We start from the raw sequence: 57,671 nt of genomic DNA, 5'->3' as shown, positions 1-57,671 counted from the left end.
CCAGTCCCTCGACGGTGCAGGTGCACTCCTTGCCCAGCACGCGGGCCTCGGCCAGGTTCCCGGCCACGATGGGGAGGTCGAGGGGATGGCTGTACGGCGGGGCGTAAGCCAGGTCGAGGGAAGAGAGATCGCCCGCGGTGAGGCGGGCGGCTATGCACGCGGCGAAGATGTCCAGGCGCTTGTCCACCTGCGCCGCGAGGTCCCCCAGCACCTGGGCGCCCAGGAGGCGCCCCGTGTCCTTTTCCACCGTGACGCGGGCGGTCATGCGCGGGCCGCTCCGGTAATAGCCGGGGAGCACGCTGTCCTCCAGGGTGACCGTTTCCGCCCGGAAGCCTGCCTCCGCCGCCTCGGCGGCTCCGAGGCCCGTCTTGCCCGCGGTCATCTCGAAGGCCTTGAGGATGAAGGTGCCCAGGACCCCCGGGAAGGAGGCCTGGTTGCCGGAGGCCGTCTCCCCCGCCACCCTGCCCTGCTTGCGGGCGGTGGAACCCAGGGGAACCCAGGTCTCCCTCTCCGAGACCAGGTGGAAGGTGGTGGCGCAGTCGCCGCAGGCCAGCACGTCGGGGGCGCTGGTGCGCATGGCCTCGTCCACGCGGATGGCGTCCCGGGCTCCCAGCGCGATGCCGGCCTGCCTGGCCAGGTCGCTGGCCGGCCGTATGCCGATGGAAAGAAGTGCCAGGTCGGCTTCCAGCGTACCCCCGGAGGTCGCCACCCGCCTCAGGCGACCGTCCCTTCCCCCCTCCAGCCCCTCCAACTTCTCCCCCAGGTGCAGTACGACCCCGTTCTCCTCAAGGTGTTTTGCCGCGTGGGAGGCGAGGTCGGCGTCGAGGGGGGGCAGGACGTGGTCCGCGAGCTCCACCAGGTGGACCTCCATGCCCAGGCGGCGCAGCGCCTCGCACATCTCCATGCCGATGGCCCCGCCCCCCACGATGACCGCCCTGTGCGGGGCCTGGAGGTCGATGAAGGACTTCATCTCCAGCGCATGCTTGAGGCTGCGCAGGACGAAGACGCCTTCCAGCTCCCCCCCCGGCACGGGAGGGACGAAGGGAACCGCGCCCGTGGCGATGATCAGCCTGTCGTATTCGATGGAGGACTCGCTCACTCCCTCAAGGTCCACCACCCGCACGAGCTTGTTCGCGATGTCGATGGAATTGACGCGGTGGCGCAGGAAGACGCGGATGTTCTGCCTGTTTTCGAATTCCTCCGGGAGCCGGGCCAGGAGCTTGCGCCAGTTTGGGGAATGGCCGCCTATGAAGTAAGGCAGGCCACACCCCGCGTAGGAGATGAACTCGTCCTGGTCGTAGATCTCTATCTCCGCGTCCGGGCAGCAGCGCCGCGCCTTGGAGGCGGCGGTGGCGCCCCCGGCCACCCCGCCGATGATCACCAGCTTCTTCATATTCCCCATGATCTTCCACTCCCTCCACTGTGTTATGGCCATGTTCCGGTCGTGTTTCCCCCGTACCCCGGTCTGCGCGCTGTGGGGTCACCCTGCGCGTCTCCGCCTCAGGCGGTACTGCTTCCCGGCGTCGGCTCGTGCGAGCGGGGAGGGGCGCAAGGGGCCGCATTGCCACCGGGTTCATCGCGGGTCGCATCCCCCCGGGAAAGGCAAGGCAACCACGAGTATTATATAATTATGTTTCCCCGCGGCTCGCCGCAGTAAAACACTTGCAGCGCCCGGGTGATCGGGATGGAGGCGGCAAGGGAGCGAAGACGGGGAAGGGCCTTGGCCTTCCCCCGGCATATCCCGACCGCGAAGACGTTGCATCGTTGTGGTTCGGCGGCCCCGCATCCTTTCGCGCCGGGGAGGTCGGTTACGGGAGCGAGAGGGAAAGGGTGGTAGCATGAACGAGGTATACGTCGCGGGAGTGTCCATGGCCGACGTGGGCTGGCACGAACTCGATCCCCACGAGCTGGGTGCGCGTGTCTGCGCGGAGGCGCTGCGGGATGCGCGCCTCCTGCCGCGCGAGATAGAGGGCATAGCCTCCACGCCCCACGGCTACATGGCGGAGAACCGCAAGTTCGCCAGCCAGAGGATGGCAGATTACCTGGGCATCACCGCCGCCTTCATGATGGACGTGGACAGCGGGGGCAACTCGAGCACCGCCGCCGTGCACGCGGCCTACGAGAGCATCAGGTCGGGCAAGATAAGGTCCTGCCTGGTCTTCGCGGCGCAGAGGGAGGTCCCCAAGAAGGTCATCCAGAAGGACGTCTTCAGCTATTTCCACCTCATCATGAGCGCCAACTCGCTCTATGACTCCTACCAGGCGGCTTACGGCGTGATCAGCCCCCTGCCCTTCTACGCCATGGCCGTGCAGCGCTACATGCACGAATGCGGGGTGGAGCCGGAGGACATCGCCCGCGTCGCCGTCCTCCTGCGGGAGCACGCCCTGAAACATCCCCAGGCCGCCTACAAGGATCCCATCACCCTGGAGGAGGTCCTTTCCAGCCCCCAGGTGTCCCCTCCCATCCACCGCTTGGAGAGCTCGGAGATGCACGACGGCGCCGCGGCGGTGGTCCTGGTCTCCGGGGAGATGCTGCGGGAGAGGGAAAGGGCCGTGCGGGTGGCGGCAATCGCGGAACGACACGACCCCACCAGCTTCCACCCCTACCGGGGGGAGATATCCCGCTTCCCCTGCGTGGAAAGGGCGGGAAAGGCGGCGCTGGCGGAGAGCGGCTACCGCATCCGGGACATCGACGTCGCCGAGGTCTACGGCGCCTTCGCCGGGCTGGAGCTCATGATGTACGAGGAGCTGGGGTTCTTCGGGAGGGGGGAGGCCCCGGCGGCGGTGAGGGAGGGGAGGACGACCCACGGCGGGGATGTGCTCCTCAATCCGAGCGGGGGCAGGCTTTCCCTGGGTCACCCGGCCTACGTGACGCCCCTGCTGGAGATCACCGAGGTGGTCCGCCAGCTGCGCGGGGAAGCGGAGGAGCGGCAGAGACCGGGGGCCTCCGTGGGCCTGGTGCACACCGAGCAGGGATTCATCAACGGTTCGGTGGTCATGGTCCTGGACAGGGAAGTCCCCGGGAGTTAGGAAGGGCGTGAGGAAAGAATGGACACCAAGCCATACGTGCAGGACGGCGCTGCCGCGGAGTTCTTCTCCCGCCTGGCGGAGGGGGAGTTCCGGACCACGCGTTGCAGGGCATGCGGGGAGACGCATTACCCGCCCCGCCTGGTCTGCCCGTGCTGCCTGGGCGATGACCTGGAATGGGTGGACCTGCCGCGGGAGGGCACCCTCCTGGCCTTCACCTGGCAGGAGGCGGCCATCCGCTGCGTAAAGCCCGATGTCCTGGGCCTGGTTGAGCTGGAAGGGATCGGAAACATCTTCACCCGCATCGACGCGCCTTACGAGAGCCTGCGCATCGGGCAGCGGGTCGCCTTCGACACCTGGACGTCCCCGGACGGGGTGCCCCTGCACCATTTCCGGCCCGTGGAGCGAGAGTGAATCCGCGCGAGAGCCTGTGCGCGAGCGCACATGATGCCGTATGGTTGCGGAAGGCGAGCCGCCGCGACCAGTGTCCCGTGCCGGGCGCGTAATATGCCATGCCGGTAGAAAAATAAGAATATATTAATATAATTATTAGAATTAATTTATAAATCATGTTTATAGGTCTTGCTTATGCCCGGATCAGGAAAGTTTTGAAAAACCCGCTTTGTATGCGAGATACGCTAGCCGTGAAAAATGCCGTCTCACACTCAACAAGTGGAAAAGCCCGCGAAAGAATCTTTGAGCAGCAGACCTTAGATGAATCTTGACATCCTGCCGAAAATATGATTTCTGTAAGAAAATCTCATAAGACGACCTAGGAAAGTAAGACGACCTAGGAAAGTCCGTAGGCCACAACGGCGTGGCGGCAAGGATGTTTTCGTTCTTGTTGCGGTTTTATGTTCATGCGCCCGGGCAGCAATAAGCCGTTTTTCTGCGGCGGCGCGAGAAACAGGAGATGCAAGGGGAGATCAAGTTACATATTAACTGGCAAAATATGGTAATTATAATGCGAAGGGTCGAGCGCGAAGCTCCAGAGACGTCCAGAGACGCAGTCTAGGCGATAGGAAAATGATCCCAGAAAGCGCCCACAGGGAGTGGGCAAGCGGAAAAGGCGCAGCGTTTCATCTGTGCCCGGAGAGGTACGGAAAGCGTTTCTATAAACGCAATGTCCTGGAACCCCCCACTTTCCTGGGTCGATTCCTCCTCTCCGGGCACTTCTTCATAGATCACCATCCGTCTTGCAGGTCGTAGCGAAGAGCGTGTTTAGGAGGTGAAGCGTTCGTGGAAAAGAAGGGTGTGACCAGGCGCCAGTTCCTCAAGTACGCCGGCGCCACCGCGGCCCTCCTGGGGTTGAGCGAATCCTTCATCCCGGAGATCGCGCGCGCCCTGGAGGAACTGACATCCGGGAAGCCGCCGGTGCTCTGGATCCAGGGGCAGAACTGCACGGGATGCTCCGTCTCTTTCCTCAACACCAACTACCCCATGGCCGCGGAGATCGTGCTGGACAAGCTCTCCGTGCGCTACCATCCCACCGTGATGGCGGCGGCGGGAGACAAGGCCTTCGGCGTGCTGGAGGAGACGGCCAAGGAGCTGGCCGGCAAGTACGTGCTGGTGGTGGAGGGCCCGGTGCCCACCGCCGAGGGCGGCGAGTACTGCACCTTCGGCCTGGAGAAGGAGACGGCTTCATTCAACGGTTATCAGCGCCGCAAGGACAAGCCCATGACCGCCTGGATGGAGGAGCTTGTCCCCGGAGCCGCGGCCGTCGTGGCCCTGGGCAACTGCGCCTCCTTCGGCGGCATCCCGGCTGCCAACGCCTCGGTAACCGGTACCAAGGCGGTGCAGGACATAGTCAAGGAGATCGCCAAGGACAAGCCGGTGATCAACATCGGGGGATGCCCCTCGCATCCGGACTGGTTCGTGGGCACCGTCCTCGATTACCTCATCAACAAGCGGGTCCCCGAGCTGGATAACCACAACCGGCCCAAGATGTTCTTCGGCAAGCTCATCCACGAGAACTGCGAGCGGCGGGCCTCCTTCGACGCCGGCCTGTTCCTCGAGGACTGGAACGACGACAACCCGGACATGAAGCTCTGCCTCTTCAAGCTGGGCTGCAAGGGCCCGGTGACCTATGCCGACTGCCCCACCCGGCGCTGGAACTCCGGCGTGAACTGGTGCGTGGGCGCCAACGCCCCCTGCCACGGGTGCGCCGAGCCGGCCTTCTACAAGAACCTCTCCCCCCTCTACGAGCCCCTGCCGGAGGTGCACTTCGCCGGCCTCACCCCCATGGTGGACACCCTGGGTTGGATCGGCGCGGCGGCCACCGCGGTGGGCATCGGCGCCCACTACCTGTACAAGCAACTGGGGAAGAAGGAGCCCGAGGGAGGTGAGTCCTGATGGCCCAACTCATCAGCATAGACCCGGTGACCCGCATCGAGGGACACCTCCGCATCGACGTGGAGGTGGAGAACGGCGTGGTCAAGGACGCCTGGTCCTCGGGGACCATGTTCCGCGGCTTCGAGATGCTCCTCAAGGGGAAGCATCCCTTCGACGCCCAGCAGGTGACGGAGCGCATCTGCGGTGTGTGCCCCCTGGTGCACGGCACCGCCGCCTCCTACAACCTGGATGACGCCCTGGGGGTGGAGCTCCCGGACAACGCCCGCATCATCCGCAACCTCTGCCTGGGCGCCAACTTCATCCAGTCCCACATCCTGCATTTCTATCACCTGGCCGCCCTGGACTACGTGGACGTGACCGCGGTGGCCAAGTACGAGGGCAACGACCCCGCCCTCGCGGCCCTCAAGGACAAGGTTGCCGCCCTGGCCAAGGCGGGGGACGTGTACCCCTTCCTGCCGCGCTACGAGTCCGACGACTACGTCAGCGACCCCGAGCTGGCGGCCATCCTGGTCAGCCATTACGTGCAGGCCCTGGAGATGCGCAAGAAGGCCCAGGAGATGCTCTCCATCTTCTACGGCCGCATGCCCAGCTTCGTGGGTACGGTGCCCGGCGGGGTGACCGTGCACCCCACTGTCTCCAACATCGCCGCCTTCCGGGCCCGCCTCAACGAGCTGCGGGTATGGATAGACAACGTGTACGTTCAGGACATCCTCACCGTGGCCGGGGTATCCGCCTACGCCCCCTTCCTCACCGCTGGCGATTCCGGCGGCAACTACCTGGCCTACGGCGGGTTCGACCAGGATTCCAAGGGAGCGGAGAAGTTCCTGCCTCGGGGTTACATCACCGGGAACAACGTGGCCGCGGTGGGGGAGTTCGACGAGAACAAACTAACCGAGTCGGTGAAGCATTCCTGGTACAGGGACGAGTGCGAGTGGCTGCACCCCAAGGAGGGGAAGACCGAGCCCGAAGTGCACAAGGAGGGCGCCTATTCCTTCCTCAAGGCTCCGCGCTACGACGGGAAGCCCATGGAGGTGGGCCCCATGGCACGCATGCTGGTCCTGGCCGGCCTGGAGCTCTCCGGCAAGAGGGAGAAGAAGCTCATGGCCCTGGTCGCAAAGCTGGGACTGGACACGGCGGTGAACGCCTGCGTGCAGGCCGGGAAGTTCGGCATCCTGCCCCGTCACGCCATGCGCGCCCTGGAGTGCAAGCTCCTGGCCGACGAGATGGACAAGTGGCTGGACGAGCTCAAGCCGGGCGAGAAGATCTGGGACAAGAAGGACATCCCGGGCGAATCCCACGGCCGGGGCCTGGTGGAAGGCCCGCGCGGGGCCCTGGGGCACTGGATCCACATCAAGGGTAAGGTCATCGAGAACTACCAGTGCATCGTGCCCACAACCTGGAACGCGGCTCCGCGGGACAAGAACGGCGAGCGGGGTCCCATCGAGACCGCCCTCATCGGTCTCCCGGTCCCCGACCCGGAGAACCCAGTCAACGTGGTGCGCTGCGTGCGGTCCTTCGACCCCTGCCTGGCCTGCGCCATCCATGTCATCCATCCCGAGCACAACGGCGTCAGGGAATTCCGCGTGGTGTAGGAAGGGGGGGTACCCATGAAGGAGAAGATCAAGGTACCCGGCCCGGCGAAGGCCATGTACGCCACGTACCTGAGCGCGCTGGCGGTGTCCATCTACGCCGGGTTCAACAACTTCCACCCCTTCCTCTCGGGATGGAAATATCCCTGGCAGATGGGGATAGCCAAGAACCTGGGGCTGGCCTCCATCTGGGTGGTGGCCCTCACCGCCGGGGTGTACCTCTACTATTCAACCCTGGGCAGGCCCAAGGGCTGGAAGGAACCGTTGGGTGTCTTCCGGGCCGTGCTTGCCCTGCTGGCCATCTGGTACTTCCTGGTGAGCTTCGCCGTGTACGACCCCAACGGCTGGCTGCGCGGCCTGGTGGACGGTTTGGGCGGCATAGCGAGGACCTGGAAGGTGTACTCCGTGTTCCTGTGGATAGTGCTGCTACTCAACGTCATCTACGTGTACGCCCGCTGGGCCAAGTCGGAGCGCTTTCCCCGCCTCAGGGCGGCGAGCGGCGGGGAGGGGGTGAACTGAGATGTCGGGAAGAGCGACGTATAAGACCTTCAAGGGAGGCATCCACCCGCCCTACAACAAGGAGCTGGCCTCGGGCAAGGCCGTCCGGGAAGCTCCTCTACCCCCGGAGGTGATCATCCCCCTGCAGCAGCACATCGGCGCGCCCAACGAGCCGCTGGTGAAACCCGGGGATCGCGTGGAGGTGGGGCAGAAGATCGCTTCCAGCGAAGCCTTCGTCTCCGCGCCGGTGCACGCCTCGGTGGCGGGAACGGTGAAAGACATAACCGAGATAACGGGGTTCACCGGGGCAAAGGTGAAGTGCGTAGTCGTGACCCCGGATGCCGAGCAGCCGGAGTTCCGGAAACAAGACCGCGACATCACCTCCCTTTCTGACTCGGAGATAAGGGACATCGCCCGCGAGGCCGGCCTTGTGGGCATGGGCGGCGCCGCCTTCCCCACCCACGTCAAGCTCGCCCCGCCCAAGGACAAGCCGGTGGATACGGTGATCATCAACGCCTGCGAGTGCGAACCCTTCCTCACCTGTGACCACCGCCTCATGCTGGAAAGGCCCGTTGACCTGGTGCGGGGCCTGAAGCTCCTCATGAGGGCTGTCGGCGCCAAGAAGGGACTCATCGGTATCGAGGCCAACAAGATGGACGCCGTGGACGCCGTGCGCGATGCGGCCGCGGGTGATACGGACATCGCGGTGGAGGTCCTCGAGGTCAAGTACCCCGAGGGCGCGGAGAAAATGCTCATCTACGCCCTCACGGGGCGCAAGGTCCCCCCGGGCAAGCTCCCCTCCGAGGTGGGCTGCCTGGTGCAGAACGTGGGCACGGCGGTGGCCCTCTACGAGGCCGCGGCCTGGGGAAAGCCCCTCTACGAGCGGGTCCTCACCGTGACCGGACCGGGGATCAAGGAACCCGGCAACCTCCTGGCACGCATCGGCACGCCCATCTCCGCGCTCATCGAGGCCTGCGGCGGCTTCGCCGGTGATCCCGGAAAGGTGATCATGGGGGGCCCCATGACCGGGTGGGCGCAGCCGGACACCAACGCCCCCATCGTGAAGGGGACCTCGGGCGTCGTGGTCCTAACCCCGGAAGCGGTGGACGTGGGGACGGAGGAGGAATGCGTGCGCTGCGGGAAGTGCGTGGACGTGTGCCCCATGTTCCTGCTGCCCAACTTCATAGCCCAGTCCGTGAAGAAGGGGCAGTGGGATAAGGCCGAGATGTGGGGAGCCCTTGACTGCTTCGAGTGCGGCTGCTGCTCCTTCTCCTGCCCCGCATACATACCCCATGTGGACTACGTGCGCAAGGCCAAGGCCGAGATCACGGCCTTGAAGAGGAAGTGAAGGGGAGGTGATGGTCGTGGCGGAAAGGATGCTGGTCACCGTCTCTCCTCACCTGCACAAGAAGGATGAGACCATACAGCGCGCCATGCGCGACGTGCTCATCGCGCTCACGCCGGCCGCGGTCTGGGCCCTGGTGGTCTTCGGGTTCAACGTGGTGTACATCTTGGCCGTGAGCTGCATCACAGCGGCCCTCTCCGAGGTGATCATGCGTAAGGTCATGAAGCGCAGGATAACCCTAAAGGACTACAGCGCCATGGTCACCGCGGTTCTCTTCGCCTTCCTCCTGCCGCCCACCACTCCCCTGTGGGTGGTGGCCATCGGCGCCTTCCTGGCGGTAGGCGTCGGCAAGGAGCTCTTCGGCGGGCTGGGCAAGAACGTCTTCAACCCGGCCATCTTCGCACGCGTATTGCTGTGGTTCTCGCCCCTGGCGGTGTATACCACCAAGTTCGTGAAGCCCTTCTTCTGGAGGACGTCGGGCTTCTTCACCCCGATCGCCACCAGCATCAACGAGAACGCGGTGGGAAGGGTGGTCTACAAGACGCTGGCCGGGAACGCGGTCGCTGACATGACCACGGCGGCCACGCCCCTCTCCCTGCTCAAGTCGGGGAAATGGCTGCCGGACATGGTAGCGGGGCCAACGCCGGTGGGAGCCACCTGGGTGAACCCGGGAGGAAAGCCGTCCTTCTGGTCCCTGTTCATCGGCGCCAAGAGCGGTTGCATCGGCGAGGTGTGTATCCTGGCCCTCATCATCGGCGGGGCTTACCTGCTGTGGCGCGGTACCATCGACTGGCGCATCCCGGCGGGGATCATCGGGTCCTTCTTCCTCCTTACCCTGGTGACCTGGTACCATCCCGTCTACAACCTCTTCTCCGGCGGCCTTTTCCTGGGATCCATCTTCATGGCCACCGACTGGGTCACCAGTCCCGTGACCAAGCGGGGTAAGTGGATCTTCGCCGTGGGCATCGGGGTCACGGTGTTCATCCTGAGGTTCTGGAGCCTGCGCCCGGAGGGCGTGGCCCTGGCCATCTTCCTGTGGAACATCGGTACCCTGGTCATCGATCGTTACATCGCGGTGCCCAAGTTCGGCGAGGTTGGGGCCAGGGTGTTCAACCAGCTCCCCTCCCTGCCCGAGGCGGCGCCGCAGCCGGCGAAGAAAGAAGCGTAGGAGAAGCGAGGCCCCGCCCCGCGCGGGGCCTCCTTTTTTATTTGCCTTGGACCGGTCCCGTGGTTCCGGGGCTCGCCTGTTTTTAGGCTTGCCTCTTTTTACCCCTTGGAGTATCAAGGTGTAGTGCGGCGCGGTGCGGACGGGCGCGGCCTTGCCGGCCGCGCCGGCGGCCGGCAGCCGCCGCGGAAGAGAGCGGGAGCGGACGGGACTGATCTCGATGACGGACCGCCTGGTGATAGGACTGGGAAACGAGCTGCACGGCGACGACGGGGTCGGCGTGCACGCCGTGCGGCGGCTGCGGGGAAGATTGCCCGCGGATGTAGAGCTGGTGGAGGGTGGGGTGCTGGGTCTCGATCTGCTGCCTTACCTCGAGGGCAGGAGGAAGGTCGTCTTCATCGACGGCATTGACGCCGGCGAAGAGCCGGGCGCCGTTTTCCGCTTTCCCGCCCTGGAGGCGCCGCGGGGAGGCACGGCCCCTCCCGTCTCCGTGCATGATCTGGGTTTCTACGAGCTCATCGGCGCGGCTCAACTGCTGGAGCAGTGCCCGGAGGATATAATCGTCATCGCCGTGCAGGTGAAGGACATGACCCTGGGAAGGGGGCTCTCCGAGGAGGTGGAAGCCGCCCTGCCCGCGGTATATCGCCTGGTGGAGGAGGAACTGGGAGGATAGCGGGGAGAGCGGGGGGTGTTCGCAGGGTTTGACGGTAACCCGTAAGGGTCACGGAGCCCGTAGAGGCGAGGGCGCGCGAAAAGAGGCGCTCGGAGAGGCATTGCCGGATCAGGATATGGAAAGGTGCCTGCGCATCGAGGTCAGGGGCATCGTGCAGGGCGTCGGGTTACGGCCCTGCATCTACCGCCTGGCGCGCGAACATCGCCTGGCGGGCTGGGTGGAGAACACCCCCGAGGGGGCCCTGGTGGTCGCCGCCGGGAGCGCGGATGAGCTGGCGACCTTCCTGGAGAAGATAACCGCGGAGGCTCCGCCGGCTGCGGTGATCGAGGAGGTCATAGCGAGGGAGGTTGCCCGTGAAGAGGTCCTGCCTTCCGCGGACGGCGGCTTCCGCATCCGGGATAGCTCGCAGGAGGGGAGGAAGGCCGCCCTCATCTCGCCGGACCTGGCCACCTGCGCGGATTGCCTGCGGGAGATGCACGACCCAGCCGACCGCCGCTACCGTTACCCCTTCATCAACTGCACAAACTGCGGCCCCCGCTTCACCATCATCGCCGACATCCCCTACGACCGGCCCCTGACCACCATGGCCGCCTTCACCATGTGTCCCGAGTGCGAGAGGGAATACCACGACCCCGCCGACCGCCGTTTCCACGCCCAACCCAACGCCTGCCCGAAGTGCGGCCCGCGCCTCCGGTTGGAGGACGGGCGTGGAAACGTCCTGCCGGGGGACCCCGTGGTCCTCGCGGCGGAAGCTCTGCGTGCGGGAAAGACCGTGGCGGTCAAGGGCCTGGGCGGTTTCCAGCTCGCTTGTGACGCCACGAGCGACGCGGCGGTCTCCCGCCTGCGGGAGCGAAAGCGCCGCTACGCCAAGCCCCTCGCGGTCATGGCTGCGAGCCTGCAGGAGGCTGAGAGATATTGCGAGGTGAGCGAGGAAGAGCGCGCCCTCCTCGCCTCGCCCCGCGCTCCCATAGTGCTCCTGCGGGAGAGGGACGGCTCGCCGCTTTCCCGGCTGGTGGCACCGGGCCTGGACAGGCAGGGCATCTTCCTCCCCTACACCCCCCTGCACCACCTGCTCCTGGAAGAAGCCGGGATACCCCTGGTGATGACCAGCGGAAACGTGAGCGAAGAGCCCATCGCCAAGGACAACGACGAGGCGCGCAGCCGCCTGGCGGGGATCGCGGACCTTTTCCTCGTGCACGACCGCGACATCCTGGTCAGGTACGACGACTCGGTGACATCCGTGCTGCTGGGGAGGGAGTATCCCCTGCGGAGGGCCAGGGGTTACGCGCCCTACCCGGTGGTCGTGGCGCGGGAGTACGGGGTGGAGGTGCTTGCCCTGGGGGCGGAGCTCAAGAACACTTTCTGTTTCCTGAGGGGGAGGCACGCCTTCCTGGGACAGCACATCGGCGACCTGGACGACCTGGAGACCCTCCGCCATTACGAGGAAGCCATGGCCGCCGTGCGGCGCCTCTTCGACCTGAGTCCGGGACTGGTCGCCCATGACCTGCACCCCGATTACATGTCCACGCAGCTGGCCGCGGATTTCGCCCTGCCGCGGGTCGCCGTGCAGCACCACCACGCGCACGTGGCGAGCTGCCTGGCGGATAACGGCTTCTCCGGAAGGGTCATAGGCGTCGCCTGGGACGGGACGGGCTACGGCGCGGACGGCACGGTGTGGGGTGGCGAATTCCTCCTCTGCGACGAGGCGGAGTTCACGCGCGCGGGACACCTCCATGCCTTCCCCATGCCGGGGGGAGAGGTGTGCGCGCGGGAACTGGAACGCATGGCCTTCGGCGTGCTCTGGGGTACGTACGGGGAAGAGGACGCCGTAATGGATATATTTTCCAGTCGGTTCGCGCAGGGAGACGGGACCGGGGGCTTCTTCGGGCGAGGCCGCATGGAAGGGATGGGGGCCGGGCGCGATGCGGACCCGCGGGGAAAGGCGCAGGCGCTCGCCGCGCAGGTGAGAAGCGGCATCAACGTGCCCTTCACCTCCAGCGCGGGGCGCCTGTTCGACGCCGTGGCCGCCCTGCTGGGAGTGCGCGGGGTGGCGTATTACGAGGGCCAGGCGGCGTGCGAGCTGGAGGCCGTCGCCTCCTCTTGCCCGCGTTCCCGCATGCCCGGCTATGAGGTGCGCCTGGCGGGCGGCGGTCTGCCGTGGGTCCTGGACACGCGCCCCCTGGTCCTGGCCGTCCTGGAGGACCTGGAAGGGGGAAGGGACGTCTCCTCCATCGCGGCCGGCTTCCACGCCGCCCTCGCACGCGGCATAGTGGAGACGTGCCTGGCGCTGCGGCGGGAGACGGGGATCGCGGTGGCGGCCCTGAGCGGCGGTGTCTTCCAGAACCGCCTGCTCACCGCCATGGCGGTGGAGGGGCTGGAGAGCGAGGGTTTCCGCTGCCTCCTCCACCGCCGCGTGCCGTGCAACGATGGGGGTGTCTCCCTGGGGCAGGCGGTGGCGGCGGCATCGCGCAGCGAGAGAGGCTTGCCCCTCGGGGAGTGAGGGCCGGCGGCGTACCGGCGGGGCGTGCGAGGGCGCGGTGCGGCGCGCGCCGACCTTCCCGGCGGGTTTACGCGCCCGGGAAAGACGAGGGAGGCGGGACCGTTCCCGCGGTCCGGAGATGTGCATATCGCTGCGGATCGCATGCGACGGTCGGAGCCTGGACATCCCGCCTCTACATCGGGGATCCGTGCACGGGACGGTCCGTGCACGAGACGTTGCGTTGGCGATGTCGCCGTATATAAGATAGGGCGTGTCCTTGCCCGCGGACCGGGAGACGCCGAGGCGCGCGAAGAGACGGGAAGGAGGCTGAGGAGGCGGCCATGTGCCTAGCGGTTCCGGCACAAGTCCTGGAGTTGATGGAAGACGAGACCGCCCTCATAGAGATGGGAGGCGTACGCAAGGTCGTAAGCCTCATGCTCCTCGACGGGGTGGTGAGCGGCGATTACGTGCTCGTGCACGCGGGCTTCGCCATAGAGAAGGTGGACCGGGAGGAGGCGGAGAGGACCCTTGCCGTCCTGGAGAAAGCGGCGGAGTTCGGCCCCCTCTACGAATAAGCCGCAGCGCGGCACGGCGCGGGCGGGAGAAGGCGCGCCTTCCTCCCGGCACGGATGACCGCGAGGAAGGCGGAAGGCCGCGGAGAGGATGAAGCCTTGAAGTACCTCGACGAGTTCAGGAACGCCGATCTCCTGCGCGGACAGCTGCGCGGGATCCTCGCCTTCCCCTTCCGCGCCGCCTTCATGGAGGTCTGCGGGACGCACACCATGGCCGTCTCCCGTTCCGGGCTGCGCTCCGCCCTCTCCGAGAAGGTGGAACTGGTATCCGGGCCCGGATGTCCCGTGTGCGTGACCTCGCAGAGGGACATGGGGCGCGCGATCGCCTTGGCGGGCCTGGAGGGCGTCACGCTGGCCACCTTCGGGGACATGATGCGCGTGCCGGGGCCCCAGGGCACCCTCATGGAAGCCTCTTCCAGGGGGGCGGACGTGAGGGTGGTCTACTCGCCGCTGGACGCCGTCGCCCTGGCGGAGGAGAACCCGGACCGCAGGGTGGTCTTCCTGGGGGTGGGTTTCGAGACCACCGCCCCCACCGTGGCCGCGGCGGTCCTGCGGGCCAGGGAGAAGGGAATTGACAATTTCTTCCTGCTCAGCCTGCACAAGCTCATCCCCCCGGCACTGAAGGCCCTTGTCGGTATGGTTGATTTTTCCATAGACGGCTTCCTCCTTCCCGGGCACGTCAGCGTGATACTGGGGACGGAGGCCTACCGCTTCCTGGCGGAGGAACACGGCATACCCTGCGTGATATCCGGGTTCGAAGCGGCGGACATCCTACGCGCCGTCTTCCTGCTCATGCGTATGAAGCAGGAGGGCAGGCCGGAGGTGGCGAACGAGTACTCCCGCGCGGTGCGCGCGCAGGGCAACCCCAAGGCCCGGGAGACCATGCTCCGCGTCTTCCGGGAGGCGGACGCGGAGTGGCGGGGGCTGGGGGTCATACCCGGGAGCGGGCTGGAGCTGCGGGAGGAGTTCCGCGCCCTCGACGCCGGGGAGTGGGGGGTGGAGGTCCCGGAGCCGGAGGAGAAGAGCGGCTGCCGCTGCGGCGACGTCCTGTGCGGCAGGTTAAAACCCCCGGACTGCCCCCTCTTCGCCCGCTCCTGCACGCCGGACAGCCCCTTCGGTCCCTGCATGGTGTCCAGCGAGGGGACGTGCGCCTCCTACTATCTCTACGAGGTCCGGGAGGATTGATGGGCATGAGTGAGGGAAGGGGAGGCTTTCCGGGAAACGCATGCCGGGGACGGGACGGCAGGGGAACATATGGAGCGATATGCCATGCGGCCATGGCTCCCCTTCGGCCGGAAGGCGGTGAGACGCATGCCCCCTGAGATTGTCACCATGGCCCACGGCGGGGGTGGCTCGCGCATGGTGGAACTGTTGGAAGAGGTGGTCTTTCCCGCCCTGGGGGAGAGCGCCGCGGTCGACGCCGAGGATGCCGCGGCCCTTGCCCTGCCCGGCGACTTGGAGGGATGTCGGCTCGCCTACACCACGGATTCCTTCGTGGTCAAGCCGCTCTTCTTTCCCGGCGGGGATATCGGAAAGCTCGCCGTGTGCGGCACGGTGAACGACCTCTCCATGCGAGGTGCGAGGCCCCTTTTCCTCACCCTGGGCCTCATCCTGGAGGAGGGTTTGCCTTTCCAGGTCCTGGTAGATGTCCTCGCATCCCTGCGACGCTGGTCGGAGGAGGCGGGGGTGCGCATCGTGGCCGGGGACACCAAGGTGGTGGAGAAGGGAGCAGCCGACGGGCTCTACGTGAACACCTCCGGGGTGGGGGTCATCCCGGCCGGGAGGGAGGTATCCATAAAGGGGGCGAAGGCGGGCGACTTACTCCTGGTGAGCGGCTGCGTGGGCGATCACGAGACCGCGGTGCTGAGCTGCAGGGAGGGATTTGACTTCCAGGTGGAGGTGGAGTCGGACTGCGCACCCCTGAACGGCCTGGTGGAGGCGATGCTGGAGGCGGGCGAAGTACATGCCCTCCGCGATCCCACCCGGGGAGGCCTGGCCGCCTCCTTGAAGGAGATGGCCTCCGCATCAGGGGTGGCCATGGAGTTGAGGGAGGCAGACATACCGGTGCGGGAAGGGGTGCGCGCCTTCTGCGAGATGCTGGGCCTGGACCCCCTGCTCCTGGCCAACGAGGGCAAGCTCCTGGCCTCCGTTCCCGAGGAGTCGGCCCCCGCCGTGCTTGAGGCCATGCGCTCCCATCCCCTGGGGAGGGAGGCGGCGGTCGTCGGCAAAGCACTCGACGGGCGCGGGGGCGAGGTCTCCCTCCTGACCCCTCTCGGCTCACACCGCCTGCTGCGCATGCCCTCCGGCGAGCACTTCCCCCGCATCTGCTGAATAGTTCCGCTACTTCTGCGACTGCGCCCAGACCTTGATCCACTCCTCCTCGGGGAACTCCGCGAACTGCATGAGGGTCCCCAGCGCCTCGCGGGGGTGCAGGTAGCATTCCTTCCACAGGGGGTTGGAGGTGTTGATGTCGAAGGGGTTGAGGCCCTGCGCCCGCAGGTGTTCCACCGTGCCCTCCAGGTCGCTCACCTTGAAGGTGAGGTGGTGCAATCCCTCCCCGCGCCTGGCGATGAAGCGGTTGACGAAGTTGTTCGGGTCATCGGAGTACACCAGCTCCAGCATGCTCCCAGAGCCCAGGAGGAAGGAGGTGAAGCGGAAGCCGCCCCATTCCATGTCCATGACCTCCTGGGCCCCCAGGACCCTGGTCAGGAAGGCCGCCGCCAGGTCCTTGTCCCTCACCGCGAAAGCCGCGTGATCCAGCTTCTCGACGTTGTGCGCAGCGGACATCTCAGACCTCCTTCCCACGAACGGCACCTCGCTGCTGCGGCCGGAAGGCCGCAGAAGGAGAGCCCACGCTTGACGATGATGCCGAGATTATACCCCTGCTGCGGGACAGGCGCGCAAGCAGCCGGACGGCGGTTCATGCTTGCGGGTGAAGCTCGCCGTGAACTCAAAGATCGCCCAGCGACTGCGCGAGGACCGGGTCCAGGGCCGCGTAGGCGGCGTCGTTGAGGTGGGAGTCGTAGGGGTCGAGGGCGTACTCGGGGCGCAGCCAGCCCCCGGGGGAGGCCAGCGTGCCGTAGAGGTCCAGGATCACGATGCGGCCGGGGTGCGCCGCCGCCAGCTCCGCGAGGAAGCGGTTGTACTCGCGGTGGTTCCAGGTCAGCCAGGTGTCCGTGTATTCCCTCACCATGGGGAGGGCGTTGCCCAGGATGAGCGGCAGGCCCTCTCCCACCACCGTGTCGGCGACGGCCCGGACGATGCGCATGTTGCTCTCGAGGTTCGCACGCGCTGTCTCCTCGTCGCCTCCCTCGAAGTCAGCGAAGCAGAGTTTGAAGAAGAGGGCGCTCCCCCCTTCGCGTGCGATGTCCCGCACCACGTCTAGGGCGGTGTCCACGATGCCGGGTGGGGTGTCCATCTCGTGGTAGATGAGCTCGTAGCCGGAGAAGCGCACGGGGTTCCCAGGATCGTAATCCCAGCCCCAGTGCTCGAACCATCCCGCGAGCACGGAGCGCCCGCACATGTGCAGGGTGGAGGCACCCCGCGTGGAGGTTCGCGTACCCTCCTCCGCGGCGATGTCGCCCGCGGGGGAGACCTCCCCCGCTCCGGCGGGCGCTTCCTCTTTGCCGGCAACGCCCCCACCGCCGCAACCGGCGTGGAGGGACGCGAGCGATGCGACGAGAAGTATCATGCATAGTATCATGCAGAGCAGGCTGACGGTGCGCGGACGACCCGACATCCCCCCTCCTTTCATCGTGGGCCCGGCATGGATGCGATGGGAACCGGCGACATATCCTCGGTTGCTCCGGTTTGTGACGACATTCCTCCGGTTCATGCCGCCCCCGCGGCCTCCGTGCCGCCCGAGGTGAAACGGCCTGGCCGGCGTTCCGAGGCTGCCGTGACGCTCGTTGCACTCACCCGGCCGCGGAATCACCCGTTCCCGCGTGGCTTACGACCCGATCATAGCACACGCTGCCCGGAATACCTCGCGGTGCGGGGATGTTCGTGGCGCGGGCATGCGGTTCCCCCATTCGCGGTTTCCGATACGCGGGCCATACACACCGGCTATAATGTGAAAAACCGGTCGGGAAACGAGAGAGCGTGGCGGTATGGTGCCCGCTCACAAGGATTTGAATCCGGGATGCAGGGCGAGGCAGGTTCGAGCGTGGCGGTGCAGGAACGCATCCTCGGCGGGGATCACCGGAGGGTGATGTTCGTAGGTGCCGTCGATACCGGCAAGACCTTCCTGGCCCTTTCCCTCGCCGACCGCATGTGCGCGGAGGGCCGGCACGTGGCGTTCCTGGACTTCGATCTCGGCCAGTCCACGGTGGGACCGCCGGGTTGCGTTGGCCTGCAGGTCCCCTGGGTGAGCGGGGAACGGCCCCTTTCTCCCACCGCCATGGCCTTCCTCGGTTTTTCCTCCCCGGCTTATGACGTGGCATCCGTGGTCGAAGCCGGCCTGCGCCTGGAGAAGCGTGTCCCGGAAAGCGGCTGCGAGACCCTGTTCATCGACACCTCGGGCATGGTTGAGGGTGGGCTGGCGGCCTTGCTCAAGCGCAGGAAGATCAGGGCGCTGCAGCCCGACCTGGTGGTGGTACTGGACCGCCACGGGGAGGCCCTGCATATCTTCCGTGGACTGGAGGAGTCGGCCTACGGGGAGCTGGTCCTGGTGAAAGCCGCCGCGGAGGCCGTGCGGAAAAGCCGGGAGGAAAGGGCCGCTTACCGGCGGGAGCGCCTCCGGGAATATTTCCGTTCCTCGCGGGAGCTGGAGATAGACCTCGAACAATTGGAAATCATTGCCACCTCGTCCCGCCTTGCGGCCACCGAGGCCGCGCTGCGCGAGGGATGCCTCGTCGGCCTGAACGACGCTGAAAGCCTCACCCTAGCCCTGGCCCGTGTCCTTGGCGTGGAGGGGACCAGGGCGAGGCTGCTCACCCCGTTCCGAGGCGAGGAAGAGGACATAGCTTCCCTGGCCGTCGGCCCGGCCCTGCTCGACGACGACGGCTCCCTGCGCCTCGCCAGGACATGACCGGGGTCGGGAGGCGACATCGCAAGCGCCCCCAGGTTTATCACCGACCCAGTCCGGGGGATTACAGGGTCGGTCGCAGCGGGGATGCCTTTCCCGGGGTTTCGGATTCTTGGGAAAGGCGCGCGGCGCCGAGCGAGAACGTTACCCCGATTCCCCGGGCCGCAAGAAGGCAACGCTCGAGACCGGAACCCGGGGTGTTGCCGAGGCTGAGGGCTTTCATGGCGGGGCCGCCGGCGGATGGTATACACTTTTGTCATGTTCTCTTGGCATGAGAGATGAACGGGCCTTTCCGGAGGATGTGTCATGCAAATGCCGCAGGAACAAAGGGATTACCGGCCCGCTCGAGGGAGTGAGGAGGTGGCGGAATGAAGATAGACGGCCCGGAAGCCTACGTGGAGAGCCTCCGCGGGATGGAGAGGAGGATATACCTGCTGGGGGAACGCGTGGAGAACCCCGTGGACCATCCCATGATCAGGCCGGCCATGAACGCAATGGCCGAGACCTATGATCGCGGCGATGAGCCGGACGCGGAGGAACTCCTCTTCGCCGACTCCCACCTCACGGGAGCGCGTATCAGCCGCTTCACCCACATCCACCAGGACACCGACGACCTGGTGAAGAAGGTGCTCATGCAGCGCCTGCTGGGCCGCAGGACGGCCACCTGCTTCCAGCGCTGCGTGGGCATGGACGGCATCAATGCCCTCTACTCCGTGACCTACGAATGCGACCAGGAGCACGGGACGGAATACCACGAGCGGTTCAAGCAATACCTGCGCTTCATACAGGAGGAGAACCTGGTGCTGGACGGGGCCATGACCGACGTGAAGGGGGACCGCGGGCTGCGCCCCGCGGAGCAGGCCGACCCCGACCTCTTCGTCCACGTGGTGGAGAAAAGACCCGACGGCATCGTGGTGCGGGGCGCCAAGGCCCACCAGACGGGAGCCCTCAATTCCCACGAGATACTGGTCATGCCCACCGCGGCCATGCGCGGGGACGAGGCGGATTACGCCGTCTCCTTCGCTGTCCCAGCTGACGCCGAGGGCATCACCTTCATCCTGGGGCGCCAGCCCTCGGACACCCGCAAGCTGGAGGGAAGCCCCCTCGACGTCGGGAACCCCAAGTACGGCAGCCAGGAGGCGCTGGTCATCTTCGACGACGTCTTCGTCCCCTGGGAGCGCGTCTTCATGTGCGGGGAGCACGACCAGAGCGGCAAGGTGGTGGAGCGTTTCGCCGCCTATCACCGCCAGAGCTACGGCGGCTGCAAGGTGGGCGTGGGCGACGTGCTGGTGGGGGCGGCGCAACTGGCAGCCGTCTACCAGGGGGTGGAGGGCGCGAGCCACGTGCGGGACAAGATCACCGAGATGATCCACCTGAACGAGACCCTCTTCTCCTGCGGCATCGCCTGCAGCGCCCGCGGTGTTCCCACCCCTTCCGGCTGCTACCTGGTGGACGTGCTCCTGGCCAACGTCTGCAAGCAGAACGTCACCCGCTTCCCCTTCGAGATCTCGCGCCTCCTGCAGGACATCGCCGGCGGGTTGGTGGTGACCATGCCCTCGCAGAAGGATTTCGAGAACCCGGAGATAGCTCCCTATCTCGAGAAATACCTCAAGGGCTCCGGGGATATCCCCACCCTGGACCGCATCAAGGTGCTCAAGTTCATCGAGAACATGACCATGGGCTGCGGTGCGGCCGCCTATCTCACGGAGAGCATACACGGAGCGGGATCCCCCCAGGCCCAGCGCATAATGATACGTCGCCTGGCCGATTTGGAGGAGAAGGTCAAGCTGGTCAAGCGCCTCGTGGAGTTGGAATAGGTTCTACCGTTCATGAATACGAGCTGTTTAAAGGGATGGGTTTACGGGGCCCCCTCGCTCCCGAAGCCACGCAGCGGGCCTACCGTGGACGGAACCGGGGACTGGCCGCACGCTCCCTCACGCGCGAGACCCAACCCTGGGGATGAGATAACACGCGTGCAAAGGATATCCGTGGAAGGGGGCGAAGCGTCTGGTTCTGCGAAAAACCCTCTATTCCGGGGATGGAAATAATGGAGGTGGGCCTTGAGCTTGCGCCGGGCGTTCCTGCTGGGTGCAGCCGTGGTCCTGGCCATCGCCGCCGTGGTGTTCATCCTCGCGGCGAAGCCGAGGACCCAGGCCGTGGGCGGGCGGGAACCCGCGGCGGTTGAGAACACGGCGGAGGCCACCGTGGCGCCGCCTCCCGGAGGGGAGGAGCCCGTGGAACCCGGCCCGGCCACTTCCGGCGGCGAGATCCAGATGATAACGGAACAGGCGGGCGAGGCCACGCGCCTCGTTTTCAGGTTCCCCGACCCCGCGGGCGGCGTTCAGGCAGCCCCGCCCTCCGGTGCATACGAGAATATAAGGGGACACTGGGTGCTGGACATGCGAGGGGCAATGTACGGTATCTCCAACTGCCACCTGGTCCTGGAGGAGGACGGCACCATCTCCGCACCGGGGGACTACAGCCCCGTTTTCGAGGTCTCGTGGAGCGAATACCGCTACGAGGATGCGAACCGCTCCTTCGAGGCCACCCTCTCCGTGATGCTGCGGATGGGAGCGGACACCACCGTACCCCTCGATATCCACCTTTCGGGAAAGGCCTCCGCCTCCCTGGGCGAGATAACGGGGTCCTTCGACGCCGTTCCCCGGGGCGAGATGTACTTCGCCTACGGCCAGCAGGGCGGCTTCAGGATGTGCCGTTAGGTGTGGCCGACGGGCGCGCCCGAGCACCGCATTTTTTACCCCGCCCGGGGAAGGATTCTTGTTTGAATTGCTGAATTATTAAGCGTGAGGTATACTGTTCCCAACAATGGGGAAAGAATATGATGGCGTTTGAGCTCGGATTCTCACCCTCATCGGAGGGGGACCGCGGGGGGGGTGATAGATGAAGGCTTCCACCGGTCACATCCCGGCACGAACGGCGGTTTCGCCGTGATGAACGGAACGCCGGTCGGCTAAGGTCTGCGTAGACGTAGCTCTCCTGGAGTACTGCCGAGCGGTGGCGTGCACGGGAGGCGTGCCGATGCGATTTCCCGTCCTGGGAAGAGGGCGCTTGTCAAGACGAACGTGGAAAAGCACGCAGACGGCATGGCCGGGCAGTGAGAGGGCGCCCGTGGATGTGAGGGGAATGCGTCGAACGCCACGTGGAAAGGCGAAGAGGAGAGAGACCGAGGAAAAGGGGGTTGATGGACATGCGTTGGAAGGCAACCATTTGCCTGATCGCAGCGGTTCTCCTGGTGGCCCTGGGCTTTTCGGGCTGCGGTGCAGGCGGAGGGGAAAAGGTGACGGTGAAGATCGGCCTCAACGCTCCCCTGAGCGGCATATCCGCCGGTTACGGGCAGGACATCAAGGCCGGCCTGGACATGGCCATAGCGGACATCAACGCCAAGGGGGGCGTGACCATCGGCGATACCACCTATATCTTCGAGCTGGTGTCGGCCGATGACGAGATGGTGCCCGAGAAAGCGTTGAGCAACGCCCAGCGATTCGTGCTCGAGGAGGGCGTAAAGGTCATCTGGGACCCCACCGCCAACACCATCGCGCCGCAACTGAGCATCAACACCAAGCCGGGGGAAGAGTTCCTGATGATGGCATACACCAGCGTCCCCCTCTACGCGCAGTCACCCAACAAGTACATGATCACCCTGCCGCCGCCCTTCTCCGTCTACCTCAAGGACTGGATCCCCAGGGCAATGGGCCACGGGTGGAAAAAGATGGGAATGCTCCAGACCACCGGCGCCTACGGAGAGCTCTGGGGCAAGACCATGAAGGATGCCTGGACCAAGGCGGGAGGCACCGTGGTGGCGGAGGCCCCGGCCAGCTATTACACCGAGAGCGACTTCACGCCGTACGTGACCAAGGTGCTCGCGGCCAACCCGGACGTCATCTTCTGCGGTGGCCCCTCCGAGCCCACGGCCCTGGTCATCGAGCAGGCGCGCAGCATGGGCTTCAAGGGTGGGTTCATCGTCATCGACCAGGCCAAGCTGGACATCATCGTCGAAAAGACGGGGATCGATAAGCTCGAAGGCGCCATCGGCGTGCTCCCCATCGATCAATCGGTATGGCCGGGCACGGCCAAGACGCTGGAGAGGTTCGAGAAGGAGTACGGCATGCGCTTCACCTGGGAGGCGGCCATCTGCTACACGGGCTTCCACATCCTTGTGGAGGCCATGAAGGAGGCCGGCAGCGTGGACGACGTGGCCGCCATCCGGGCCGCCTTTGCCAAGGGCAACGTCTCGGTGACCTCGGAGGAGGAGTTCCCGGTGGCGTTCTCCGGTATCAACGACTCGACCGGGGCGCTGCTCATGCCGGGCACCACGGTGGAGGTGAAGAACGGCAAATTCGAGCCCGGGGAGCTCATGGAATGGTGGAAGATGTAGGGTGAGGCGATAGCGGAAGGCAGCAAGTAAGAGCAATAAGGGGGAGGCCTCTGCGGGGGCTTCCCCCAAAACAATCCGGTTTGCGGGCGGGGAAACCGTACGCAATGGCGCGAGGGCGCAAGAGCGTTAGGTGCGGAAGGATAACCTTCCCGGAGAACGGTTAAGGAATCGCTGCAGCTCTCCGAATATATGACAAGACCGTCCGGGTCTCCGCGTGCGGGAACGGCATCAACTACAAGGGATGGAAACGAGACGAGGGTGAAGGTTACCCGCGCGAAGAGCGGTGGCGGCGTGATCGCAAGCTCGAGGAGAGCCGCGGTCTGAGTTCTCGGGTATCAAGGCGGTAAGCGGGGGAGACGAGGGAGGCTCGATTGTCTTTCTTCCTTAACCAGGTGATCATCGGCATACAGCTCGGGAGCCAGTACGTGATGGTGGCCCTGGGCCTCACCCTCATCTTCGGCATCCTGGACATCTCCCACTTCGCCCACGGACACCTGTACATGCTGGGCGCCTATTTCCTCTACATCCTCATGACCATAGCGCACGTGAACTACTGGCTGGCCTTGCCCATCTGCATGGTCGCCCTGGCCCTGGGAGGGGTGATCGTGGAGCGGCTGATCTACAGGCCCCTGCGGGACCAGCCCCACATCAACACCTTCATCGCCGCCATCGGCCTCTTCCTCTTCCTGGAGACCCTGGTGCGCGCCGTAAAACCCCGGGCCCTCAGCGTCTCCAAGCCCATCGACAAGGTATTCAGCTTCGCGGGCATCACCATCGAGGCACAGAGGCTCATCGTCATAGCCGGGGCCGTGGTCCTTGTCGTCCTCCTGCATCTCTTCATCAAGAAGACCCGCCTGGGTACGGCCATCGAGGCCGTTGCCCAGGACCGCGACGGGGCTGCCCTGGTGGGCATCAACGTCAACCGCATCTCCATGCTAACCTTCGCCATCGCCACCGCCCTGGCCGCCGCGGCGGCGGTGCTCATGGCCCCGCTGGCCTTCATCTCCCCCGAGATGGGGAGCGTGCTCATCCTCAAGGCCTTCGTCATCGTTGTCCTGGGCGGCCTGGGCAGCATGCAGGGAGCCATCGTGGGGGGCTACCTGCTGGGCGTCCTCGAGGCCCTGGCCATAGCATACGTCTCCTCCGCGTACAAGGACGTGTTCGCCTTCGCCGTGCTCATCCTCATCCTGGCCTTCCGCCCCACGGGGCTCTTCAAGGGGAGGGATTGAGATGGAGGAAAAGCTCAGGAAGTTCGGGAAGCCCGCCTTCTGTCTGTTGGTCCTCGGCATCGCCTGCGCCCTGCCCTGGATAGGCCTGAAGCTCTACCAGGTGCGCGTACTCACCCTGGCCATGGCCTGGGCCATCGCCGCCGTCAGCCTCAACCTCATCCTGGGCTACACGGGCCAGGCATCCCTCGCCCACGGCGCCTTCCTGGGCATCGGCGCCTACGCCTTCGGCATCTTCACGGAAAGGGTCGGGTTGAACTTCTGGCTCGCGTTCCTCATCGCCGGCCTGGTCACCGCGCTCCTCGGTTTCCTGGTGGGCCTGCCCTCCCTGCGCACCAAGGGGCCCTATTTCGCCATCGTCACCCTCTGTTTCAACGTCATCGTCTTCAAGGTCTTCGAGAACTGGACGTGGCTGTCTGGCGGGATACAGGGACAGAAGGTGCCCTGCCCGGGTTTCCTGGCACAGCGCTGGGCGCGCTATTATTTCGTCCTCGCCGTCCTGGTGCTGGTGCTGGTCGTGGTGCGCTTCATCGTAAAGTCCCTCCTGGGCGTCACCTTCATGTCCATACGCAGCAACGAGAACCTTGCGGAGGCCGTGGGCATCAACACCTTCCGCTACAAGCTGCTCTCCTTCACGGTGAGCTGCTTCATCGTGGGGCTGGCGGGAGCGCTGCTGGCCGTTGAGAACCAGCATCTCGACTTCACCGTGACCAACTACGCCTATTCCTTCAACCTCCTCGTCTACGTGCTCATCGGGGGGGTGGCCACCCTCTCCGGCCCCGTGCTGGGCGCGGTGGGGCTCTATTATTTCCTCGACTACATGGAGAAGTCCCTGGGCGAGTACCGTTTCGTCCTCTTCGGGTTCATATTGATAGTGGCGATAATCTATTTCCCGCTCGGGGTGATGGGCGGCCTCAAGCGATTGTGGGAATGGATCAACGGACGCCGTGCGAGGTATAAGGCGCAGGAGGTGGCGCCATGACCATCCTGCGCGTGGAAGGCCTTACCAAGCGCTTCGGCGGCCTGGTGGCGGTGAACAAGGTGGACTTCGAGGTGCCCGAAGGGAGCATCCTCGGGATAATCGGTCCCAACGGGGCCGGCAAGTCCACCATCTTCAACCTGGTGGGCGGGACCTTCCCTCCGGACGAGGGCCGCATCGTCTTCCAGGGAAAGGACGTGACGGGGTGGAAGCCCTACCGGATGGCCCGCGAGGGGATCGCCCGCACCTTCCAGACCACCGCCCTCTTCGAGGAGCTGCCGGTTTACGTCAACCTGATCATCGGGTACCGCATGCGCACGCGCTCCGGGCTCTGGGACGTGGTCCTGCAGACGCCGCGGGGGCGGCGGGAGAAGAAGGAGGCCGCGGAGAGAGTGCTGGAGGTGCTGGCTTTCACCGGCCTGGGAGAATATGCCAATCAGCCGGCGGGCTCCATCCCCCAGGAGGCCCAGAAGAGGCTGGCCATCGGCATCGCGCTCATCGGAAACCCGCGGCTGGTCCTGCTGGACGAGCCCACCGGGGGGGTGGGGATGGAGGAGACCAACGGCATCATCGACCTCATCGCGCGCATCCGCGAACGCGGCATCACCGTTTGCGTCATCGAGCACAAGATGCGCATGATCATGAGCTTGGCGGACCGTATCGTGGCCCTGAACTTCGGGGTGAAGATAGCGGACGGGGTCCCGCAGGAGGTATGCGAGGACCGGGCGGTCATCGAGGCGTACCTGGGGGAACAACATGCTTGAACTGCAGGACGTGTACTGCAATATCGGGAAACACGAGGTGCTTCACGGGGTATCCCTGGGGATAGAGCAGGGCGAGCTCGTCTGCATGCTGGGAGCCAACGGTGCCGGGAAATCCACCCTTTTCCGCACCATCAGCGGGCTCTTGCGGCCCACGCGCGGGACCATGACCTTCGAGGGGGAGGTCATCAGCCGCATGCGGCCGGACGCGATCGTGAGGAAGGGAATCTCTCTGTGTCCCGAGGGCCGCAAGCTCTTTCCCCGGCTCTCGGTCAAGAAGAACCTCATGATGGGGGCCTATACCCGCTACCGCGAGAAGGAGGACGTATCCGCGGCATTGCGCGAGGTGTACGAGCTGTTCCCCATCCTGGAAGAGCGCAGCGAGCAGGACGCGGGCACCCTGAGCGGCGGGGAGCAGCAGATGCTGGCCATAGCGCGGGCCCTCATGTCACGACCTCGCCTCCTGCTCCTGGACGAGCCGTCGCTGGGGTTGGCGCCCCTGGTCGTCACCCGCATCATGGAGACCATCGTGGACATAAACCGCCGGGGGATCACCATCATGCTCTCGGAGCAGAACGCCAGCATGGCCCTTTCCATCTCCACGCGGGGTTACGTGCTGGAGAACGGCCGCATCGTCCTGGAGGGGAAGGCGGAGGAGCTGGCCGGGAACGAGGAGGTCAAGAAGGCTTATATCGGTGCCTGAAGGAAGCCGGTAGACGGGGGGTTGGCGATGAAGATTACCAGGACCTGCCGGGAATGCGGAGTCCCGCTGGGGATCTCGCGCACCATGCGGTGGAACGACGACGGGACCATCACCCAGGTGAGCGATCCCGCGCACCGCATGATCTTCTTCGAATCGGACAACCTTGACCACATGTGGCGCCGCCTCTCCCGCGATCTCGCGGTGACGCAGGAACACATATGGGAGTTGGTAATATCTTCCAAGAGCCGCGCCACGCGCGCCTTTCTCCGCCACACGCTGCCCTGGTACGTGAACATCGCCGCGCGCCTCGTCGGCTATCGCACCCTCATGTCCACCATCGAGGCCCAGGGACTGGTCATGGGGTACGGCAAGATAACCCTGGGAGGGCAGTACCCGCGGCGGGGCCGCCCGGAGAGGGTCACCGTCTTCATCGAGGATCCCTATTCCCTCCCCCTCTTCTGTGGTGATTTCAAGGGCTCGGCGGAGGTGCTGGAGCGGCGCAGGGCCTCCCTTACCTACCAGGCCCTCGACGAGAGGCGCCACCAGATAGACGTCACGGTGAGCGGTGAAAAGCTGGAGGAGGAGTACTTTCACGTGCGGGACCACGTGGCGCGCAAGCCGGGTGGTATCTCCTACACGCCCTGTCCCTCCTGCGGCGCGCCGCGCGAGCTGGCACACTTCTCCTGGGACCTGGCGCGGGGCATCATCCGCGAAAGCGATAGCGGCAGGAGGCTGGCTTTCTTCGGGACCGCCGGCATGCGCGAGGTCTTCGACGAGCTGGTCCACGAGCTCGGTGAGAGGGTCACAACGGCCGTCATCGACGTGGAGAGGAAGAACACCGTGGCGGCCATGGGCGTCGAGGAGGCGCGCAGCGGCCTGGAGAGACTGCGCTTCCTGGCCGCCATCCGCGGTCTCGGGCTGCTCACCTCGCTTGACATCACGCCTGACGGGATGCAGGCGGTCGTGGCCAACCCCGCAATCCCGGAGTACCTGGTGGGGCTCGCCCTGGGCGTCTTCGAGCTGGCCACGGGGCAGAAGGGGCGGTGCGAGTGGCGCCTGGAGGAGGACGGCGACCTGTACATGGACATCGTCCCGGCGCGTTGAGGGACGGCGCGCCCCGCACCGTTTGTCGCAAACACCATTTCACCGCGCTCCCGCCGCGTCGCGGGGCAGCTTTCGCGTCGCGCAATGCCCTCGCCTCGTGAATCCATCCTTACCGTACGGAAGCCGTTCACGCCGTTCACGGGAGGCCCTCTGACGTTTGCGGAAACCCCTCCAAGACGCGGAATGCCCTCAAACCATGGGATGGGCACTATCCCCCCGGGGTATGATGTCTCGCCCCCGCCCTTTTCTCGATAAACGTACTACCGGTGGAATAAGAGGAAAGGGGCTCGGGATGGGAGAGACGAACGGGAAGAAGAAAAAGATCCTGATAGTGGACGATGACGAGGAACTGGTGCGTATCCTCAGCGTCAACCTCGCCATGGAGGGCTTCGAGGTATGCGCGGCCTTCGACGGCATGTCCGCCGTGATGCGCGCGCACAAGGAACACCCCGACCTCATCGTCCTGGACATAAGGATGCCCGCCGGGAACGGGTTGAGCGTGGTGGAGAAGCTGCGTGCGTCCACCAAGACCTTCGCCATACCCATCATGTTCCTCAGCGCCCTACCCCGCGAGGAGGTGAAGGAGAAGGCGGCCCAGGCGGGGGTCATCCATTACTACACCAAGCCCTTCGACCTGGATTCGCTTTTGCAATACATCAAGGGAATACTGGGAATGAAAGAGGAGATCCCCCAACTCAAGGTACTGGGTGCCTGACTTTCGGAGCCCCCCTTACCGGTTGAAGGCTCGAGGGATACGACGAACGGCGGCAAAAGCCCTCGAGCTTTCGACTGTTTAAGTCACGTAAGTATCGACAGCCACCCGGTTTCGTGCCCGAGGCATATGTGGCCGCCGCCGCATCCTTCTACCCGGTTGCGTGCCTCGCGGCCGCGGCGCGGCGTGGCCCCCGGTGCCGTCGTGTTCATGGAGGGGAGCGCCGAGCGCCGCGGATGTTTGCCGCGGGTCGCGACATCACGGCAGGGCCGACTCGATGGCCGCCTCCAGCTGGGAGAGCGCCGAGGCGTAGCTGGCCAGGAGGGAGTTCACTCCCGCGCAGAGCTGCTGCTGCACCTGGGACATGGTCACGTTCATCTGTTTCGCGAGGGAGCTGAGCGCCGCCTGGTTTCCCGAGGCGAGGGTCTGCGCGAGCTCCTTGGCCAGGGACGCGAGCTCCTGGGTAAGGGCCTGCACCTCGCCGCCGTAGGGCTCCATGCCGGGTGGAGGCTGCGTGCCCTCCAGCTCGGACAGTGCCCGCTGGGCTTGCTGCGAGAGCTGCGCTGGCAACTCGCCGAACTTGCCGCCCTTGGGCAGGTTCTCCAACCGCTCCAGCAGCTCCTCGAGTCCCTGCATCTCCTCCAGGGTGGGGAGCAGCGACAACAGGTAATCGATATCCTCCAAAGCCTGCTCGGAAAGGTTGTAGAGGTAGTCGTAGTAGTCGTATATGTAGGAGTAGAGTTCCTCGTATTCCTCCGTGACCTCCACCGCGTAGCTGGTCGCTTCCTCGAGGTCCTGGTAGAGTTCCTCGTAGGCGGCCGCGGCCTCCTCCAGCTCCTGCTCGTAGGTCGCGGGGTCGGAGGCTGCCTCCTCCGACGCGAGGTCCTCCGTCTCGGCCAGGGCCTCCTCCGCCTTTTTCCTTATGGCCTCGTAGGTCTCGAGCATCTCCTCCCGGCTCACGGTCTCTTCCCCGCCCTCTTTCGACTGCGACGTCTCACCCCTGCCCAGCACCAGCGCCAGCACCGCGGCGACCACCACCGCCAGGGAGACGGGGATGACGATCGCCAACACCCTGGCGGCTCCCCGTCGCCTTGCCTTCTCTACAGCCATTTTCTTCCTCCTCGCCCGTTGTCGATGCCAGTGTCTCGCACCCGTTATCCATATTTGTCTCAATCACTTCTTAAGCGTCCATGAAACTACCGTTAATATTCGGTTAAGAACAGCGGGATGATGAGGATAAGCGAGGTCTGGGGCCTGATCGTGTGAGCGACCCTCGGGTCATCGGCAGGACGCATGCCGGGAACCTGCGGTGTGTCGGCGGGACCCATGCAGGGAACCTGCGGGACTTCCGCGGGACGCCTGCGGGGCGGCGGCCGGACCCGTGTTCCCCGCACACCGGCCATGAAGGTCACCGGGTTGGGGTATATTTATGGGAGTCGGGGCGCCCGGTCGCGCCGTTGCCGGATGGGATGGAATGGCAAAGGAGGGATCGCGCATGGGAAAGAGGTTCATAGACCTGAGCATAAGCATCGAGGACGGGCTGCCCTCGGACCCCGCGGTCATGATACCCAAGATCTTTTACATGGACCACAGGGCGGGCGCGGCCTCCATGGCCGATTTCTTCCCGGGCATCGACGCGGAAAGGGACCTGCCGGGCGGACTGGGGTGGGCCATGGAGATCCTCACCGTCGCCACCCATGCCGGCACGCACCTGGACGCTCCCTGGCACTATCACCCCACCATGGATGGGGGAAAGCCTGCCCTGACCATCGACGAGGTGCCGCTGGAGTGGTGCATGGGACCCGGCGTGGTCCTCGACTTCCGTCACTTCCCGGACGGCTACCGGGTGATGGCCGCCGACGTGGAAAAGGCCTTCCGGGACATGGACTACCGGCTCAGGGAAGGCGACATCGTGCTGGTGATGACGGGGGCGGACAGGTACTGGGGCAGGGAGGAGTACCTGGTGAAGGGGTGCGGTATGAGCCGCGAGGCCACCCTGTGGATACTGGAGCACGGGGTCAGGGTCACGGGGACGGACGCCTGGTCCTGGGACCGGCCCCTCCCCCTCATCGCGAAGGATTTCGAGGCCACCGGCGACGCCTCACTCATATGGGAAGGCCATTTCGCCTCCATAGAGAGGGGTTACTGCCACATAGAGAAGCTGACCAACCTTGACAAGCTGCCCCCCCACGGCTTCACCTTCTTCTGCTTTCCCGTCAAGATCAAGAAGGCCAGCGCGGGGTGGGTGCGCGCGGTGGCCCTGGTGGAGGATTGAACCCGTGCCGCGGCGCCGGTTTCGGTATGAGCTTGAGGCGAGGAAGGAGTGAGGGCCCGCATTGATAGAGGGAAAGGACTTCGAGGAGCTGTTCACGGGCATGTGCGGCAGGACGGAGGAGATCCTGCGCTCGCACGAGGCCGCGGTCTACCTGACCACCTATTACCGGGCGGGACCGCCGCGCATCTTCGTCTACGAGAACCGCGTGCGGGTACTGGTGAAGGGAGGGCGGGTGATCTACGGGTTTCTCCCCTATGACCTGGAAGCCGCCGCTTACCGCGAGGCGGGAAAGGGGAGGTACTGGTTCGCGTACGAGTTCCTTCCCGGAAAGAGTTACCAGCTCGAGCTGGAGGGGGTGTTGCTGGAGAAAGAGGCGCGAGGCGAGCGTTTGCGCGAGGAGCTGCGAGCCCTCTTCTCCTGCCTGGGAGTCTTCGACATGGTGCCCCTCCTGGGCTGGAAGAAGGTGGCCGGCCCCCGCGGCGAGGGCGTGCGCCTGCGCCTGCGCAGGCTCGTCCCGGACGTGGAGCTCCCCTCCTACGCCCACGAGGGCGACGCCGGCCTCGACCTGCGCAGCGCGGAGGACGTGGTCCTCAAACCCGGCGGGCGAGCGCTGGTGGGCACCGGCTTCTCCATGGCCTTGCCCGAGGGATACGCCGCCTTCGTGCAGCCGCGCAGCGGACTGGCGGCGAAGCACGGCATCAGCATCGTCAACACCCCGGGTCTCATCGACTGCCACTACCGAGGGGAGGTCAAGGTCATCCTGGTCAACCTGGGAGAGGAGGAATTCACGGTGAGGAAGGGCGACCGCATCGCCCAGATGGTGGTGCAGCGGGTGGAGAGGGCCGAGCCGGTGGAGGTGGAGGAGCTGGACGAGACCCCGCGGGGAGAGGGGGGGTTCGGTTCCACCGGCCTCTGACCCCCCTTGGAGCAGGCGGCGCGGTGGCGCAAAAGCGAGTGTTCGTGCCGGGAACGGGTGATTCCGTGTCGTGTCGGCGGGTGCTCTCCGGGTTGCCTCCGGGGGGTGACTTTGCATGCGCGGCACTTGATTCTTTATAATTTATTGGGATTTATCAGGCGCGTTGGACTTATCGTCGCAAGAGCAATCTTGGAACGAGAGGAGGGGGGTGAACGTCTGGCGCAAGATTCCACTCACTGACCGACCGTCGCAGCATAAGTGGCAGCCGTTGATCCGGGGGTTTTCCCGGACAAAGGGGGTGAGAACCGGGATTATGCGGAAAGGGATCTACGGGAGATTGCTCTTTGACCGGGAGGGAGAGGACTGAAAAGGAGGTATTTCATGAAGAAAGGCAAGGTTATCATCGCCGCAGTTCTGGCTTTGACCATCGTGGTCGGGGCGGCCATGGTCCTGGGCGGGTGCGGCAAGAAGGAGGAGGCGAAGGAGGAGATACAGGAGGGAGGGACCTTCAACTACTGCCTTATCAGCGACCCTGTTTCCCTCGACCCCGCCCAGCTCCAGGAATCGCAGGGCATCGAGGTGGGCAAGCAGATCTTCGACGGCCTCATGGACAACGACCCCGAAACCATGGAGCTGGTACCGGCCATGGCCGAGTCCTACGAGGTGAACGAGGACGCCACCGTCTTCACCTTCAAGCTCAAGAAGGGGGTCAAGTTCCACAACGGTCGTGAGTGCAAGGCGGAGGATTTCGTCTACTCGTGGAACCGGGTCTGCGATCCGGCGACGGCAAGCGAGGTCTCCTATCACATGTCGGCCATCAAGGGCTACAAGGAGTTCAACGAGGACAAGACGGCTACCTCGCTGGAAGGGGTCAAGGCCCTCGACGACTATACCCTGGAGGTAACCCTCGCCTATCCCTACGCCGACTTCGTCTACCACACCGCGCACCCCGTTTTCTCCCCCATCCCCAAGGAGGTGGTGGAGCAGTACGGCAGCGAGAACTTCAGCGAGCACCCGGTGGGCACCGGCCCCTTCAAGTTCGTGAGCTGGACCCACGAGCAGCAGATAGTGGTGGAGAAGAACGCTGACTACTACGGCGAGAACAAGCCCCACCTGGACAAGGTGGTCTTCAAGGTCTACCAGGATGAGGAGACCGCCTACCAGGACTTCAAGGCGGGGTCTCTTGACGATGCCCAGATACCGCAGGGGCAGTTCGAGGCCGCGGCGGCCGAGTACGGGGACCGGGCCATCTTCAAGCCCATGCTGGGCATCTACTACTACGGGTTCAACATGAACACGGCGCCCTGGAAGGACAGCAAGGCGCTGCGCCAGGCCTTCAACTACGCCGTGGACCGGGAAACCCTGTGCAACGTGGTCATGGAGGGGCAGCGCATCCCAGCCACCGGGATCGTACCCCCCGGCATTCCCGGGTACCAGGCCGGAGCCATGAAATATACCTACGATCCCGAGAAGGCCAAGGAGTTGCTGAAGGAAGCCGGCTTCCCGGGGGGACAGGGGCTTCCCGCCCTGACCCTGGGGTACAACACCGGCGTCGGCCACGACGTCATCGCCCAGTTCATCCAGGGCAACCTTAAGGACGTGGGCGTGAACTTCGGCATCGAGGGCTACGAGTGGGGGACCTACCTTGACCTCATCCAGGGCGAGCAGATCACCTTCTTCCGCCTGGGCTGGCTGGCCGACTACCCCATCATGGACAACTTCCTCTACCCGCTCTTCCACTCGGAGAACGCGGGCGTGGACAACATGAGCCAGTACAAGAACGCGGAGGTGGACAAGCTGCTCCTCGAGGCCCGCAGGACGCCGGACGAGGACGCGAGGCTCGCGCTCTACCGCGAGGCGGAGAAGCTCATCCTGGAGGACGCTCCCATCATCCCCCTGATGTTCTACAAGACCTCGCGCGTCTACTCCGACAAGGTGGGGGGTTACATGAGGACGGCCGACGACATCACTCCCCTGGACAGGGTCTACTTCAAGAAGACGGCCGCCTCCCAATAGTGCTGACGAATAGAGCCGGCGAGACCGCTTTGGGGGCTTGCGGGGTTTCCTTGCGAGCCCCCTTTTCCATGTGCTAAATTAATCGCATCCTGCGAGCGGGAAGGAGAGATTTACGTAATAACATGCTTCTTTTCATTCTGCGACGGGTCTACCAGACCGCGATCGTCGTCATCGGCGTCGTCCTCCTCATATCCCTCCTCCTGGCCCTGCTTCCCGGGGACGTGGCCCGCATGCGGGCGCCCAAGGGCGCCTCGGAGGAGACGCTGGAGAACATCCGGCGGAAGTTCAACCTGGACAAGCCCTTCTTCGCCCGCCTGTGGATATACCTGAGGGGCCTTCCCCGTCTGGACCTGGGAGATTCCTTCACCTACAAGCGCCCGGTGATGGACATCATCGGTGAGAGCCTGCCCTGGTCGGTGAGGCTGGCCATCGCGGCGGAGATAATCATCGTGATCCTGGGCATCCTGGCGGGCGTCATCTCCGCCGTTTCCCGCTATTCCTTCCTGGACGTGCTGGTGACCATCAGCACCTCGGTGCTCGTGGCCATGCCCATCTACTGGATAGGGCGGTTGATGCAGCTCTTCTTTGCCCAGTGGTTGCACTGGTTCCCCTCTTCAGGGGCTCCTCCACCCGGCACGGGTTTCTGGGGATCCATACCCTATTACGTGATGCCCGCCGCCGCGCTCGCGGCCGTGTCCACGGCTTACGTGGCGCGCCTGGCGCGCTCGTCCATGCTGGAGGTGCTGCGCCAGGACTACATCGTGACCGCGCGGGCCAAGGGGCTCTCCGAGCGCAAGGTGGTCTACAAGCACGCCCTCAAGAACGGCCTCATACCGGTGGTCACTTACCTGGGAATCGACTTCGGGGTGCTCATCGGCGCGGCGGTGCTCACGGAGATGGTCTTCAACTGGCCGGGCGTGGGACACAAGCTGTATTTTGCGGTCATACAGCGCGACCACACCATGGTCATCGGGCTGGTCTTCGTCCTGGTGCTCATCTTCGTGGCCATCAACCTGCTGGTGGACATCTCCTACGCGTTCCTCGACCCGCGCATCAGGCTGGAGAAATCCGGGGAGGTGACCTGAGGTGGCGGACCGCAAGAGGCCGGAGGACCGCTTGCCGGGCAAGGAGCAACCCGAGTTCCTGGGGCCGGAGATCGAGGAGTTCGAGGCGGAACTGGAAAAGGAGAGGATACACGGCCGCACCGCCCTGTGGAGGGACGTCTGGCACCGCCTTTACCACAACAGGATGGCCATGGCCGGCCTGGTGATCATCGTCCTCCTTGTGCTGGTGGCCATCTTCGCCCCCCTTCTCGCCCCCTACGACCCCAACGACCAGGTGGAGATAAGGACCCCGGGCGGCGTGAAGCAGCCGCCCACGGCGAAGCACTGGCTGGGCACAGACGCGCTGGGGCGGGACATACTCTCGCGGCTCATCTACGGGAGCCGTATCTCCGTGGAGGTGGGTATAGTCGCCGTAGCCATATCCCTTATCATCGGCCTTTTCTTCGGGGCCCTGGCCGGTTATTTCGGCGGGTGGGGAGACTCGGTCATCATGCGCTCGGCGGACGTCTTCTTCGCCTTCCCCACCGTGCTGGGAGCCATCGCCATCATGACCGTCCTGGGGCCGGGGCTGATAAACGTCTTCATCGCCATCGGGGTGCTGGGCTGGGCCACCATCGCCCGCATCTTCCGGGGTTCCATCCTCTCCGTGAAGGAGAACGATTACGTGGAGGCGGCGCGGGCCATGGGCGCCAGCCACACGCGCATCATCTGGAAACACATCATGCCCAACGCCATCCAGCCCATCATCGTCTACGCCACCATAGGCGTGGGGGGCGCCATCCTGGCGGAGGCATGGCTCGCCTTCCTGGGCCTTGGCCAGCAGCTCCCCACTCCGAGCTGGGGGAACATGCTGGCGGAGTACCTCCCCTTTTATACCACCCACCCCTGGATGATGTTCATACCGGGAGCGGCCATCGTAATCAGCGTGCTGGCCTTCATCCTCCTGGGCGACGGGCTGCGGGACGCCCTCGATCCACGGCTGAAAGGGAGCATCTGAGATGGAGGCGCCATTGGACGAAGCACGCGAGACGTTGCTCAGGGTGGAGAACCTGCGGACCTACTTCCACACCCCCGACGGCGTGGTCAAGGCGGTGGACGGGGTCTCTTTCGCGCTGGACCGCGGCGAGGCCCTGGCGGTGGTGGGGGAATCCGGCTGCGGCAAAACGGTCACCGCTCTCTCCATCATGAGGCTCATCCCCGACCCGCCCGGTAAGATCGAGGAGGGGAAGATCCTCTTCGACGGACGCGATCTCCTCGAGCTGGGGGACCGCGAGATGCGCCAGGTGCGCGGCAACCATATCGGCATGATCTTCCAGGACCCCATGACCTCGCTCAACCCCGTGTTCAAGGTGGGGGACCAGATACGGGAGGCCGTCCAGGTTCACCTGGGCCTCTCGCGCAGGGATGCCAGGGAACGCGCCATCCAGCTCATGGAGATGGCGGAGATACCCCAGGCGCGGGAACGCTACGGCATGTACCCCCATGAATTCTCGGGCGGCATGCGCCAGCGGGCCATGATCGCCATGGCCCTCTCATGCGAGCCCAAGCTGCTCATCGCGGACGAGCCCTCCACCGCCCTGGACGTCACCATCCAGGCGCAGATCATGGAGCTCATCGGTCGCCTGCGCCGGGAGATCGACCTTGCGGTGATGCTCATCACGCACGACCTGGGGGTGGTGGCCGGCGTGGCGGAGACGGTGCTGGTCATGTACGCGGGAAAGGTGGTGGAGTACGCGGACATCGACAGCGTCTATTACCGTTCCAAGCACCCCTACGCCTGGAGCCTGATGCGCGCGGTCCCCCGCCTGGACGAGAGGAAGGAACGCCTGCTGACCATCGGCGGCTCTCCCCCCAGCCTGATCAACCTGCCGCCCGGGTGCAGCTTCTCGCCGCGCTGCCCCTTCGCCATGGAGGTGTGCACCCGGGAGGAGCCGCCCCTGGTGGAGGTGGAGGAGGGGCACCTCTCCGCCTGCCACTTCGCCGCCGATTTCGAGAGCCGCGCCCCGGAGGTGCTGGGAAAATGAACGGAAGCGACGGGAAGCTGGTTGAGGCGCGGGACCTGGCCAAGCATTTCCCGTTGAGCAAGGGCCTCGTCCTCTCCCGACTGGGAGGTTCGGTGAAGGCGGTGGACGGCGTCTCCCTGGAGGTCCCGGAGGGCAAGACCCTCGGCCTGGTGGGGGAGTCCGGGTGCGGGAAATCCACCCTGGCCCGGCTCATGCTGCGGCTGATCAAGGCGGACCGCGGGGAGGTGCTCTTCGAGGGGAGGGACATCCTCAAACTGCCCCGTAGCGAGATGAAGGCGGTGCGCCGCTCCATGCAGATCATCTTCCAGGACCCCTACGCATCGCTAAACCCGCGCATGACCGTGGGGGCCATCGTCATGGAGCCCATGATCATCCACGGGGAGGGCAGCAAGGACGAGAGGAGGGAGCGCGCCAGGGCGCTGCTGGAAAGGGTGGGCCTGCAGCCGGAGCATTTCACCCGCTACCCGCACGAGTTCTCGGGAGGGCAGCGGCAGCGCATCGGGGTGGCGCGGGCACTGGCCCTGCAGCCGCGCCTCATCATCTGCGACGAGCCGGTGTCCGCCCTGGACGTCTCCATCCAGGCGCAGGTACTCAACCTGCTCAAGGAGCTGCAGGAGGAGTTCCGCCTCACCTACATCTTCATCGCCCACGACCTCTCGGTGGTCAGGCACATCAGCGACGAGGTGGCGGTCATGTACCTTGGCAAGATCGTGGAGAGGACCGACCACGAGACCCTGTACAACCGACCCATGCACCCCTACACCGTGGCCCTGCTCTCGGCGGTTCCGGTCCCCGACCCGCGCAAGGAGAGAAGCCGCAGGCGCATCATCCTGGAGGGGGACGTGCCCAGCCCCGTCAACCCGCCGTCCGGCTGCCGCTTCCATACGCGCTGCTGGAAAAAAGAGGAAATATGCACGGAGGTGGAGCCGCCCCTCGAGGAGAAGGCCCCGGGCCACCACGTGGCCTGCCACTTCCCCGAGACGTAGGCGACCGGGGCGGGGGACCAGTGCGCGGTTCGTGCCGGACCGCCCCGGATTCTTTACGACATGACGTGACCCTACCCCATTGTGCCGCTTTGGGCGACGTTTGGGGCCTGACCCCGAGGCGTCGAGGTTATGCCTAGCTGTCCAGGGAGGGGAGGTTCCGGGTGAAGGGGAAGCAGAGGAGCGCCAGGACAAGGCCGGCGACACCCAGCCAGGCCCCCAGGGCGCCGATGCCGGAGCGCCCCCCGAAGTAGCCCATGAAGAGATAGCCCAGGGGAAGGGGGAGCAGAACCAGGGCATCCATCACCGCGAAGACCCGCCCGCGGAAGGCGGAGGGCACCACCCGCTGGCGGAGGAACTCGTAGGTGGTGAAGCCGAAGGCGTCGATGACACCCATGGTAAAACATACCAGAAGGGCCAAGGCCAGCAGGCCGCTGCGGGTGAGCAGGAAGACGCCCGCCGCGTAGCCGCAGAAGCTCGCCAGTACCAGGCTCAGCGGGCGCACCCGCGCCAGGAGGCGGTAGGTGAAGAGGCTCCCCAGGGCCAGGCCCGCCCCCACCGCGGCGCTGAGCAGCGTGTAGTAATCGACTTCCCCCAGGCGGCGGGCGCAGTAGAGGGGAAGGAGCACCTCGAAGGCCCCGAAGATGGGCATGAACGTGAGGTGCATGAAGGTGAGGCCCCGCACGTGCCGGTCGGAGCGGATGATCCTCCAGACCTCCCGGAAACCACCCGGCCCCGCGCTTGATGCGGCGGCCGCTTCATCCCGGTGGGGATGCACCCGGTCTCTCCTTATGGCGAGGCAGGCGGCGCTGCAGGCGGCGAGGAGCGCGGAGCACAGGAAGAAGACGTTCGCCTTGCCCATGACCTTGATGAGCAGGAAGGTGGCGGAGGTGCTCAGTAGATAGGTGGCCGAGCGCAGGAAGGTGTAGACGGAATTGGCCCTGGCAAGCTGGAAGCGGGGCACCAGCTCCGGGATGAGGGCCACCGTGGCGTTGATCATGACCACGCCGCATAGGGAGGCGGCGAAGGCCACCGCGTAGACGGGATAGGCCGCGTGCAAAAAGGGCAGCACCAGGAGAAGGGCTCCGTAAAGAAGGTTGCTCAGCACGAGCAGGTCGCGGCGGGAGAAGCGGTCCACGACGTACCCGGCGAAAGGCCCGGCGACGGTGAAGGGGGCGAAGCTCAGGAGCAGGGAGATGCTCATGGAGAGGGCGGAGCCGGTGCGCTCGAGGACGAAGAGGGGAAGGCCCACGAAGTAGATGCCGCGCGCCACCATCCCCAGGGACTGGGAGGCGAGGAGTGCCATGAGCTGCCGGTTGGCCCGCAAGGGCCGCGCAACCGGAGGATCGGGCGGCTCTCCCATCAGCCTGGAAAGACCGCGGCGGCGAAGGTGACCGCCGAACCCTCCTGGGGGTCGAACCAGTGGCAGTGGTCCACCAGCTCGCCCCGCCTTCCGTCCAGGGTCTTCGCCAGGGCGTAGATGGGGGGCAGGCCGCAGACGTGGCGGGAGTCCCCCTCGGAGGCGACGTAGCGGAAGAAGGCCTCCGCGTCGCCCTGTAGCACGGGCTGCAACATCTCCTTGTCCTTGGCGATAACGGAGGAGAGTACTACGGCGTCCAGGGGCAGCAGGCTGCCGAAGCGCCTGCCCACGTGGGCGAGGTCCGCCGAGGCGAGGAAGAACGCCTCTTCTCCCAGGGCGGAGAGCAGTCCCCTGAGGGCGGAGAGGAAGGAGGATACCTCGGGGTCCTCTGCGGGCGACCTCCCCTCCTCGATGAAGGGGTGGAAGGAATTGCAGGTGATAGGGAGGAGGCGGAAACGGTCGGCGCCGCCGAAGATGAAGCAGAGCAACGGAAGCTGCATCTCGATGGAGTGCTCGGAGCGGTGCGAGAGCTCGTCCCCCAGGCCCTCCATGCCCGCGGCCCGCGCGAGGCCCTCCGCCAGGCCGGCGTCGGTCTCCACCATGCCGAAGGGCGTGAGGTAGTTCTTACGCGTGAGGGCGAAGGGGCCCTCCATCTCCCCGTGGCAGGTGCCCAGGATGACCACCAGTGGCTGGTAGTTTCCGGGAAACGAGGCCGCCAGGAGCGAGTATAGCTTGCCGTAGCACTCCCAGCCCCGTTCCATGTCGATGTGGGGGGCCACCGCGGCGGTGGGGAACTGCGGCAGGGGCCGCGCCTCGCCTGCCTCGGCGAGCATGGCCCGGATGTTCTGCACCAGCGCGCGCGGGTCGGCGGGGTAGCCGCTCCCCGCCGAGATCATGGGGCGGTTGGGGAGCGACAGGTATTCCTCGTCGAGGCGGCGCTTGTAGGCGCGGAAGGTCTCGCTGTCCAGGAGCATCTTGCGGTCCAGCTCGGCGAGGATGGATGCCACCTGGTCGCTGGTGATGATGTCGCCGAAGCGGCGCACGTAGGCGGCCTGCAGGTCGCGCAGCGAGCGGGTGCCGTCGCACAGGGTCGCGATGTAATAGACGGGAGGCGGAAGGAGCACGATGTTCCTCGCGTAACCCTCCGGGTCGCGCAGGGCGACCATGTCCCGGCCCTGCTGCTTGGCCGGGAAGGCCTCAAGGCGCCGCAGCCTGGGATTGCCATGTTCTTCCATAATACCTACCCTCTTCGACCTCTTCTACGTTCTTACGCGCGGGTTTTCCGCTTTTACCGACGCGGCGGCTTTTCCCGTTCCGTTGCTTATCGGGCCCTGAAACCTCCGGGGCCGAAAAAGCCAAGTATAATAATATACCGCCATGCCGCCGGGATGCGTAGCGTTACCCGCTCCTGCCTCGCGAAGCGCGGCGCTGACCGCGTGAGCGGTATCCGCCGGAACGGTTCAAGGCGAAACGGTGCGGCATCTCCGGGACCCGGGAACGGGTGGGGCATGCGGGTGAGGTCGCGGGATGACGCTGGACGCGCGGCTGCGGGCCGCCGGGCCTACTTCCAGTCCCTGCGTTTCTTGGACTCCCTTTCCAGGCCAACATCAAGGGCCAGCCAGGCTTTGGCGCGGATGAGCTCGCTGCAGGAGGGGTCCACCACCAGGGCCATGAGGGCCTCGACGCCCCGCTGATCGCCGATGCGGGTTATGGCCTCGATGGCCTGGAAAGCGAGGTCCTCGTCCTCGTCGCGGAGGAGCTCGACGAGGGCGTCGATGTCGCGCTCCCTCTCCAGCTTGCGGATGTCCCGCCTGCCGAATCCCAACCTGGCCATATTCTCACCGAGACCCATTGTAACCGCTTTGAGGGATCCCGTTCCACCTTCCGGGGGGTTACGGCGCCGTGTTCGGATATGTGGCCCGGCGGTGGCGGGCAAGGTTGACCAGCACGCGGGCCATCTTCTCGGGGGTGTTGAAGGCTATGACCCCCTCCCCCTGCGCATCCCGCACCTCCTGGGCGAGGAGGGCGGGGGCGATGAGGCAGAGGAAGACGGGCTTACCGTACCGCCGCCCGATCTCCGCGTATTCCCGCGCCGGGAAGGCGGGGCCGGACCCGGCTCCCGTGACGAAGACGGCCACCGCGCAGTGGATGTCCTCCTGCCGCAGGGCGAGGTCGGCGGAGCGCAGGTAGAGGGAGGCGTCCGTCCAGGCGAAGGCGAAGAGGTCCAGGGGATTGGCGGCCACGGCGTGGCGCGGCAGGAACTCGCGCATGGCGTCCGCGATCTCCGGGCGCAGCGGAGGAAAGCGCACCCCACCGCGCTCGCAGATGTCGCTGATGGCGATGGCCGGCCCCGCGGTGTGGGTGGAGATGAAGACGCCGTTTCCCGCCGGCACCCCTCCCAGGGAGAAGGCCTTGGCCAGGCACGCCATCTCGCTGGAGGAGTCCACCTGGATTAGCCCCGCCTGGCGGAAGGCACCGCGGTAGACGGCCTCGGAGCCGGCCACCGAGCCCGTGTGGGAGAGCGCGGTGCGCGCGGAGCTCTCGGTGTAGCCGCGGTTGTAGACGATGACCGGCTTGCGGCGGGAGGCGACGCGCGCCTTCTCCATGAAGGCGTCGCCCCGGTCCAGCCCCTCGATGAAAAGGCAGATGACGGCGGTGTCCGGGTCCTCCGCCAGGTATTCCACCATGTCGGCGAACTCGACGTTGGCCCGGTTGCCGATGCTCACGAACTTGCTCAGGCCTACGCCCTCGTCCATGAGCTCGTTGAGGATGCAGTTGCCCATGCCGCCGCTCTGGCTGACCACCGAGACGTTCCCCTGCGGGAACCAGGCCAGCGGGCTGGCGAAGGTGGCGTTGAGGCGCCCCCGGGTGTTGACCACGCCGATGCAGTTGGGGCCGATGAGCTTCATGCCGCCGGCGTCCGCGGCCCGCACCAGCTCCTCCTGCAGCCGTTCCCCTTCGGGGCCCGTCTCCCGGAAGCCCCCGGCGAAGATGACCCCCGCGCGCCCTCCCCGCTCCACGGCCTCCTTGACCGAGGGAAGCACCTGCGTTTCCGGGACGGCGTAGACAAAGAGGTCCACCCCGCGGGGGAGCTCCGTGATGGAGCGGAAGGCGCGCAGGCCCTGCACGCTCTCGCCGGCGTTGGGGTTCACGGGGTACACTTCCCCGGGGAACCCGGCGGCTGTCACCGCGGCGAGCGCGTGGAAGCCGAGCTTGAAGGGGTTGTCGCTGGCCCCCACCACCGCGATGCTGCGCGGCTGGAAGAGGGGTTGGAAGCGCTCCAGCACCTCCGATGCCATGATGATCACCCGCCTTCACGCTGATCGTCGCCGTGGTCGGGCCGGTCGGGCGACGGGGCTCGCACAAGGGGAAGCCGTACCGCAGCCGCTCCTGCTTCCCGTGCCGCCGGGACGCGCACCTCGCGCCGTGACGCCGGTCCGCTTGCCCGGCGCCGAACCGCGGCCCTTGCATCCCGTACGGCCGTTTCCGTCCCTGGACGCCTGGCCGCTTGCCGGGCGCCGTGCCGCCGTTCCCGCCCCGTGACCCCGGGCCGCTTGCCCGGCATCCATATCATACATGTTATTTCCTGGGGAAAGGAGGGTCTGCCGTACGGAGACGAAGAGGGAATCGCGTTGCCCCTGGGGGAACACCGCCCGCCGCCCCGTGCGGGAGGGGACATCGCGTTTGGCCCCGCTTCTACGAACGGGATGATGTCCGCCGCCCCGTGCGATAGGGGATATCGCATCACCGGCGTTGCGCTCGCGAGACACGGGCCGACTCACCGCGGGAGGAGGGCGGGGGTTAAGGCCTGATGCGGATCATTTCCATCCCCCGGTTTCCGGGTGATGATGACATGATGGACGCGATACGGCGCGCGGCACGACGTGTACGTCCTAGGTTAGCGCGGCCGCGAGCCGGGAATAATTGATAGCGGCGCCGGCGGCAAGGAAGCGGAGGCGCGAGGGGCTCGGATGCGAAAGCAACGCCGTCGTCACGGAGCAAGAGAAAAGGCAGCAGTTAGAGAAAAGGCGGGAACGAGAGAAGGGATGTGAAGATGGAAGAATACCTGGAGATAGTCGATGGCGAGAACGGAGGACACGACCTCGTGCTCTTCGCCCTGTCCACATGCGGTTGGTGCCGCAAGGCCAGGGACTTCCTGGACGAGAACAAGCTCGCTTACCGTTACGTGTACGTGGACCTCCTGGAGGGGGACGCCCAGAAGGAGGTCTTCGAGGAGGTGAAGAGGCGCAACCCCCGCAAGACCTTCCCCACCCTGGTGGTGGACGACAAAGAGGTCATCGCGGGCTTTAACGAGGACAGGTACCGGGAGGTCCTGCTGTGAGCCCCGATTTTTCGCGGGAAGTAAGGGAGCTGCACCGGCGCCTCGTAGAGGAGGCGGAGGCCGGGGGATATCACATCAACCCCGACGGCGAGTTCGCGCTCATGCTGGCGGAGGGCCTGCTGCGCAACCGGGAGCGCTACGGCTACATGCTCTGCCCCTGCCGCATGGGCGAGGGTGAAAGGGAAAAGGACCTGGACATCATCTGCCCCTGCGATTACCGCGACGCCGACCTGGAAGAATATGGGCAGTGCTACTGAGCGCTCTACGTTACCCAGGAGGTCCTGGAAGGCAAGCGGAAGATAGAGGGGCAGATCCCGGAGCGGAGGCCGGACCCGGAAGAGCTGGAACGCCGGCGCGAGACCGCCGCGGCGCGGGCACGCGCGCGCCGCGATGAAAGAGTAGAGGCCGGAAAGGGCGAAGCCGGGGGCGCCGGGAGGGGCGGAAGCCAGCCCGTGTGGCGCTGCCGCGTCTGCGGCTACCTTGCGGCGCGCGGAAAACCGCCCCGCGAATGTCCCGTGTGCAAGGCCTCCCAGGACCGCTTCGATCCCTTCCCCCCGGCGGAAGGCGGCGCGGCGAAGGGCGAAGCGTTACCCGTGTGGCGCTGCCGCGTCTGCGGCTACCTTGCGGCGCGCGGAAAACCGCCCCGCGAATGTCCCGTGTGCAAGGCCTCCCAGGACCGCTTCGAACCCTTCCCCTGGTGAGCGCACGCCCGCGTGCCCCCGCCCGCATCCCTGTATTCCCCATCCCCCTACCGCACCCCCGTATCCCCGCGCCACCCGCGTCCCCTCCCATCCCCAGGCCCGCGCATCCCCCGTAACCCCTCCCGCTTCCACTGCCCGCGCATCCCCACCCGCATCCCCATCCGCGCCCCAGTCCGTCTCCAAGCCCGCGTTTTACCGCCCGAAGCATGTGCGCGCGACGGTTGCAACGCCGCTTATGCCACCCCGAACCGCCGCGACCTCCTCGCGAGGCCTCGACCGTACGTTCACGATGCGTAAAATAAATCACCCTGCGGTCGCCCTGAAATCACCTCCCGATAGGCTGTTTTCCCGCCCGCGGCGGACGATATTCTTCACGTGAGAACCCGGTGCAGGTTTTCGGCGTGGGAACCGATTACCTGTTCGGAGAATCTTTTCGGAGAAGGAAGGGAGACGGGAGGCAGACGATTTGAAAAAGAACGTCCAGAAGGGGGGCGAGGAGGCCACCGTGTCGTGGTTCGGTGGCCGCCTCGCCGTGACGCCCGCCGTGCCGGCGGACCGCGCCTGCACGCGCGCCGCCCCCGGCCGTGACGGCGACTACCTCCTCTCCCTCCTGCGCCATTCCCCGGACATAATCCTCGTGCTGGGAGGGGACCTCAAGGTGCGCTGGGCGAGCCCCTCCGTCGCGCGCATCACGGGCTACGGGGAGGAGGAGATGCGTGACCGCGACATCCTCTCCTTCCTCCACCCCGAGGACCGCGGCAAGGCCATGCAGGCCATATACTTCTGCGCCACCCGTTTCGGCGTGCCCTATACCCTCGAGATACGCTTCCGCAACAAAGACGGCGCCTACCGGCACCACGAGGCCGTGGTCACCAACCTGCTGCAGGACCCGGTGGTGCAGGGGGTGGTCGTCAACTCGCGTGACGTCACCGAGGCGGCGCATCTCCGCGAGCAGGTCGAGGAACACCGGCAGCGACTTGAGGCCCTGGTGGCGGAGCGCACGCGGGAGCTGGAGGAGGCCAACCGCCGCCTGCGCGAGGAGATAGGGGAGCGGGAGGCCCTGGAGCACGAGCTGCAGAAGAGAGAGCGATACTACCGTTCCCTCATCGAGAACGTCTACGACCTGATCGCCGTGATCCAGCTGGACGGGAGGATCGACTTCGTCTCCCGGTCCGTGACGTCCCTGGGATACGAGCAGAGCGCGCTGGCGGGATTGAACGCCTTCGATTTCGTGCACCCGGAGGACCTGCCCAGGGTCCTCGACCTGGTCGCCGAGGGGGGCGCCCAGGACGGCTTCACGGCGCTGACCACCTTCCGCCTGCGGGCCGCGGACGGATCCTGGAGGGTGCTGGAGGCGCAGGGGCGCAACTTGACCAGGGATCCCGTGGTGCGCGGGGCGGTGATCAACGCCCGGGATATCACGGAGCGGGTGAAGGCGGAGGAAGCCCTGCGCGAGAGCGAGGAGAAGTTCCGCATCCTCTCGGAGCACTCCATGCTGGGCATCGTCATCCTGCAGGACAACAGGTTCCGGTACATGAACCGGGCGGCGGCGGACATCTACGGGCTCCCACTCGAGGGCTACCAGGGTCTCGACGTGGCGGAGACGATCAACAAGGTCATCCACCCGGAGGACCGGGAGTTCATCCTCGAGCAGTCGCGCCGCAAGCAGCTGGGCGAGGAGGGGCAGGTGGCCAACTACGCCTTCCGCGTGGTGACAAGCAATGGTGAGACGAGGTGGCTGGAAGTCTATTCCAAGACCATAGATTACCAGGGCAGGCCCGCGGACATGGTGGCCCTCACCGACATCACCGGCCGCAAGCTGGCGGAGGAGGCGCTGCTGGAGAAGGAGGAGTACTTCCGCTCCCTCGTCGAGAGCTCCCTGGACGTCATCATCATCGTGGACGAGAACAACATGTTGAAGTACATAAGCCTGTCCGTCGAGGAGATCTTCGGCTACCGGCCGGAGGAGCTGTTGGGCCGGCTGGGCTTGAGCTTCCTCCCGGAGGACGAGCTCATCTCCGCGGGGGCCGAGTTCAGCAAGGTGCTGAAAAACCCCGGGATGTTGTCCCGGGGCGAGTTCCACGCCCGCCGCAAGGACGGCGCCTTGAGGAGGGTGCAGGTGAAGGCGCGCAACATGTTCGACCACCCCCTGGTGCGCGGCATCATGGTCAACGTACGCGACGTCACCGAGGAGTGGGACATCGAGCGTCGCCTGGAGGGCATAAACCGCCTCTTCCTGGGGCTGGGCGCCGACATCATCGGCAACATGGAGGCCATCTTGCGCGGCTGCCGGGACCTGCTCGAGGCCGACTTCGCCGCCTACTGCCGCCTGGAGGCGGGCAGGTTCTCTGTGCTCTCCACCGCCACCGGCGAGGAGGGGTTCCTGGTGACCGGGGAAGACTGGGACTACCTCGCCCTGGGGATCATCAAGGAGGGCGGGGAGGAACCCCTGGCGCTGCAGGACCTGCGCGCCGACCCCCGCGGGGAGAAGGACCCCCTGGCGCGCAGGCACGGCATGGTCTCCTTCCTCGGTTACCCCGTGCGGCTGAAGGGGAGGACGGTGGGGTGCCTCTGCGTCTACTGCGCGCGTCCCCGGAGGTGCAAGGCCATCGACGTGGAGACGGCGGGGATGCTGGCCCGCGCCCTGGCCGTCGAGGAGGAACGCCTGGCCGGCGAGCAGAACCTCAAGAACTTCGTGGACGTGGCGGCGCACGAGCTGCGCCATCCCGTGACCGTCATGAAGGGGTACGCCCTCACCCTGCGCGACTACGGGGAGCGCCTGGACGAGGGCACCAGGAGGGAGTACCTGGAGGTCATCAGCAAGGGCGCGGACCGCCTGGATTCCCTCATCCGGGAACTGCTGGACGCCTCCCGCATCGAGCGGGGCCGCTTCGCCGTGAACCGGGAGGAGCAGCGGCTGGAGCCCCTGCTGGAGCGCGCCGTGCAGGAGGTGAGGGAGAAGGGCATCGCCCATTCCCTGCGCCTCACGGTGAAGGGGGAGCTCGCCCCCCGCGAGGTGGACGCGGACAAGCTGGTGCAGGTGCTGGTGATCCTCATGGACAACGCGGTGGCCCACTCCCCCGCCCACTTCCCGGTGGAGGTGGAGGCGGAGGACAGGGACGGCGAGGCGCTGGTCTCCGTGCTGGACCGGGGGGTGGGCGTGCCCGAGGCCCAGCGGGAGCTCATCTTCGAGCGCTTCTACCAGATTGAGGACGCCCACCACCCGGCCAAGGGCATGGGCCTGGGCCTCTACATCGCGCGCGAGATCGTGGAGGCCCACGGGGGGCGCATCTGGCACGAGCCCCGCCTGGGAGGCGGCTCAGCCTTCCGCTTCACCCTGCGCTGAGCCTCTGGCGCCTGCCCGGGTCGGGGAGCGGGCTGGACGCCACGCAACGGACGGCCCGCGCCCCCCGCGGGGGCTCTGGGGGGAAGCCTTCCGTGAAGATCTCCAGGGCACGGGTGAAAAGGTGGCGAAAGTACGTGCAGCGAGGATTTCAAGGCTTGCGGTGTCGTCGTTCTGCCTTCGCTTGGGCTGCCGGACCCGATGCCACGGTACTTTTCCAGGGGCGTAGGGATCCCGTTTGTCCGGGAGCCATAAAACCCTATCACTGAGCCTTAAAATCTGTTGTTCGAGAGAGGGGATTTCGGGGAGGTTTGCCTGGAAGCAAGGAAGCCCCCGGTGAATCCCCGCGAGGTCCTTGCGTGAACCAAGCGGGTCTTGGGAAATCTTTACGTGTTCTGGGTATGAAACTCCCGCTTCCCGTTGTATAATGAAGACCCCTCCTGACCGCCGGTAGAATCTACACTAAATAATACAACTTATACATATTGACAAACTCATCGTTACCGGTTAGTATAGTCGCGCTTGCACCCTTGGGCAGGGTCCCCGGGGATGACGGCCGGGAGCCCTGGGACCGCCGTTTTGAGCGGTCCCGCCGTGCTCACGGCCCGAACCGCCGGGAAAGCTCGAAGCCCAGAGGCACATCGGACCTGGTTCGGATCTGCCGGCCGGGCTTGAGGAACGGGGGGATATGGGCGGAGAGATCATCGCCGAGAGGTTCGCCCTTCTCAAAACGCGTGGCGGCAACGGGCTGGCCTTCACCCATATAGTGGAGGATACGCTGGACGGCCGGCGGCTGGTGGTGAAGGTCAGCGAGAGCCTGGGCGCCCTCGGGCTGGAATACCTGAAGGCGGGCAACCTCCTTGCCGAGGCGGGGGTGGAGGGGGTGCTTCTCCCCGTCGAAGGGGGTTTCCTGGAGGAGGGCGGTTGCTACCTTGCCTTCCCAGAGCTGGGCGAGCCCTCCCTGGAGCACTACCTGCGCATGAGGCCGCATCTCACCTGCGGGGAGGCTCTCTTCGTACTGGAGGGGGTGTTGTGCGCCCTGGAGGGGCTGCACGCGGCGGGTTTCGTCCACCTCTTCCTGGAGCCGCGCAACGTCTTCTACCTGCCGCGTCGGAGGGTGACCCTCAAGGATCCCGCCCTGAGGCCGCAGTTCTTCCACCCCTTCCTGGAGATGGTGAGCTCCCCCGATTTCTCCTACCTCCACCCCTCCCTCATGGACGGCGGGTTACCGGGCGCGGAGGCGGACGTCTACGCCGTGGGGAGGCTGGCGGAACGGCTGCGCGAGGCGGCCTCGGACGCCGCGGATTCGCCGCTGGCGGGGGTGCTGGAATGGCTGGCGCGAACCTGTACGGAGGAGGCCGTGGGAGGAAAGGAGGCCGTAAGCTGCGAGGCCGGGGAAGACGGGTCCGGGAAATATCCGAAGGCCGGGGAGGGCGAGGACTGGAAGGACCGGAAGGCCGGGAAGGGCTATGAAAAGAAGGCCGGGAAGGGCGTGAAGGATGAGACGGGAAAGTGCGGCGCGGGCGGTCCGTCTGCAGGTGAGGTCCTGGAGGAGCTGCGGCGCAGGCGGGCGGAGGCAGCGGAGCGAGCAGTTGCCGCGATGGCGGGAGGCGATGGGGAGAGGCCGCGACGGGAGAAGCGGCGGCTTTCGCGGGGAGGGCGGCGAGGAGTAGCCGCCACCCGCGGAGAAAAGGTCTTCCCGCGACCAGGCCTGGCCCTTGTGGCCGCATGGAGCGCGCTCTTCTTGCTCGCGCTGGGCATGGGCGCCGCCCTGGCCATGCGCGGCTGGGAAGGAACCGGTTCCAGGGCCGGTGCGAGCGGCGGAGGCGCGAGCGGCGGTTCCGAGGCGGGAAGCGCGGCGGTACGCGCCGTGCTCGGCGAGGTCGCCAGGGAAGGTGGCCCGGGAGGAGATTTCGCTACCGCGGGGCGCGATGGAGTGAAGGCGGAGGAGACGTCCCCGTTAGCCGGAACGGGGGACGGCTACGGGAGCTCCGTTGCAGCGCCCGGAGCGGAGGGCGCGGAAGGGGAGCAGGGAGCCACGGGTAACGGTGGCGCCGGCGCCGGCTCAACCGCCACGCCCGCAACGGACGGCACGACCGGAACATCCCCTCCGGTGGCCTCCTTCACCCTCAGCTCCACCGAGGGGGAGTCGCCCCTGTCGGTCCTCCTCGACGCCTCGGCGAGCTACGATCCGGACGGGCGCATCGTCTCCTACGAGTGGAGCTGCGGCCGCACGGGAAAGGTCATCCACCACGTATTCGAGAGCAGCATCATCCCGGCGAGGATCGCGGTCACCCTCACCGTGACCGACGACAGCGGCCGCACCGCGAGCGTCACCCGCTGCTTGACACTCTACTGAAGGGGCATGGAGGGATCGCGGCGCCGCGGGAAGGGGGGTTCGTGATGGCGATGAACGGGAGATGAACGCGTGTTCGAAAAGGGCGGCGCGGGGCGGCTGCAGGGAATAGCAAGCGGAAGAGGGACGGCGGGCGGGGGGCGGATGCGGAGGCGGGTCGGGAGCTGAGGGGAGAGTCAGGGAAAGGCTCGGAAAGGAAAGATGGGAAAGGATGTGCCTGGAAGGAGAAAGCCTGTAAAGGAGGGACCCGGAAGGGAAGGGCTCGGAGGGGATGCGCTTGGAAAGCAAGGGCCTGGAAAGGCCTGCAAGGGATGTGTCTGAGAAAGAAAGGTATGTAAGGGAAGTGCTTGGAAAGGAAGGGGCTGGAAGGGAAGGTCTTGTAAAGTAGGGGCCCGCCAAGGAAGGGCGGTGAAGGAAGGGCTTGCAAGGGATGAGCTGGCAAGTATGTGTATTGGGAAATATTGGTAAGGCAATCAAGGGCGGCGCCCCCGGCTTTTAAGATGGGCAGCGGCGAAGGAACCGTAAAGGCACGGGAGAGCGAAGAGAAAGAAGAGACGGTGGGACGAGGAAGGGACCAGGAAGGAGGCAGAAGATGAAGGTCGTGGTGGTGAGACCGGGAAGGGTACTGGCGGCGGGGGCCGCCTGCGCGGCGCTGCTCCTCGCGGCGCTCGCCGGCTGGGCGGCATTCTCGGGCGCCCTGCGGGGCGAGCGGGCGCAGGCCTACGGGAAGAACAACGTGGGCTCCCTGGCCTGGTTCTTCGCCGAGGGGCATACCGGCGACGGCTTCGAGGAATGGATATGCATCTTCAACCCCCCGTACGAGGTGGGGGGCAGCGGAAGAGTGGCGATGGTGAGGATAGGATACTTTGGACCGGGTGGCTTTATTGGGCATGATTATATTCAACTTGAACCGGGACAGCGGGCTTCGGTGAACGTCAACCAGCAGCTGAAGCAAGGTTACAACTATGCCGGCGACGTCTCCGTGGCCGTGATCAGCTGGGAGAACAACGCCCCCGTCATCTGCGAGCGGGCCATGTACTACAACTACCAGGGCCGTATCACCGGGGGCAGCCAGGCCCCGGGCTACGAGGAAGCGGAAGTGGCCGCTCCCCCCTATTGAGAGGGGCAGGGGATGAGCGGGACGGACGCGAAAGCGAGGGGGCTCGCCGTCCTCCTCCTCTTGCTCGCCCTGCCGGCGCTGTTCGTGGCCCGCCCCCCGGGGGCGGGGGGCTACCCGGGGGCGGGGACGGGGTACGGGGGCTGGACGGCGGAGGCGGCCCTGGACCTGGCCAACCCCCGCCACGTGCAGGTGGCCGCGGGGGGAGGGAAGCTCTACCTGGTGGCCGACGACGGGGCGGACACCTGGTTCTACCGCGCCACGGACCCGGGCGCCCTGAACTGGACGAGGGTGCGGCAGATGGACTATAACCCGTCCTGGACGGCCCGCGACGCCTACCTGGACGCGCGGGGCGACGACGTGGTGGTCTCCTGGAGGGAGCACGCCAACGGCAAGTGGGCCCTCTTCCTCGCCGCCTCGCGGGACGGCGGCCTGAACTGGCGCTACTGGTGGGACTCCCAGGCTGGCTGGGACAACTACGAGGCCCACGTGTACCTGCACGGCGACTACGTGCACCTGGCCTACGTCTCCAACTACCCGGGGCGAGACGAGGTCTACTACCGCCGCTTCAACCTGGAGCTTTCCGCCTCCACCCTCTCCTGCGTCTCCGACGCGGGGGACGGGGTTGCGGCGGGGGACCCGTGCGTGGAGGCCTGCGGCGACAACAACGCGAGCGTCTATTACGTGCGCCGCTCCGGCCCCCCCAGCCCCGTGTGGCAGGCCTGGACGGACGACGGGGGAGGCCGCTGGCACCCCAACGAGATCATCTCCACCCGGGGCTGGGGGGACTGCTCCCGGCCGGAGGTGACCGCCTGGTGGGACGGGGCGGAGCGGCGGGTGATGGTGATGGCCTCCGTGCGGGACGTGCGCAACGGCATGGACTACGTATGTTATTCCCGCTACTACTCCAACCTCTGGGAAAAGAACAAGGAGATCGCGAGCAACGCCGCCTGGACCTCCTACCCCCAGCTCTGCTCGCTGGGCACGCAGGTCTTCGCCGTCTACCGCCAGTCGGGCGGGAGCACGGGACACGAAGGAGTGGGGAAGATAAATACGCACACGGGTGAGTGGGGTTCCTGGTATCCCGTGGACGACCTCTTCTTCCAGAACATGCCCTACGACAACCCGGGGTGCATCGACTGCTGCAGCGACGGCCAGTACTTCTACGCCGCCGCGGCGGGCACCGCCCCCCGCGCCCTGGTGTTGACCAAGCGCGAGGACAACCGGGATCCCTCCGTGGCCATGGAAAACCCCGGATACTACCACCGCGCGGACTTCCCGGTGCGGGCCACCGCCGCCGACGACTTCGACCGCTCCGCCGACTGGCTGCTCTCCCCGCAGCCGGAGCATTACGACCGCGGCATCCTCCACGCCGACTTCCACTACCGCCCCGCCGGCTCCCAGCACTGGAGCGAATGGCCGGGAGGGGAGAGGGACGCCGACGCCCCCTGGGAGATGACCTTCCCGGGCGGCTCCATCGCCGAGGGATTCTACGACTTCCGGGTGACGGTCACCGACACCGCGCAGCGCGTCTCGGAGAACGTGCTGGGGGGAGTGTGCGTCGACCGCACCCCGCCCGCGGCCGCGCTGGAGATCCCGCCCCCGGACGGGAAGGACGGCTGGTACGTGAACCGGCCCGCCCCCGGCGTGAGAGTCACCGGCACGGACGCCCTCTCCGGCGTGGCGCGCGCCCTCTACCGTTTCGACGAGCAACCCTCCTGGACCGTTTACTCCGAGCCCATACCCCTCCCGGAAGGGGAGCACATCATCCACTATTACGCGGAGGACCGCGCGGGAAACGCGTCCGCCGCGCAGTCCTTCCCCTACCGGGCGGACTTCACCGACCCCGCGGGCTCCATCGTCTCGCCGTCCCCTGGAAGTTATCACCGGGACACCATGCTGGCCGAGGTCTCCTGCTCGGACGCGGGCTCCGGGGTGGCCGGGGTGACCTGGCTGGTGGACGGCAGCGAGCGGGCGACCGGCGCGGATAACCGGGCGGTGCTGGACCTCTCCGGCCTGACGGACGGCCAGCACGTGCTGGAGGCGGTCATAGAGGACGCCTCCGGCCGCTCCTTCCGCACCCCGCCCGTGCTCTTCCACAAGGACGTCACCCCTCCCGCCGCCCGCATCGTCGAGCCCACGGGCGTCGACTGGGTGAGGGGCATGGTGGCGGTGCGCGCCGAGCTGCGCGACAACCTGAAGGAGGGGGGCGTGGCTTTCTTCGTGGACGGCAGGCCCATCGGCGAGTGCGCCTCCCCACCCTGGGCGGTATCCTGGGACACCTCCTCCGTGAAGAACGGTTTCCACGCCCTGCGGGTGGAGGCCTGGGACGCGGCGGGGAACCGCTCGCAGGCGGGCGCCTCCGGCGAGGTCCTGGTCTTCGTGGGGAACAACATCAGCCAGACCAACCACTTCGCCGAGGGATGCACCCGCCCCGGATTCGAGACCTGGCTGTGCCTGCAGAACCCGGGCGACCAGGCTGCGGCGGTGACCGTCAACTACTACCTGGGGGAGGGGCAGGGCGCCGCCTCCACCCGCACCTACTACGTGCCCGCCTGTTCCCGCACCACCATCTTCGTCAACGGCGAGGTGGGGGCGGGGAAGGACGTCTCCATCCAGGTCACCTCCAACCGCCCCATCGTCTCCGAGCGCCCCATCTACTTCTCCTACCGGGGGTCGGGCGGCCGGGAGCTGCGGGGAGGGCACACCGGGCAGGGGGCCCATTTCCCCCGCGGCGCATGGTACTTCGCGGAGGGATGCACCCGCGAGGGCTTCGACACCTGGCTGTGCCTGCAGAACCCCGGAAGCAGGGAGGCCGTGGTGAGGGTGGAGTACATGATGGAGGGAGGGGCCTACCGGGAGCGCACCTACCGCGTGGGGCCCTGGAGCCGCGACACCGTATCCGTCAACCGCGAGGTCGGCCCCGGGCACGACGTGTCCATGCGGGTGACCTCGGACGTCCCCGTGGTGGCGGAAAGGCCGGTGTACTTCCTCTACCAGGGGATGTGGGACGGCGGGCACAACGTCATGGGGGCGGTGAGGCCGGAACGGGAATGGTACCTGGCCGAGGGCTGCACCCGCACCGGCTTCAACCAGTGGATATGCCTCATGAACCCCGGCGAGGAGCCGACCACCGCCCACCTCGTCTACATCATGGAGGACGGGGGGCGCATCGAGCGCCGCTACCCCCTGGCGCCTCACTCCCGCTTCACGGTGAACGTGAACAACGACGTGGCGCGGCAGCACGACGTCTCCACCCTCGTCACCTCGGAGCGGCCCATCGTGGTGGAGCGGCCCATGTACTTCCTCTACCGCTCGGCCATAGACGAAGGTTCCAACACCATGGGGGTGAACAAGCCGGGCTCCTCCTGGTACCTGGCCGAGGGCTGCACGCGGGACGGCTTCGAGGAGTGGATATGCCTCATGAACCCGGGCGAGGAGCCGGCGCAGGCGGAGCTGCGCTTCATGCTCGAGGACGGTTTCCTGCGCCGCCACGCGGTGACCGTCCCGGCGAAGACGAGGGTCTCCGTGAGGGTGAACGACGTGGTGGGCGCCGGGCACGACGTCTCCTGCGAGGTGATGAGCGACCGTCCGGTGGTGGTGGAGCGCCCCATGTACGCCGTCTACCGCGGCTCCTGCCCCGCCGGGGACACCTTGAGCGGCTACACCTTCAACCCCTGACGGATGGCCGTCCCTGATGACGGGCTGGCGTCCGGCGCCGCGTTCGGCCACGCGTTCGGCGGTGGGGGGAGGAAAAGACCTCCCCCACACCCGAGCCGTGTCTCAACCCCTGGCGGCGGCCGGCCCGTGCTCGTGCGTTAAAGCGGGGGGACGGGATATGGTTTATACCGGGTACGGTGCTATGCTTGCCATGTGAGGGGAGGAAAGGCCTTCCCGCCGCGCGGTCGGGAGAGGCCGGCTCCGCGAGGTATGGTAAAGTATTCCAGGAGGGGCATGGACGGGAACGGCTAGGCCCGAACGCGGTCGGGAGAAGCCGCTTCCGCGAGTGATCGGTGAAGTGATCCGGGAAGGGCGTGGACCGGAAGGGAATGTACGGAAAGGGCATGGCCCGCCGGCAGGTAAGACACGGATAAGAGGAAGGACCGTGGCGAAGCGCGGGAGGCGAGGACGGGGAGGGACGGCATGCGCGTGGCCCTGGTGAACCCCAACCGCTACCTCGAGCCCCCGGTGATCCCCCTGGGCCTCGAGCACCTGGCGCATTATCTCGACCGCGAGGGGCACGAGGTGAGGGTCATAGACCTGGCCTTCGCCGATGACCCGCAAGGGGTCCTCGCCGCGGGGCTGGCCTCCTGCGACCCCCACCTGGTGGGCTTCTCCCTGCGCAACCTCGACACCAGCCTCTATTTTGACGACCAGTTCTTCCTGGACGAGGCGGCGGAACTGGTCTCCCTTGCCAGGGAGGCTTGCGGGGCGCCGGTGGTTATCGGGGGGACGGCCCTGCTGGCGGGGCCGCGGGAGGTGGCGGAATACGTGGGAGCCGACTGCGCCGTCTTCGGTCCCGGGGAGAGGGCGCTGCCCGCCCTGCTGCGCTACCTGCGGGAGGGCACCCCCCTGCCCCGGCTGGTGGACGGCTGGGAGCATTCCTTCGACCGGGGGGAGGTCCCGGCGCGGGGCCGCTTCGTGGACTACGCCCCCTACCTCGCGGAGAGGGGGCTGGCGGGATTCACCACCCAGACCGGGTGCCTGGGGACCTGCGATTTCTGCCTGGAGGCGGGCCTTCCCTGGCGGACGCGGGAGCACCGGGCGGTGACGGCCGAGCTCTCCTCCCTGCGCGGGGCGGGCTGCCGCGAGCTGCACCTCTGCGACTGCGAGTTCAACCAGGACCTGGATTCCTGCAAGGAGCTTCTGCGGGCCATGGTGGCGGAGGGCCTGGACATCTCCTGGTCGCTCTACATGAAGCCCCTCCCCCACGACGAGGGCCTCTTCCGCCTCCTGGTCGCGAGCGGGGCCGCCTCCATCACCCTCTCCGTGGACTCGCGTTCCCTCCTCTCCGGTTGCTATGGCCTCATGGACGTGCAGAGCTGCATCGAGCTCGCCCGCGGGTATGGGATCAGGGTGGCCGTGGACCTGCTGCTGGGGTTCCCCGGCGAGAGGGCCGAGGAGCTGCGCGACCTCTTCGCCTTTTTCCGCGGCGTGCGGCCGGAGACGGTGGGGGTCAACGCCTGGATAAGGGTCTTCAAGTACACCGCCCTGGGGATGGGCATGCGGCGGGAGCCGCCGCGCCAGGGAAAACTGGAAGGGGACGACCCCGAGTACCTCCGCCCCGTCTATTACCACTGGCTCACCCTCGAAGACCTCCGGGAGATGATCGGGGACGACCCCCTCTTCCGCATCGAGGGGCTGGAGCGCCGCAGCAACTACGAGCGCCTCCGTGACGATGCACCTTGATACGCGGGAACCCACCCCGCTCAACGGGACTCCATCGGAATTCGCGAAGATGCGCGGGAATACGCGGAAACGGCGGCCCTGAACGCCTGTGCGTCAGGCATCCGATAACCGGCACGCGGGCCTGCCCTGCGAATCCTGTTCGGATGATGTGACGTTTCATCAGGCGCTTCAAGGTCGAAAAGGATCGAGAGACCAACCTGTCATCACGGCAAAAAGCTGAACCTGGATGAAGAAAGGCGTGGTCTCTTAATGTTGGATCTCTCGCCCCGAGTTGTCGCGTGCACGAAGACTGGCGATATTATTATAAAAATATATAATAGAAATGATAAAATAAATTAATATTTTCGTTCTGGAGGGCAACCTTGCAACATTTGGGGGGTACGGGACTGGGTCCCCCGCGGGCTGCAAACCCGTAGGCCGGCCGTGAAAAAGCCGGGGTGGGTTCGATTCCCACTGCCCCCCTCCACGAGCGTCCGCGCTCCCCGCCTTCGGGCTTCCGGCCCGCGGCGGATCGGCCTGTCCCTTCGGAGGAAGGCGGCGTCAGTAGCCCGGAACGCCCAGCCTCCGCAGGGCTTCCCGCGGCTCCTGGTCGTTGGGGTCGAGCTCCACGGCCTTCTGGTATTCGGCGACGGCCAGGTCCCGATAGCCGCGCTCCTCGTAGATCATGCCGCGGTTGTAATACGGTTTGGAGAGCGTTGGGTCGAGCTCGCTGGCCCAGATGTAATCCGCCATGGCCATGTCCGCCTGCCCCAGTCCCTTGTATGATACCCCGCGATTGTTGTAGGCGACGGCGTTTCGGGGGGCGAGCTCCACGGCCTTGTTGCCGTCGGCCAGGCCCTTGTCGTACTGGCCCAGCGCATTGTAGGAGAAGCAGCGATTGACATATGCGATGCCGTCCTGCGGGTCCAGCTCGATGGCCCTGCCGGCGCTGGCTATAGCCTCCTGGTACATGCCCAGCTTGTTACAGGCTAAGGCAATATCGCAGTAGAGCCATGATTTCTCCAGGCCCAGCTCGATGGCCTTGTTGCCGTCGGCCAGGGCCTGGTCGAAGTGGCCCAGTTTATTGTGAGCGTTGCAGCGATAGCCGTAGGCCATGACGCAGCGCGGGTCCAGCTCAATGGCCTTGTCGAGGTCGTCGATCGCTTCACGGTAACGTTCG

General features: G+C 66.1%; 44 protein-coding genes, 1 tRNA gene and 2 pseudogenes (2 of these 47 cut by a window edge). 38 read left to right on the top strand and 9 right to left on the bottom strand.

The genetic code is table 11. From position 1 onward, the window contains the following. On the bottom strand, positions 1-1,435 hold the 5' portion of the coding sequence (locus tag H5T73_05375; protein MBC7247192.1) for an FAD-dependent oxidoreductase. It extends 8 nt beyond the left edge of the window; 1,435 of the gene's 1,443 nt are visible here — the first part of the coding sequence; the start codon lies at positions 1,433-1,435; its stop codon lies off the left edge, out of view. A 403-nt stretch (positions 1,436-1,838) separates the two neighbouring features. Here H5T73_05375 and H5T73_05370 point away from each other — a divergent pair, with 403 nt between their 5' ends. The 12 genes from H5T73_05370 to hypE all read left to right on the top strand — a co-directional run bounded on the left by H5T73_05370 (position 1,839) and on the right by hypE (position 16,030). Further along, positions 1,839-3,029 (top strand): thiolase family protein, encoded by a 1,191-nt coding sequence (locus H5T73_05370; GenBank protein ID MBC7247191.1) that lies wholly within the window; start codon positions 1,839-1,841, stop codon positions 3,027-3,029. An 18-nt stretch (positions 3,030-3,047) separates the two neighbouring features. Next, on the top strand, positions 3,048-3,440 hold the full coding sequence (locus tag H5T73_05365) for an OB-fold domain-containing protein (GenBank protein ID MBC7247190.1): 393 nt from the start codon (positions 3,048-3,050) through the stop codon (positions 3,438-3,440). An 825-nt stretch (positions 3,441-4,265) separates the two neighbouring features. Then, positions 4,266-5,378 carry a hydrogenase small subunit gene (locus H5T73_05360; GenBank protein MBC7247189.1) on the top strand — a complete coding sequence of 371 codons (1,113 nt, stop codon included), beginning with the start codon at positions 4,266-4,268 and terminating at the stop codon, positions 5,376-5,378. Beyond that, on the top strand, positions 5,378-6,970 hold the full coding sequence (locus H5T73_05355; GenBank protein MBC7247188.1) for a nickel-dependent hydrogenase large subunit: 1,593 nt from the start codon (positions 5,378-5,380) through the stop codon (positions 6,968-6,970). The genes H5T73_05360 and H5T73_05355 overlap by 1 nt, the downstream gene beginning before the upstream one ends. 15 nt (positions 6,971-6,985) lie before the next feature. Continuing rightward, positions 6,986-7,486, top strand: a complete 501-nt coding sequence (locus H5T73_05350; GenBank protein ID MBC7247187.1) for a hypothetical protein — start codon at positions 6,986-6,988, stop codon at positions 7,484-7,486. Between the two features lies 1 nt (position 7,487). Next, a complete protein-coding gene (gene rsxC / locus H5T73_05345) occupies positions 7,488-8,813 on the top strand; it encodes an electron transport complex subunit RsxC (GenBank protein MBC7247186.1) in 1,326 nt (441 codons plus the stop codon). Positions 8,814-8,823: 10 nt separating this feature from the next. Continuing rightward, positions 8,824-9,978 carry an RnfABCDGE type electron transport complex subunit D gene (locus H5T73_05340; GenBank protein MBC7247185.1) on the top strand — a complete coding sequence of 385 codons (1,155 nt, stop codon included), beginning with the start codon at positions 8,824-8,826 and terminating at the stop codon, positions 9,976-9,978. A 217-nt stretch (positions 9,979-10,195) separates the two neighbouring features. After that, a complete protein-coding gene (locus H5T73_05335; GenBank protein ID MBC7247184.1) occupies positions 10,196-10,648 on the top strand; it encodes a HyaD/HybD family hydrogenase maturation endopeptidase in 453 nt (150 codons plus the stop codon). Between the two features lie 115 nt (positions 10,649-10,763). Continuing rightward, positions 10,764-13,148, top strand: a complete 2,385-nt coding sequence (gene hypF, locus H5T73_05330) for a carbamoyltransferase HypF (GenBank protein ID MBC7247183.1) — start codon at positions 10,764-10,766, stop codon at positions 13,146-13,148. A gap of 320 nt (positions 13,149-13,468) precedes the next feature. Further along, on the top strand, positions 13,469-13,702 hold the full coding sequence (locus tag H5T73_05325) for a HypC/HybG/HupF family hydrogenase formation chaperone (GenBank protein ID MBC7247182.1): 234 nt from the start codon (positions 13,469-13,471) through the stop codon (positions 13,700-13,702). A 96-nt stretch (positions 13,703-13,798) separates the two neighbouring features. After that, positions 13,799-14,884: a hydrogenase formation protein HypD gene (gene hypD, locus H5T73_05320; protein MBC7247181.1), complete on the top strand. Its 1,086-nt coding sequence runs from the start codon at positions 13,799-13,801 to the stop codon at positions 14,882-14,884. Between the two features lie 84 nt (positions 14,885-14,968). After that, positions 14,969-16,030, top strand: coding sequence for a hydrogenase expression/formation protein HypE (gene hypE / locus H5T73_05315; GenBank protein MBC7247180.1), 1,062 nt, complete (start codon positions 14,969-14,971; stop codon positions 16,028-16,030). A 9-nt stretch (positions 16,031-16,039) separates the two neighbouring features. Here hypE and H5T73_05310 read toward each other — a convergent pair whose 3' ends face one another. Together H5T73_05310 and H5T73_05305 are read right to left on the bottom strand one after the other, a co-directional pair. Further along, positions 16,040-16,504 (bottom strand): VOC family protein, encoded by a 465-nt coding sequence (locus H5T73_05310; GenBank protein ID MBC7247179.1) that lies wholly within the window; start codon positions 16,502-16,504, stop codon positions 16,040-16,042. 145 nt (positions 16,505-16,649) lie between these two features. Next, positions 16,650-17,438, bottom strand: coding sequence for an SGNH/GDSL hydrolase family protein (locus H5T73_05305; protein ID MBC7247178.1), 789 nt, complete (start codon positions 17,436-17,438; stop codon positions 16,650-16,652). 402 nt (positions 17,439-17,840) lie between these two features. Here H5T73_05305 and H5T73_05300 point away from each other — a divergent pair, with 402 nt between their 5' ends. The 10 genes from H5T73_05300 to H5T73_05255 all read left to right on the top strand — a co-directional run bounded on the left by H5T73_05300 (position 17,841) and on the right by H5T73_05255 (position 28,609). Then, entirely contained in the window at positions 17,841-18,728 is an 888-nt protein-coding gene (locus H5T73_05300) for a hypothetical protein (protein MBC7247177.1), read from the top strand. A 365-nt stretch (positions 18,729-19,093) separates the two neighbouring features. After that, on the top strand, positions 19,094-20,542 hold the full coding sequence (locus H5T73_05295) for a 4-hydroxyphenylacetate 3-hydroxylase family protein (protein MBC7247176.1): 1,449 nt from the start codon (positions 19,094-19,096) through the stop codon (positions 20,540-20,542). A gap of 249 nt (positions 20,543-20,791) precedes the next feature. Then, on the top strand, positions 20,792-21,445 hold the full coding sequence (locus H5T73_05290; protein MBC7247175.1) for a hypothetical protein: 654 nt from the start codon (positions 20,792-20,794) through the stop codon (positions 21,443-21,445). Between the two features lie 482 nt (positions 21,446-21,927). Next, on the top strand, positions 21,928-23,121 hold the full coding sequence (locus H5T73_05285; GenBank protein ID MBC7247174.1) for an ABC transporter substrate-binding protein: 1,194 nt from the start codon (positions 21,928-21,930) through the stop codon (positions 23,119-23,121). Positions 23,122-23,492: 371 nt separating this feature from the next. Further along, positions 23,493-24,350, top strand: a complete 858-nt coding sequence (locus H5T73_05280) for a branched-chain amino acid ABC transporter permease (protein MBC7247173.1) — start codon at positions 23,493-23,495, stop codon at positions 24,348-24,350. A gap of 1 nt (position 24,351) precedes the next feature. Beyond that, positions 24,352-25,329, top strand: a complete 978-nt coding sequence (locus tag H5T73_05275; protein MBC7247172.1) for a branched-chain amino acid ABC transporter permease — start codon at positions 24,352-24,354, stop codon at positions 25,327-25,329. After that, a complete protein-coding gene (locus H5T73_05270; protein MBC7247171.1) occupies positions 25,326-26,090 on the top strand; it encodes an ABC transporter ATP-binding protein in 765 nt (254 codons plus the stop codon). Before H5T73_05275 ends, H5T73_05270 begins: the two co-directional genes overlap by 4 nt. Next, on the top strand, positions 26,083-26,790 hold the full coding sequence (locus H5T73_05265; GenBank protein MBC7247170.1) for an ABC transporter ATP-binding protein: 708 nt from the start codon (positions 26,083-26,085) through the stop codon (positions 26,788-26,790). The genes H5T73_05270 and H5T73_05265 overlap by 8 nt, the downstream gene beginning before the upstream one ends. A 27-nt stretch (positions 26,791-26,817) precedes the next feature. Further along, positions 26,818-27,894, top strand: coding sequence for a hypothetical protein (locus H5T73_05260; protein ID MBC7247169.1), 1,077 nt, complete (start codon positions 26,818-26,820; stop codon positions 27,892-27,894). A gap of 292 nt (positions 27,895-28,186) precedes the next feature. Then, the gene (locus tag H5T73_05255) at positions 28,187-28,609 is read left to right on the top strand and encodes a response regulator (GenBank protein ID MBC7247168.1); all 423 of its coding nucleotides are present in this window, start codon (positions 28,187-28,189) and stop codon (positions 28,607-28,609) included. A 255-nt stretch (positions 28,610-28,864) separates the two neighbouring features. Here H5T73_05255 and H5T73_05250 read toward each other — a convergent pair whose 3' ends face one another. Then, positions 28,865-29,716 carry a hypothetical protein gene (locus H5T73_05250; protein MBC7247167.1) on the bottom strand — a complete coding sequence of 284 codons (852 nt, stop codon included), beginning with the start codon at positions 29,714-29,716 and terminating at the stop codon, positions 28,865-28,867. Positions 29,717-30,101: 385 nt separating this feature from the next. Here H5T73_05250 and H5T73_05245 point away from each other — a divergent pair, with 385 nt between their 5' ends. The 7 genes from H5T73_05245 to H5T73_05215 all read left to right on the top strand — a co-directional run bounded on the left by H5T73_05245 (position 30,102) and on the right by H5T73_05215 (position 37,887). Next, on the top strand, positions 30,102-30,881 hold the full coding sequence (locus H5T73_05245; GenBank protein MBC7247166.1) for a cyclase family protein: 780 nt from the start codon (positions 30,102-30,104) through the stop codon (positions 30,879-30,881). A gap of 436 nt (positions 30,882-31,317) precedes the next feature. Continuing rightward, on the top strand, positions 31,318-31,797 hold the full coding sequence (gene dut, locus H5T73_05240; protein ID MBC7247165.1) for a dUTP diphosphatase: 480 nt from the start codon (positions 31,318-31,320) through the stop codon (positions 31,795-31,797). A 381-nt stretch (positions 31,798-32,178) separates the two neighbouring features. Beyond that, positions 32,179-33,813, top strand: coding sequence for an ABC transporter substrate-binding protein (locus H5T73_05235; protein ID MBC7247164.1), 1,635 nt, complete (start codon positions 32,179-32,181; stop codon positions 33,811-33,813). A 122-nt stretch (positions 33,814-33,935) separates the two neighbouring features. Further along, a complete protein-coding gene (locus H5T73_05230) occupies positions 33,936-34,898 on the top strand; it encodes an ABC transporter permease (GenBank protein MBC7247163.1) in 963 nt (320 codons plus the stop codon). 163 nt (positions 34,899-35,061) lie between these two features. Continuing rightward, positions 35,062-35,874, top strand: a complete 813-nt coding sequence (locus H5T73_05225) for an ABC transporter permease (GenBank protein MBC7247162.1) — start codon at positions 35,062-35,064, stop codon at positions 35,872-35,874. 1 nt (position 35,875) lies between these two features. After that, positions 35,876-36,901 (top strand): ABC transporter ATP-binding protein, encoded by a 1,026-nt coding sequence (locus H5T73_05220; protein ID MBC7247161.1) that lies wholly within the window; start codon positions 35,876-35,878, stop codon positions 36,899-36,901. Next, positions 36,898-37,887 carry a dipeptide ABC transporter ATP-binding protein gene (locus H5T73_05215; protein ID MBC7247160.1) on the top strand — a complete coding sequence of 330 codons (990 nt, stop codon included), beginning with the start codon at positions 36,898-36,900 and terminating at the stop codon, positions 37,885-37,887. The genes H5T73_05220 and H5T73_05215 overlap by 4 nt, the downstream gene beginning before the upstream one ends. 133 nt (positions 37,888-38,020) lie before the next feature. Here H5T73_05215 and H5T73_05210 read toward each other — a convergent pair whose 3' ends face one another. The 4 genes from H5T73_05210 to H5T73_05195 all read right to left on the bottom strand — a co-directional run bounded on the left by H5T73_05210 (position 38,021) and on the right by H5T73_05195 (position 42,543). Then, a complete protein-coding gene (locus H5T73_05210) occupies positions 38,021-39,211 on the bottom strand; it encodes an MFS transporter (protein ID MBC7247159.1) in 1,191 nt (396 codons plus the stop codon). Between the two features lie 35 nt (positions 39,212-39,246). After that, positions 39,247-40,479 carry an AmmeMemoRadiSam system protein B gene (amrB, locus tag H5T73_05205; GenBank protein ID MBC7247158.1) on the bottom strand — a complete coding sequence of 411 codons (1,233 nt, stop codon included), beginning with the start codon at positions 40,477-40,479 and terminating at the stop codon, positions 39,247-39,249. Positions 40,480-40,805: 326 nt separating this feature from the next. Beyond that, the gene (locus H5T73_05200) at positions 40,806-41,078 is read right to left on the bottom strand and encodes a HEAT repeat domain-containing protein (GenBank protein ID MBC7247157.1); all 273 of its coding nucleotides are present in this window, start codon (positions 41,076-41,078) and stop codon (positions 40,806-40,808) included. A gap of 58 nt (positions 41,079-41,136) precedes the next feature. Then, positions 41,137-42,543 (bottom strand): CoA-binding protein, encoded by a 1,407-nt coding sequence (locus H5T73_05195; GenBank protein ID MBC7247156.1) that lies wholly within the window; start codon positions 42,541-42,543, stop codon positions 41,137-41,139. Positions 42,544-43,298: 755 nt separating this feature from the next. On the opposite strand from H5T73_05195, the gene H5T73_05190 reads away from it, so the two are divergent. The 9 genes and pseudogenes from H5T73_05190 (at position 43,299) to H5T73_05150 (ending at position 56,978) form a co-directional block, all read left to right on the top strand. Then, positions 43,299-43,586 (top strand): glutaredoxin family protein, encoded by a 288-nt coding sequence (locus H5T73_05190; GenBank protein ID MBC7247155.1) that lies wholly within the window; start codon positions 43,299-43,301, stop codon positions 43,584-43,586. Further along, positions 43,583-44,137: pseudogene (locus H5T73_05185) on the top strand (hypothetical protein). Before H5T73_05190 ends, H5T73_05185 begins: the two are co-directional and overlap by 4 nt. Before the next feature lie 39 nt (positions 44,138-44,176). Next, positions 44,177-44,287, top strand: a pseudogene (locus H5T73_05180) (rubrerythrin family protein). 466 nt (positions 44,288-44,753) lie between these two features. Next, entirely contained in the window at positions 44,754-47,633 is a 2,880-nt protein-coding gene (locus tag H5T73_05175) for a PAS domain S-box protein (protein ID MBC7247154.1), read from the top strand. A gap of 685 nt (positions 47,634-48,318) precedes the next feature. Next, positions 48,319-49,989 (top strand): hypothetical protein, encoded by a 1,671-nt coding sequence (locus H5T73_05170; protein MBC7247153.1) that lies wholly within the window; start codon positions 48,319-48,321, stop codon positions 49,987-49,989. A gap of 589 nt (positions 49,990-50,578) precedes the next feature. Further along, positions 50,579-51,106 carry a hypothetical protein gene (locus H5T73_05165; protein ID MBC7247152.1) on the top strand — a complete coding sequence of 176 codons (528 nt, stop codon included), beginning with the start codon at positions 50,579-50,581 and terminating at the stop codon, positions 51,104-51,106. A 12-nt stretch (positions 51,107-51,118) separates the two neighbouring features. Beyond that, entirely contained in the window at positions 51,119-54,784 is a 3,666-nt protein-coding gene (locus H5T73_05160) for a hypothetical protein (GenBank protein MBC7247151.1), read from the top strand. A 462-nt stretch (positions 54,785-55,246) separates the two neighbouring features. Then, the gene (locus H5T73_05155; GenBank protein MBC7247150.1) at positions 55,247-56,512 is read left to right on the top strand and encodes a cobalamin B12-binding domain-containing protein; all 1,266 of its coding nucleotides are present in this window, start codon (positions 55,247-55,249) and stop codon (positions 56,510-56,512) included. Between the two features lie 373 nt (positions 56,513-56,885). After that, a tRNA-Cys gene (locus tag H5T73_05150) sits at positions 56,886-56,978 on the top strand. Between the two features lie 74 nt (positions 56,979-57,052). On the opposite strand, the gene H5T73_05145 is transcribed toward H5T73_05150, so the two are convergent. Beyond that, positions 57,053-57,671, bottom strand: the 3' end of a protein-coding gene (locus tag H5T73_05145; protein MBC7247149.1) for a tetratricopeptide repeat protein. It continues 797 nt past the right edge of the window; the window shows 619 of its 1,416 coding nt (coding positions 798-1,416); its start codon lies off the right edge, out of view; it ends in the stop codon at positions 57,053-57,055.

It is taken from the genome of Actinomycetota bacterium (assembly GCA_014360655.1).
Classification (GTDB): domain Bacteria; phylum Actinomycetota; class Geothermincolia; order Geothermincolales; family RBG-13-55-18; genus JACIXC01.
This window is presented reverse-complemented; position numbering and strand designations above follow the sequence as displayed.

Bases quoted from the DNA above. Each gene is read 5' to 3' on its own strand.
- H5T73_05370 (MBC7247191.1), top strand. From the start codon at position 1,839: ATGAACGAGGTATACGTCGCGGGAGTGTCCATGGCCGACGTGGGCTGG.
- H5T73_05365 (MBC7247190.1), top strand. From the start codon at position 3,048: ATGGACACCAAGCCATACGTGCAGGACGGCGCTGCCGCGGAGTTCTTC.
- H5T73_05355 (MBC7247188.1), top strand. From the start codon at position 5,378: ATGGCCCAACTCATCAGCATAGACCCGGTGACCCGCATCGAGGGACAC.
- H5T73_05350 (MBC7247187.1), top strand. From the start codon at position 6,986: ATGAAGGAGAAGATCAAGGTACCCGGCCCGGCGAAGGCCATGTACGCC.
- rsxC (MBC7247186.1), top strand. From the start codon at position 7,488: ATGTCGGGAAGAGCGACGTATAAGACCTTCAAGGGAGGCATCCACCCG.
- H5T73_05340 (MBC7247185.1), top strand. From the start codon at position 8,824: ATGGTCGTGGCGGAAAGGATGCTGGTCACCGTCTCTCCTCACCTGCAC.
- H5T73_05335 (MBC7247184.1), top strand. From the start codon at position 10,196: ATGACGGACCGCCTGGTGATAGGACTGGGAAACGAGCTGCACGGCGAC.
- hypF (MBC7247183.1), top strand. From the start codon at position 10,764: ATGGAAAGGTGCCTGCGCATCGAGGTCAGGGGCATCGTGCAGGGCGTC.
- H5T73_05325 (MBC7247182.1), top strand. From the start codon at position 13,469: ATGTGCCTAGCGGTTCCGGCACAAGTCCTGGAGTTGATGGAAGACGAG.
- hypE (MBC7247180.1), top strand. From the start codon at position 14,969: ATGCGGCCATGGCTCCCCTTCGGCCGGAAGGCGGTGAGACGCATGCCC.
- H5T73_05305 (MBC7247178.1), bottom strand. From the start codon at position 17,438: ATGTCGGGTCGTCCGCGCACCGTCAGCCTGCTCTGCATGATACTATGC.
- H5T73_05300 (MBC7247177.1), top strand. From the start codon at position 17,841: ATGCAGGGCGAGGCAGGTTCGAGCGTGGCGGTGCAGGAACGCATCCTC.
- H5T73_05295 (MBC7247176.1), top strand. From the start codon at position 19,094: ATGAAGATAGACGGCCCGGAAGCCTACGTGGAGAGCCTCCGCGGGATG.
- H5T73_05285 (MBC7247174.1), top strand. From the start codon at position 21,928: ATGGACATGCGTTGGAAGGCAACCATTTGCCTGATCGCAGCGGTTCTC.
- H5T73_05275 (MBC7247172.1), top strand. From the start codon at position 24,352: ATGGAGGAAAAGCTCAGGAAGTTCGGGAAGCCCGCCTTCTGTCTGTTG.
- H5T73_05270 (MBC7247171.1), top strand. From the start codon at position 25,326: ATGACCATCCTGCGCGTGGAAGGCCTTACCAAGCGCTTCGGCGGCCTG.
- H5T73_05265 (MBC7247170.1), top strand. From the start codon at position 26,083: ATGCTTGAACTGCAGGACGTGTACTGCAATATCGGGAAACACGAGGTG.
- H5T73_05260 (MBC7247169.1), top strand. From the start codon at position 26,818: ATGAAGATTACCAGGACCTGCCGGGAATGCGGAGTCCCGCTGGGGATC.
- H5T73_05255 (MBC7247168.1), top strand. From the start codon at position 28,187: ATGGGAGAGACGAACGGGAAGAAGAAAAAGATCCTGATAGTGGACGAT.
- H5T73_05250 (MBC7247167.1), bottom strand. From the start codon at position 29,716: ATGGCTGTAGAGAAGGCAAGGCGACGGGGAGCCGCCAGGGTGTTGGCG.
- H5T73_05245 (MBC7247166.1), top strand. From the start codon at position 30,102: ATGGGAAAGAGGTTCATAGACCTGAGCATAAGCATCGAGGACGGGCTG.
- dut (MBC7247165.1), top strand. From the start codon at position 31,318: ATGGTGCCCCTCCTGGGCTGGAAGAAGGTGGCCGGCCCCCGCGGCGAG.
- H5T73_05235 (MBC7247164.1), top strand. From the start codon at position 32,179: ATGAAGAAAGGCAAGGTTATCATCGCCGCAGTTCTGGCTTTGACCATC.
- H5T73_05230 (MBC7247163.1), top strand. From the start codon at position 33,936: ATGCTTCTTTTCATTCTGCGACGGGTCTACCAGACCGCGATCGTCGTC.
- H5T73_05225 (MBC7247162.1), top strand. From the start codon at position 35,062: ATGGCCATGGCCGGCCTGGTGATCATCGTCCTCCTTGTGCTGGTGGCC.
- H5T73_05220 (MBC7247161.1), top strand. From the start codon at position 35,876: ATGGAGGCGCCATTGGACGAAGCACGCGAGACGTTGCTCAGGGTGGAG.
- H5T73_05215 (MBC7247160.1), top strand. From the start codon at position 36,898: ATGAACGGAAGCGACGGGAAGCTGGTTGAGGCGCGGGACCTGGCCAAG.
- amrB (MBC7247158.1), bottom strand. From the start codon at position 40,479: ATGGAAGAACATGGCAATCCCAGGCTGCGGCGCCTTGAGGCCTTCCCG.
- H5T73_05200 (MBC7247157.1), bottom strand. From the start codon at position 41,078: ATGGCCAGGTTGGGATTCGGCAGGCGGGACATCCGCAAGCTGGAGAGG.
- H5T73_05195 (MBC7247156.1), bottom strand. From the start codon at position 42,543: ATGGCATCGGAGGTGCTGGAGCGCTTCCAACCCCTCTTCCAGCCGCGC.
- H5T73_05190 (MBC7247155.1), top strand. From the start codon at position 43,299: ATGGAAGAATACCTGGAGATAGTCGATGGCGAGAACGGAGGACACGAC.
- H5T73_05170 (MBC7247153.1), top strand. From the start codon at position 48,319: ATGGGCGGAGAGATCATCGCCGAGAGGTTCGCCCTTCTCAAAACGCGT.
- H5T73_05165 (MBC7247152.1), top strand. From the start codon at position 50,579: ATGAAGGTCGTGGTGGTGAGACCGGGAAGGGTACTGGCGGCGGGGGCC.
- H5T73_05160 (MBC7247151.1), top strand. From the start codon at position 51,119: ATGAGCGGGACGGACGCGAAAGCGAGGGGGCTCGCCGTCCTCCTCCTC.
- H5T73_05155 (MBC7247150.1), top strand. From the start codon at position 55,247: ATGCGCGTGGCCCTGGTGAACCCCAACCGCTACCTCGAGCCCCCGGTG.